The organism is Saccharopolyspora antibiotica (assembly GCF_047200635.1).
Classification (GTDB): Bacteria; Actinomycetota; Actinomycetes; order Mycobacteriales; family Pseudonocardiaceae; genus Saccharopolyspora_C.
In genome coordinates, this window is record NZ_JBJZOI010000029.1 from 1 (window position 1) to 57,671 (window position 57,671).

At 72.8% G+C, this 57,671-nt stretch carries 27 protein-coding genes (1 of these 27 running past the window's edge); 20 read left to right on the forward strand and 7 right to left on the reverse strand.

Going from position 1 to position 57,671, the window contains the following annotated elements:
- Window positions 1-77 precede the first annotated feature (77 nt).
- Window positions 78-767: a type 1 glutamine amidotransferase domain-containing protein gene (locus tag ACL03H_RS21300; RefSeq protein ID WP_412813064.1), complete on the reverse strand. Its 690-nt coding sequence runs from the start codon at window positions 765-767 to the stop codon at window positions 78-80.
- A gap of 198 nt (window positions 768-965) precedes the next feature.
- Here ACL03H_RS21300 and ACL03H_RS21305 point away from each other — a divergent pair, with 198 nt between their 5' ends.
- The 4 genes from ACL03H_RS21305 (at window position 966) to ACL03H_RS21320 (ending at window position 2,629) form a co-directional block, all read left to right on the forward strand.
- The gene (locus ACL03H_RS21305; RefSeq protein ID WP_412813065.1) at window positions 966-1,181 is read left to right on the forward strand and encodes a hypothetical protein; all 216 of its coding nucleotides are present in this window, start codon (window positions 966-968) and stop codon (window positions 1,179-1,181) included.
- A gap of 47 nt (window positions 1,182-1,228) precedes the next feature.
- A complete protein-coding gene (locus ACL03H_RS21310) occupies window positions 1,229-1,570 on the forward strand; it encodes a hypothetical protein (protein WP_412813066.1) in 342 nt (113 codons plus the stop codon).
- A gap of 418 nt (window positions 1,571-1,988) precedes the next feature.
- Entirely contained in the window at window positions 1,989-2,204 is a 216-nt protein-coding gene (locus tag ACL03H_RS21315; protein ID WP_412813067.1) for a PLDc N-terminal domain-containing protein, read from the forward strand.
- A gap of 158 nt (window positions 2,205-2,362) precedes the next feature.
- Window positions 2,363-2,629: a PLD nuclease N-terminal domain-containing protein gene (locus tag ACL03H_RS21320; protein WP_412813068.1), complete on the forward strand. Its 267-nt coding sequence runs from the start codon at window positions 2,363-2,365 to the stop codon at window positions 2,627-2,629.
- Window positions 2,630-3,071: 442 nt separating this feature from the next.
- On the opposite strand, the gene ACL03H_RS21325 is transcribed toward ACL03H_RS21320, so the two are convergent.
- From ACL03H_RS21325 to ACL03H_RS21340, 4 genes are all read right to left on the reverse strand, one after another.
- Complete coding sequence (locus ACL03H_RS21325) at window positions 3,072-3,650, reverse strand: DUF4232 domain-containing protein (RefSeq protein WP_412813069.1); 579 nt, start codon at window positions 3,648-3,650, stop codon at window positions 3,072-3,074.
- A gap of 844 nt (window positions 3,651-4,494) precedes the next feature.
- Window positions 4,495-4,752: a DUF3040 domain-containing protein gene (locus ACL03H_RS21330; protein WP_412813070.1), complete on the reverse strand. Its 258-nt coding sequence runs from the start codon at window positions 4,750-4,752 to the stop codon at window positions 4,495-4,497.
- Window positions 4,753-4,874: 122 nt separating this feature from the next.
- The gene (locus tag ACL03H_RS21335) at window positions 4,875-5,942 is read right to left on the reverse strand and encodes a hypothetical protein (RefSeq protein ID WP_412813071.1); all 1,068 of its coding nucleotides are present in this window, start codon (window positions 5,940-5,942) and stop codon (window positions 4,875-4,877) included.
- A gap of 109 nt (window positions 5,943-6,051) precedes the next feature.
- Complete coding sequence (locus ACL03H_RS21340) at window positions 6,052-7,257, reverse strand: cytochrome P450 family protein (RefSeq protein WP_412813072.1); 1,206 nt, start codon at window positions 7,255-7,257, stop codon at window positions 6,052-6,054.
- A 109-nt stretch (window positions 7,258-7,366) separates the two neighbouring features.
- Between ACL03H_RS21340 and pabB the strand changes: the two genes are divergently transcribed.
- From pabB to ACL03H_RS21355, 3 genes are all read left to right on the forward strand, one after another.
- Entirely contained in the window at window positions 7,367-9,364 is a 1,998-nt protein-coding gene (gene pabB, locus ACL03H_RS21345) for an aminodeoxychorismate synthase component I (RefSeq protein WP_412813073.1), read from the forward strand.
- Between the two features lie 184 nt (window positions 9,365-9,548).
- Window positions 9,549-10,139 (forward strand): isopentenyl-diphosphate Delta-isomerase, encoded by a 591-nt coding sequence (idi, locus tag ACL03H_RS21350; protein ID WP_412813074.1) that lies wholly within the window; start codon window positions 9,549-9,551, stop codon window positions 10,137-10,139.
- A gap of 64 nt (window positions 10,140-10,203) precedes the next feature.
- Complete coding sequence (locus tag ACL03H_RS21355) at window positions 10,204-10,950, forward strand: thioesterase II family protein (protein WP_412813075.1); 747 nt, start codon at window positions 10,204-10,206, stop codon at window positions 10,948-10,950.
- 166 nt (window positions 10,951-11,116) lie between these two features.
- Here the strand turns inward: ACL03H_RS21355 and ACL03H_RS21360 are convergent, their stop codons facing one another.
- Window positions 11,117-13,939 carry a helix-turn-helix transcriptional regulator gene (locus ACL03H_RS21360; RefSeq protein WP_412813076.1) on the reverse strand — a complete coding sequence of 941 codons (2,823 nt, stop codon included), beginning with the start codon at window positions 13,937-13,939 and terminating at the stop codon, window positions 11,117-11,119.
- Between the two features lie 228 nt (window positions 13,940-14,167).
- On the opposite strand from ACL03H_RS21360, the gene ACL03H_RS21365 reads away from it, so the two are divergent.
- The 3 genes from ACL03H_RS21365 to mycP all read left to right on the forward strand — a co-directional run bounded on the left by ACL03H_RS21365 (window position 14,168) and on the right by mycP (window position 21,556).
- Window positions 14,168-16,954, forward strand: coding sequence for an AAA family ATPase (locus ACL03H_RS21365; RefSeq protein WP_412813077.1), 2,787 nt, complete (start codon window positions 14,168-14,170; stop codon window positions 16,952-16,954).
- A 295-nt stretch (window positions 16,955-17,249) separates the two neighbouring features.
- Window positions 17,250-20,288, forward strand: coding sequence for a hypothetical protein (locus ACL03H_RS21370; protein WP_412813078.1), 3,039 nt, complete (start codon window positions 17,250-17,252; stop codon window positions 20,286-20,288).
- Complete coding sequence (mycP, locus tag ACL03H_RS21375; protein WP_412813079.1) at window positions 20,285-21,556, forward strand: type VII secretion-associated serine protease mycosin; 1,272 nt, start codon at window positions 20,285-20,287, stop codon at window positions 21,554-21,556. Before ACL03H_RS21370 ends, mycP begins: the two co-directional genes overlap by 4 nt.
- A gap of 203 nt (window positions 21,557-21,759) precedes the next feature.
- On the opposite strand, the gene eccCa is transcribed toward mycP, so the two are convergent.
- The gene (gene eccCa / locus ACL03H_RS21380) at window positions 21,760-25,746 is read right to left on the reverse strand and encodes a type VII secretion protein EccCa (protein ID WP_412813080.1); all 3,987 of its coding nucleotides are present in this window, start codon (window positions 25,744-25,746) and stop codon (window positions 21,760-21,762) included.
- A 135-nt stretch (window positions 25,747-25,881) separates the two neighbouring features.
- Here eccCa and eccD point away from each other — a divergent pair, with 135 nt between their 5' ends.
- The 10 genes from eccD to ACL03H_RS21430 form a co-directional block, all read left to right on the forward strand.
- Window positions 25,882-27,291 (forward strand): type VII secretion integral membrane protein EccD, encoded by a 1,410-nt coding sequence (gene eccD / locus ACL03H_RS21385; protein ID WP_412813081.1) that lies wholly within the window; start codon window positions 25,882-25,884, stop codon window positions 27,289-27,291.
- Entirely contained in the window at window positions 27,291-28,718 is a 1,428-nt protein-coding gene (gene eccB, locus ACL03H_RS21390; protein ID WP_412813082.1) for a type VII secretion protein EccB, read from the forward strand. Before eccD ends, eccB begins: the two co-directional genes overlap by 1 nt.
- A 164-nt stretch (window positions 28,719-28,882) precedes the next feature.
- A complete protein-coding gene (locus tag ACL03H_RS21395; RefSeq protein WP_412813083.1) occupies window positions 28,883-29,206 on the forward strand; it encodes a hypothetical protein in 324 nt (107 codons plus the stop codon).
- A gap of 50 nt (window positions 29,207-29,256) precedes the next feature.
- Window positions 29,257-29,559 (forward strand): WXG100 family type VII secretion target, encoded by a 303-nt coding sequence (locus ACL03H_RS21400; protein WP_412813084.1) that lies wholly within the window; start codon window positions 29,257-29,259, stop codon window positions 29,557-29,559.
- Between the two features lie 126 nt (window positions 29,560-29,685).
- Window positions 29,686-30,138 (forward strand): hypothetical protein, encoded by a 453-nt coding sequence (locus ACL03H_RS21405; protein ID WP_412813090.1) that lies wholly within the window; start codon window positions 29,686-29,688, stop codon window positions 30,136-30,138.
- Window positions 30,139-30,268: 130 nt separating this feature from the next.
- Window positions 30,269-33,451 (forward strand): hypothetical protein, encoded by a 3,183-nt coding sequence (locus ACL03H_RS21410; protein WP_412813085.1) that lies wholly within the window; start codon window positions 30,269-30,271, stop codon window positions 33,449-33,451.
- Between the two features lie 4 nt (window positions 33,452-33,455).
- Window positions 33,456-35,312 carry a hypothetical protein gene (locus ACL03H_RS21415; RefSeq protein WP_412813086.1) on the forward strand — a complete coding sequence of 619 codons (1,857 nt, stop codon included), beginning with the start codon at window positions 33,456-33,458 and terminating at the stop codon, window positions 35,310-35,312.
- A complete protein-coding gene (locus ACL03H_RS21420) occupies window positions 35,309-35,779 on the forward strand; it encodes a YbaB/EbfC family nucleoid-associated protein (RefSeq protein WP_412813087.1) in 471 nt (156 codons plus the stop codon). The genes ACL03H_RS21415 and ACL03H_RS21420 overlap by 4 nt, the downstream gene beginning before the upstream one ends.
- Entirely contained in the window at window positions 35,772-36,095 is a 324-nt protein-coding gene (locus ACL03H_RS21425) for a WXG100 family type VII secretion target (RefSeq protein WP_412813088.1), read from the forward strand. The genes ACL03H_RS21420 and ACL03H_RS21425 overlap by 8 nt, the downstream gene beginning before the upstream one ends.
- A 115-nt stretch (window positions 36,096-36,210) precedes the next feature.
- The coding region annotated (locus ACL03H_RS21430; protein WP_412813089.1) for an amidoligase family protein crosses the window boundary (this coding region is incomplete at its 3' end): on the forward strand, window positions 36,211-57,671 show 21,461 of its 29,369 nt. The annotated region continues 7,908 nt past the right edge of the window.

Consider the following 57,671-nt stretch of genomic DNA (forward strand, 5'->3'; position numbering starts at 1 on the left):
CCCCGGCCCGGGGGGGGGGGGGGGGGGGGGGGGGGGGGGGCCCCCCCCCGCCCCCCCCCCGCGCGGCTCGCCCTCGGCTAGCTCGTGCGCTCGGCCAGCAGCGACACCAGCTCGTCGGCCGCCGGGCCGGACGAGGCCGGGTTCTGGCCCGTGATGAGCAGCCCGTCCCGCAGCACGTGCGGCTCCCAGTCCGCACCCTTGCCGTAGTCGCCGCCGCGCGCCTTGAGCGCGTCCTCCACCAGGAAGGGGACGACCTCGGTCAGCTGCACCGCCGCCTCCTCGGAGTTGGTGAAGCCGGTGACCCGCTTGCCCCGGACGAGCGGCGCGCCGTCCTCGCCCACGACGTGCCGCAGCACCCCGGGCGCGTGGCACACCAGCGCCACCGGTTTCCCGGCGCGCTGGGCGTCCTGGATGAGGGCGATGGAGGTCGGGTCCTCCGCCAGGTCCCACAGGGGTCCGTGGCCGCCCGGGTAGAAGACGGCGTCGAACTCGTTCACGTCGACCGAGTCGAGGCGCGCGGTGTTGGCGAGCGCCGCCATCGCCGCCTCGTCCGCTTCGAACCGCTCCGTCGCCTCGGTCCGGGCGTCGGGTTCGCTGCTGGTCGGGTCGAGCGGCGGCTGCCCGCCCGCTGGCGAGGCCAGCACCAGCTCCGCACCGGCCTCCTGCAGCCGGTAGTACGGCGCGGCCAGCTCCTCCAGCCAGAACCCGGTCTTGCGGCCGGTGTCGCCGAGCCGGTCGTGGGAGGTCAGGACGATCAGAACCTTCATGGGGCACCTCGCAGTGCTGTCGGCTCGTTCCACGGTCCCGCGGCTCGCGGGTGCGCGCCCGTCAGGTCGCGCGGGAGCCGACCCTAGGAGATCGTCGGATCCGGTTCCGGTGCCGGGGCATGATCGCGGCGCCGCACGGGTAGGGGGAGGGCAACGAGAACGCCCGGCGGAGCCGCCGGGCCCACGGGAAGGAGCGGCATGGCCCACAACGCGCACTTCATCGCGAACACCGGGAGCGAGCCGGTGATCATCGTTCGGGACGATCGCGGCACTCCCGTGACGAAGCTGGAGCTCCCGGTGGGTGAGACGCGGCCGGAGCAGGCCGACGCCGAGCTCGGAGCCGCCGGCTGGAACCGCGAGGCGGACTGGAGCACCGCCGACGACGGCTGGGTCGCGCCGGTCGTGCCCGCGTGACCACCAGGCCCACCGACAGGAGGCACCCGAGGAACGAGGAGAGCACCGTGACCGAACGAGGACTCCCGCTGCCCGACTACGACGAACTGCCGCTGGGCACGCTGCGCCACCGGATGCGCGCCCTGGACGAGGACGCCCTCCGGCAGCTGCTGGAGCACGAGCGCGCGCACGCCAACCGGACCCCGGTGCTGGAGCTGCTCACGAGCAGGCTCGACGAGCTGGAGCGCGGCGCCACGCCGTCGTCCGGTTCCCAGGAGCAGATGCCCGAGGTCGCCGAGCACAAGCGCTCCGGGTCCCCGGTGGGCCCGAGCGGCCCGGCCGAGCCCGGCCGCCCCACCGCCCACGGAACCGTGGGGCAGACCGGCAAGGGCGCCGAGCACTCCGAATGAGCGCGGAGGCGTCAGCGCGGTGACCTCGCCGCCCTGATCCGGGGTGGCCCTGAGCGACGGCCCCCGGTCCCTCGGGATCGGGGGCCGTCGCCGCGCGGCGGGCTCCCGGCGACGGGTCATCGCGCGCCCGGCACCCGCGCGGAGGCGGGCGCCCCTCACCGGTGGAGCGCGGGGTGGAGCGCGTCGCGCTGCCGCCGAATGCTCCGACGGCCCGGCTCGGGACCACGATCAGCGCGCGCGGACCCGGGGGGACGGCGAGCGCCGGGTGGGCATCGACGACCGGCCACGACGCGCCGACGACCGGCCACGCGGTGCGGGACGATCGGCCGACGCCCCGGGGCCCGCGCGGGTGCGACGGTGGCTCCTGCCGGTGGCGACCCGCCCCGGCGACGAACACCGAGAGCGGAGCCGACGCCCCATGACCCACGTGCTCGAAGCAGCAGGACTCGGCCAGCTCTGGATCATCGCGATCGGGCTGCTCGCGGCGGTCTTCCTGCACGTGCTGATGGACGTCCTCGTCCAGCCGATCGACGGCGGACGCAAGCTGCTGTGGGCAGCGCTGGTGCTCGTGCTGCCCGTCGCGGGTGCCGTGCTCTGGTACCGGCTGGGGCCTCGAACCGTGCACGAGAGCTGATCCTGCCGGGTCGGTGGGGGTAGGACTTTCGGACGAGGCGTCTCGAACCGATCTTCCGACGTGCGGGTGCGGCGAAAACTGCGAAAGTGGTTCACATCAGCGGCGGACGCCGCCGAAGCAACCGAGACCCCAGCACTCGCTGAGAACGGAGCACTCCGATGACCACCCTGATCGCGCAGCACTCGATGGCCGCGGCGAACGGCGCCGAGCAGATCTGGGGCGTGGTGCTCTTCGGCGGGGTGCTGCTGGTGGCCTTGGCGTTCCTGGTCTTCTTCGTGGCCGCCCTGATCAGCATCCTCGGTTCCGAGCACACCGGCGGCATGAAGCTGGTGTGGGTCGTGCTCGCGTTCATCGCGCCGTTCCTCGGCCCGCTGCTCTGGTTCGTCATCGGCCGCTCCGACGCCCGTCGCCGAGCCACCGCCTGACCCACCGCGGCTCCCGCGACCTCGCGGGAGCCGCGCCCGCCCCGCGCCCCCGGCCCGGGGCCGCGAGACCCCCTGCTGGACCGCGCCGACGCGCACGGGGGTCGAGCGGTCACCGCGCCGGGGGCGCGGTGCGTCGTGGGACGGCTCGCCCGCCGGGGCGCGGGCCCGATCCTCGTCGAGCACCGGTTGCCTCGCCGGTGCTGCCGGCGGGGCGCCGCGCTTCGACGCCGTGCGGTGCGGCGCCACGACCACCGCGCCTCCGCCCGAACTCCGGACGGCGCGGAGCCCCCGGCGGAATTGGTCCGCCGGGGGCTCCGGTGCGCACCGCGTGCTCGGGCCGCCGAGTTCCCGGAATCGCGGAGGAATTCGGGCAGCGCTCATCGCGCCGCATTCAACGCGGTCCGGGAATGGGTGGCTGAATTCCGGTCCGAGACCGGATGGCTCAGAAGGTGACGCCCTGCGCGGAGGGCTGGAGGGTGCCGACCTGGATGGACTTGACCGGGAATTCGACGTACTCCTCCTCGCTGCGGACGTCGGCCTGCACGGTGCCGCCGACGTCGGGGAGGTTCACGGTGAAGCCGGTCGCGACGTAGGTGTCGGGGTCCTGCTTGCCGCCCAGCTCCAGGTGCGTCCCGGCGAAGGCGGACTCGCCCGGCTCCAGCCGGATGTCCGTGCTCGCGCCCGGGTGGTCGACGTGCTCGGTCGGCACGTCGATCGGCTGGTTGGCCATGTTCATGGCGGTCACCGTCGGGGAGCCGTTCAGCACGCAGGGCTCGTCGCCCTGGTTGGTGACGGCCATGAGCAGCACGCCCGGCCGGTTCGGCTGCGGGATCAGGTCGACGTTGAAGTCCTCCGCCGAGCACGGCGAGGCGGAGATGTCGGTCGCGGTGCCGTCCTGCTGCACGGCGGCGTTCGAGAGGCCTTCCGGGGCCGACCCGGTGGCCTGGCCGCAACCGGCGAGCAGCAGCGCTCCACCGACGAGTCCGGCGACACCCAGCGTGCGAGTCCGGTTCAGCGACATGTCATTTCCCCTCTCTGGTGATCACGGAATTCCGTGTTCTCTCACTCCGCAAGACGCCTGCGGCGCAATGGGGTTGTTCCAGCAATCGGAAAAACTTCGCGAGACCGGGTGGTGAAGGGTTTCCCGGTCCCGGCGGGGAGCGTAGAGGGCATCGGTGATCTCCGCTGGGTGTGCTCCACCGGCCCCCGCGCGGGCTCGGAACCGCGTGCGCGTCGCCGCCTCGCGGGCGGAGGTACCGCGACGACGAGAGGCAGGTCCCGGTGCGAGGTGGACGCCGAGCGCGCAGGGAGTGCCGCGCGCCGGAACTTCGCGCACCCGCGCGTCGAACCCCGCGCGGACGCCCCGCCGCTGAGCGCCGGGGTCCCGCGCCCGGACGGCGGGCCGGGCACCACGAGGATCGAGGACTGTGGCGCCGAGGTGATGAGCGCCTCGCGGCTACGCGATCGCCGAGCGCTCCGGGGGCTGACCGGCGATCCGGTCCGGCGGCCGGCGGGCCCGGCCGCACGACCCCGGCGGCGCGAACACCGCTGCCGCCGGGAACGGCGGCCCGGCCACTCCGACGCGGGCGGGCATCCCCGTCCGCGGCAGGCCGCTGCCGGAACCGTCCGACCACTCGGAGGGCCTCGAACCGCGGCGGCTCGAACCGCTGCCCCACGAGATCCCCGTCGGCCAGTCCTGCGTCAGCACCCCCGTGGGCGCGCCGCGCGCCACCCGCGACGAGCTGGGCGTTCCGCACGACCACGCGGTGCTCGGGGGCGACGAGACCTCCGTCCACCACCGCGGGTCCGCGCGCGGAGCTCCGAGCTCCACCCGAGGTGAGCCGGGATCCGGTGAGCGGCGGCGTTCAGCTGGACCAGATCCGCCAGCCCCGGGTGGTCAGCAGCACCCCGGTGAGGGCGGTGCAGAGGGCGAAGCCCGCGGCGTCGTTGAGGACGAGGGCGACCCCGGCGAACAGCCCGCTGACGACCGCCAGCGCGAGCCTGCGCCGGCCCAGCGCCGGTGGCGGGAGCTCGGCGTCGGCGAAGGCGCGGGCGAACTCGGGATCGTCGACGGCCAACCGGTTCTCGATCTCGGCGAGCCTGCGTCGTTCGGAGCGGTGCATCGGCGTCCTCCCCGGCTCGCCGTGGACCTGTGCGCCGAGCGTGCCCCGAGGAGGGCGTGCGGGTCAGAGGCCAACGGCCCGGATGCCCGGCCGGGCGCCCGGCGTCGGGCGCCCGGGCCGGTTCAGTCCTGGTGGACCGAGGCGAACGGCCTCTCCTGGCCGGGATAGCGGCCCGCGCCGCCGACTGCCAGCAGGTCCCCGTCGGCCAGCTCGGTCCCACCGGCGGGGACGCCCGCCGACGGGCCGGGCAGCACCTGCCAGCGATCGCCGTCGAAGCGCAGCGCGTTCTCGCCCAGCGACCACAGCTCGTCGCCGACGCGGACCAGGTCGCCTCGGGGTCCGACGCCCTGCGGGCTCGGTGCGACCGACCACTCCCCGCCGTCCCAGTGCAGCAGCAGCGCGCGGGAAGCGGCGGGGTCGGCCGAGTCCTGGATCTGGCCGGTGGCCCACACGTCGTCAGCGGCCAGCGGCTGAACCTGGGTGAGCCGGACGGACTGGTACTCGTCGAGCTCGATCGCGGGCACCGGCACCTCGGACCAGGCCGCGCCGTCCCAGTGCAGCGCCAAGCCCTGCCCGTAGCCGCTGTCACCGCCGACCGCCCAGACGTCGTCGGCCGCGATCCCGCCCACGTCCCCGAGCGTCCAGTTCCCCTCCCGCTCCGGCACCGCGACGTCCCGCCAGGCGGCCCCGTCCCAGTGCTGCACGAGGCCGCGCCCGGTGCCCGCGCCGTCGTCGAAGGAGCTGCCGACGGCCCACACGTCCGCCGGACCGAACGCGGCGAGGCCGCGCGCGGCGTTGCGGTTGCCGGGCGCGGTGAACGGGACCTCGGACCAGGTCGTCCCGTCCCAGTGCAGCGCGGAGCCGATGCCGTACTTGATGTCCGCGCCGGTGGCCCAGGCGTCGGCCGCGCCGATGACGGCGACCTCGTCCAGCCGCCCCACGTCCGGCACGGGCACCTCCCGCCAGCCCCGCGCGTCCCGCAGGTAGGCGAGGCTGTGCTGCACCGGGTTGGACTCCATCGAGCCGCCGACCGCCCACACCACGCCGTCCCCGGCGGCGGCCGAGGTCAGCGCGGCGTAGCCGTCGAGCGGCGGCAGCGGCTCGTCGGCCCAGCCCGCGGCGGCCGCCTGCGGCGCCGCTCCCAGCAGCAGCGCGGCGGTCGCCGCACCGATCCACGTCAGTCGTGCCATCGCCATCTCCCCGGGGTGATCTCCTGCCGACAGCACGCGCGGAGCGGGGCGGAGGTTGCCTGGGATCCGGGGACCCGGGATCCGCCGGAACCGGTCAGCTCCGAACCGGTCAGCCGAGCACGACCGGCAGCGCGAGGAAGCCGTTCATGACCAGCCCGCGGCTTCGCCGCAGCTCAGCTTCCCCGGCGGCGAGCCGGGCACCCGGGAAGCGGCGGGTGAGCTCCTGGAACGCCACCTCGCCCTCCAGCCGGGCCAGCGGGGCCCCGAGGCAGTGGTGCAGCCCGTGCCCGAACGCGAGGTGGCCCGTGCGGCCGCGGTCGAGGTCCAGCTCGTCGGCCTGCTCGAACTGCTCGCCGTCCCGGTTCGCCGACGTCAGGTTGATCAGGACGAGTTCGCCCGCCGGGATGGTGGTCCCCCCGATCGTCACGTCCTCGGCGGTGAACCGGTGCGTGCTCATCCGCAGCGGGCCGTCGTAGCGCAGCACCTCCTCCACCGCGTCGGGCAGCAGCTCGGGCCGCTCGCGCAGCGCCGCCCACTTCGCGGGCTCCGCCAGCAGCCAGCGCGCCCCGTTGCCCACCAGGTTCACGGTGGTCTCGTGCCCGGCGACGATGAGCAGGAACGCGGTGGCCAGCAGCTCCTCCTCGGTGAGCCGGTCCTCGTCCGCGGAGGCCCCGGTCAGCGCGGAGATCAGGTCCTCGCCGGGTGCCGCGCGCTTCGCGGCGAACAACTCGTGGAAGAACGCCGCCATCTCCCGGGAGGCGGTCAGGCTCTGCTCGATGGGATCGGGGACCAGCAGCGCCGCGGTCCACTCCCGGAACCGCGAGCGGTCGCCCTCCGGGACGCCCAGCAGCTCGCAGATCACGGTGATGGGCAGCGGGAACGCGAAGCGCTCGATGAGGTCCAGCGGCTCGCCGGTCGGCAGCTCGTCGAGCAGCCCGGTGACGAGCTCCTGAACCCGGGGGCGCAGCGCGGCGATGCGGCGGACGGTGAAGTCGCGGGCCAGCAGCTTGCGCAGCCGGGTGTGGTCGGGCGGGTCGGCGTTGAGCATGTGCTTGGAGAACAGGCCGGACAGCTCCTGGCCCGCCGACGGGTCCCGCTTGGCGCGGATGATCTCGTTCAGGCGGTCCGAGTCCTTGGCGAGGCGGGGGTCGTTGAGCGCCGCGCGGGCCTCGGCGAAGCTGCCGATGACCCACACCGGGGCGCCGTCCCGCTGGATCGCGCGGTGCACGGGCGCCTGCTCCCGCAGGGCGCGCTCGACCTCGGCGGCCCGGTCCCAGTAGCCCTCGGTCAACAGCTCGGTTCTGATGTCGGTCACGTGATCGAGTCTGCCGCTCCGCGCCACCAGGTGCCAGACCCCCGGTCCGGGGTGTGGGCTTGGCCGCGACCGGGATCCGAAGGCCCCGGTCGGCGGGGACCATGTCCCGGTGCGGACGCTCCTGATCGACAACCACGACTCCTACACGTACAACCTGGCCCACCTGCTCGCCGAGGTGAACGGGCGGGAGCCGGAGGTCGTCGCGCACGACGCGCTCGAGATCGGTGAGCTGCCGCTGGAACGCTTCGACGCGGTCGTGCTCTCGCCGGGGGCGGGGGACCCGCGGCGGCCGCGGGACTTCGGGCTGTGCCGGGACGTGCTGCGCAAGGCGGAGCTGCCGGTGCTGGGCGTGTGCCTCGGCCACCAGGGGATCGCGGTGGCGGAGGGGGCCGAGGTGGTGCGCGCACCCCGGGCCCGGCACGGGCACCGGGGCCGCGTCCGCCACGACGGGGACCCGCTGTTCAGCGGGATGCCGGCGGAGTTCGCGGCCGTGCGCTACCACTCGCTGTGCGTGGCCGAGCCGCTGCCGCCGGAGCTGGAGGCGCTGGCCCGGGCCGAGGACGGGGTGCTCATGGCGCTGCGGCACCGCTCGTTGCCGCGCTGGGGAGTGCAGTTCCACCCGGAGTCGGTGGAGACCGAGCTCGGGGCGCGGCTGCTGGCGAACTTCCGCGACCTGGCGGGGGGAACCACCGCCCGCCCCGCCCGTCGCCCGTCCCCGCGCGCCGAGCCGGAGCCGACCTACCGCGCGCACGTGCGGGAGCTGCCGGAGGTGGACGCCGAGGCCGCGTTCGCCCTGCTGTTCGCCGGGTCCCCGGAGGCGTTCTGGCTGGACAGCGCGCGGCTCGTGCCGGGGACGGCGCGCTTCTCGTTCCTCGGCGACGGGTCCGGGCCGCTGGCCGAGACGATCCGGCACCGCGTCGGCGAGCGGCCCTCGATCTTCGACCGCCTGGGCGCGGAGCTGGCGCGGCGCCGGGTCCGCGCCCCGGAACTCCCCTTCGACTTCGTCGGCGGGTTCGTGGGTTACTTCGGCTACGAGCTCAAGGCCGAGTGCGGCGGGGACGCCCGGCACCGGGCCGAGACCCCGGACGCCTGGTGGTTGTTCGCCGACCGGTTCCTCGCCGTGGACCACGAGCTCGGCCGCGCCCACCTCGTCGCCCTGAGCGCCGACGGGGACACCGAGCGGGCGGCGGGGCGCTGGCTGGCGGAGACGGCCGACGCGCTCGCGGGGCTGCCCGCGCCGCCGGACCCGCTCGCCGGGCACCGCGGGGTCGAGGACGTGCGGCCCTGGCTGGAGCGCTCCCGCGCCGAGTACCTCGCGGCCGTCGAGACCTGCCGGGAGGCGCTGCTGGCGGGGGAGAGCTACGAGATCTGCCTGACCACCGCCGCCTCGCTGCCCGCCGGGGGCGATCCGTTCGAGACCTACCGGCGGCTCCGCGCGTTGAACCCAGCGCCCTACGGGGCCTTCCTGCGCTGCGGCGACGTGGAGATCGCGAGCTCCTCGCCGGAGCGGTTCCTGAAGATCTCCGGCGGGACCGCCGAGGCCAAGCCGATCAAGGGCACCGCGCCGCGCGGGGACACCCCGGAGGGGGACGCGCGGCTGCGGGCCGGGCTCGCTGCCGATCCGAAGGCCCGCGCGGAGAACCTGATGATCGTCGATCTGCTGCGCAACGACCTCGCCCGGGTGTGCTCGCCCGGGTCGGTGCACGTGCCGGTGCTGCGGGACGTGGAGAGCTACCGGACGGTGCACCAGCTGGTCTCCACGGTGCGCGGTGAGCTCGCGCCCGGCCGGGACGCGGTGGACTGCGTGCGGGCCTGCTTCCCCGGCGGCTCGATGACGGGTGCGCCGAAGCGGCGCACCATGGAGCTCATCGACGAGCTGGAGGGCCGGGCGCGCGGCGCGTACTCCGGGGCGCTGGGCTACCTGAGCTGCACCGGGGACGCCGACCTGGCGGTGGTCATCCGGACGATGGTGGGCAGCGGCGGGAGGTGGCGGATCGGTGCCGGTGGCGCCGTGGTGCTCGGCTCGGAGGCCGTCGCGGAGTACGAGGAGATGCTGCTCAAGGCCACCGCGGCCGCCCGCTGCCTGCCGGAATCCACAGTGGATTGAAGGAGCGGCCGTTCGGCCGAGGCGGATCCGGCCCGGCTGGGGCAGGCTTGCCCGGCAGCCGGAATCCGCGAGTGCTCCACTCGGAAGTGTGAGTCTGCGCCGCCAGATCGCCCCGGGAGGTGGAGCGGGCAGCCGGTGACGTGCATGATCGAGTTCGGTTTTCGACGACAGGGAGGACGACGGCATGGAGCGAGTGGTTCTGCTCGACGAGGACGGTCGAGCCGTGGGCACCACGGACAAGGCGACGGTGCACCACGAGGACACACCGCTGCACCTGGCCTTCTCCTGCTACCTGTTCAACGGTCGCGGTGAGCTGCTGCTCACCCGGCGCGCGCTGAGCAAGCGCACGTGGCCCGGGGTGTGGACCAACACCTGCTGCGGGCATCCCGCGCCCGCCGAGACCCCGCACGACGCGGTGCTGCGCCGGCTCTCCGACGAGCTGGGCCTGCGGATCGAGCGCATCGAGCTGGTGCTGCCCCGCTTCCGCTACCGCGCGGTGATGGGCAACGGCGTCGTGGAGAACGAGATGTGCCCGGTGTTCCGGGCGATCGCCGAGGTCACCCCCGAGCCGAACCCCGCCGAGGTGGACGACACCCGCTGGGTCTCCTGGACGGAGCTGGTCGACGGGGTCCGCGCCGGGACCGCGGACATCTCGCCGTGGGCCGCGTTGCAGATCACCGAGCTGGCGGGGCTCGGCCCCGACCCGGCCGCGTGGCCCGCCGGGGACCCGGTGGACCTGCCGCCCGCGGCCCGGGCGCCGATGGGCGCGATGTGATCGTCGCGGCCGGGGCCGCTGTTGGTAGCGTCGCCGCGCACCCTCGACCAGCGCGGAGGACTCGATGACCGGGATCGCGGCGGACACGGCCAAGTGGATCCGGCGGTTCAACCCGGCCCCGGAGGCCGGCGCGCGCCTGGTGTGCTTCCCGCACGCGGGCGGGGCGGCGTCCTACTACTTCCCGATGGCCAAGCAGCTCGCTCCGTCGATCGAGGTGCTCGCCGTGCAGTACCCGGGCAGGCAGGACCGCCGGTCCGAGCCCTGCCTGGGCAGCGTGCAGGAGCTGGCGGAGCAGGCCTTCGCCCGGCTGGAGCCCTGGGCGGGGGAGCGGCTCGCGCTGTTCGGGCACAGCATGGGCGCCAGCGTGGCCTTCGAGGTCGCGCGGCTGCTGGAGGCCTCCGGAACACCGCCCCGGGTGCTGTTCGCCTCCGGCCGCAGCGCGCCACCGCGCACCCGGAACGAGGGCGTGCACGCGCTGCCCGACGCGGAATTCCTGCGGGCGCTGCGGGAGCTGGACGGGACGCAGTCGGCCGCTCTGGAGAGCGAGGAGCTGATGCGGCTCGCGCTGCCCGCGCTGCGGGCGGACTACCGGGCGGCCGAGACCTACTCCTACCGGCCGGGGCCGCCGCTGCACTGCCCGATCTCCGTGCTGGTGGGCACCGGCGACGCGAAGGTCACCGCGGACGAGGCGCGGGACTGGGCCGCGCACACCACCGGCCAGTTCCGCTTCCACCCGTTCCCGGGCGGCCACTTCTACCTCAACGCCGAGTCGGACGGCGTGCTCCGCCTCATCCGGGAGCAGCTCCGCTGACGCCCTCCGCGGCGGGGTCCGCCCGCGCGGGAGCTGCGACGTGCTTGTGGACAACTCGGTCAGGGCTGTGGACAAGTTGGGCACAAGCTCGGGAAACCGGGGTGCGCGGCCTGTGGATCGAGCTCCGGAAGGGCCTTGCTGAGCTGCGAAGACTCCTCGGTCTAGATCACGTGCTGGTCTTCTCCGCAAGCCGCCCTTCGAGGGACGCGGTGGCCAGCTCGACCCGGGAGCGGCAGCCGGTCCGGGCGAACAACCGGGTGAGCCTGCTCTCCACGGTCTTCTCGCTGACCTGGATCGCCATCGCGATCTGCCGGTTGGTGTAGCCGTCGCTGACCAGCCGCACTATCCGGCTCTCGGTGCTGGAGATGAGCTGCTGCTTGCTGCGGGCGCGCGGCGGGGCGATCCCGCGCTGGCGCATCAGCTCCTGCGCGGCGTAGCGCAGCTCGGTCCAGCCCAGCCGCCGTGCCATCGCGTGCGACTCGTACAGCAGGCCCTTCGGCTCGTCCGAGAGCTCGGCCAGCAGCAGGTGCAACCGGGCGAGCTGCGGGACGTCCTGGCGCCGCCGCGCGATCTCCAGCGCCCGTTCGGCCGGTTCCACCGTCCGGCGCAGCTCGGCCTGGGCCATCAGCACCGCGGCGGAACTGGTCTCCGAGCGCAGCCGCTGGTCCAGCGCGACCAGTTCGTCGAGCAGCTCCGCGGCCTCCTGCTTGTGCCCGTCCCGCAGGCTCAGCGCGAACAGCCGGTGCAGCAGGTGCTCCAGTCCGGCGGCCCCGCCCCCGTCCCGGAGGTCCCGGTAGGCCGCGCGACCGGCGCGCAGCGCCTCCTCCCGGGCGCCGGCCCGGTAGGTCACGCCGAGCCGCGCCCAGGCGAGCACGTGCCCGCCCGCGATGTGGTGCTGCGGGGTGTCCTGCAACCACTCCTCGGCGCGCCGGTGCTCGCCGCGGCAGGCACAGATCTCGGCCGCGACCGCGCGGGCCAGGAAGCGGGCCGGGGTGCGCCGCTGGGGCGAGAGCTCGGCCTCCATCCGCCGCGCCGCCGACAGCGCCAAGTCCCACTCGCCGTCCCGGTAGGCGCTGAGGATCTCCTGGTAGTACAGGACGCTGCCGCGCGCGGGCAGGCGGTAGCCGTCGCCGAGCACGATCTCCAGCGCGGTCGCGTGGTCCGTCATCGCGCCCGCTTCGCGCAGCCGATCCGGAGCGGCCTCGTCCACCGGCGGTTGCGCGCGGTCCGTCCACAGCGACCAGGCGCGGTGGAAGGTCTCCGAGTCGCCGCCCGCCGCGTGCAGCAGCATCAGCACCTCGGGCAGCTCCGGCAGGTCCTGCGGCTCGGACTCGCGATCGGCGTCCCGGGTGAACAGCGCGTTGAACCTGTCCGCGGCCTCGTCGAACCGGCCCTCCCGGACCGCGGCGGCGAACTCCTGCAGCTCGGTGTCGAAGACCGCGCCACCCGTGAGCGCGGTGAACAACCGGGCCGGTTCCTGCGCGGGGGTGGACTGCTCGTCCTGCAGCAACGTCGTCAGCCAGCAGAGCCCGACCGCCACCAGCAGCGTCCGGCGCAACGGCTTGGCGTGATCGTCCTCGTTGGCGCCCGCGATCAGCGCCGGGACCAGCAGCCCGAGGTCCTTGGTGAGCTCGTCGTACTGGCCGAGGCTGGCGCGCAGCCGCAGCAGCTCGTCCAGCAGCGGCGGCCACCGGTCGTCCTCTTCGGACAGCTGCTGCAACGCGGCCTTGTACCAGGTCGCGGCGCGTTCCGGGGCGGCGCTGGACATCCGGTCGGCTTCCTCGATGAGCACCCGGATCGCCGCGGGCTGCCCGTTCAGGCTCTCCCCGATGTGCACCAGGTGGGAGGCGAGGCGGCTGCGGTCCACCTGACCGTTGCGCTCCAGCTTGGCGAGCATCTGCCGCGCGAGCGCGGTGTGCAGCGCGCGGGCGCGCTCCGCCCCGGAGCGGCGGCGCAGCGCCGCGGCCAGCGCGGGCACCGCGAACCGGAGCTCGCCGTGCTCGCCGATCTTCAGCACCCCGTCCTCGACCAGGGCGTCCAGCCCCCGGCCCGCGCCGTCCAGGCTGATCGCGGCGGCGGCGGTGAGCATCGGCAGCTCGTCCACCGACACCCCCTCCTGCAGCGCCAGCAGCACCGCGAGGCGCTCGGTGTCGTCCCCGTCCGCCACGACGGAGCGGACCAGGGGATGCGATTCCGGCAGCGAGATCGGCTCGTCCAGCGGGGACAGGCAGAAGTGCTGGTCCACCAGCACCAGCCGGTCCCAGGCGAGCAGGTCGTCCAGGGTGGACAGCACGGTGGCGGGATTTCCCCGCAGCGGCCCCAGGGCGGCGCGTAAGGCTTCCGGCACCGTGGGGTCCAGCTTGGTCCGGCCGTGGGTGGAGCACCAGCGCTTGAGCAGTCCGTCGAACTCCTGCTCGTCGAGCGGCCGCAGATCGATGATCTTGTCCGCGAACGGGGCCAGCTGCCCGCTCGTGGCGCGGGTGGAGACCACCACCGCGCACCCGACGGCCCGCAGCCGCTGGGCCAGCAGCGAGATGATCGAGCTGGTGGTGCTGCCGCCCTGGTCGGCGTCGTCGATCACGATGACGGTGCGGCCGCGTTCGGCGGTGACCGCGAAGACGCGCGCGAGCTCGTGCACCAGCGGCAGCGCCACCGGGTTGGGCGTCCTGTCGAGGTCGGCGCGGATCCGGGTCGCGGTGGCCAGCGCGTCCAGCAGCACCGCGTGCCAGCTCGACTCGAGCTGCTGGCGCGCGGCGTCCAGCAGCGAGTCGATCACTTGCGCGGTGCCCGCGATCGGGTCGACGGTGATCGAGCAGACGGTGGCGTCGTCGTGCCGCCAGGAGTCCGCGAGCGCCTCCAGCATGGTGGTCTTGCCCTCGCCGGGACCGCCCCGCACCAGCACGAGCGTCCCGCCGGGCGCGCGGCAGGCCTCGTCGGCCTCGGCCTGCTGATCTCGTCTGCCGGACATCGTCGAGCGTTCCCGCGCCATGGGGTCCCCTCCGGATTACCTGCTGTGGCGGTGCTTCATCGTCGAGGTGTTTTGATACTTTTGCACTAGCAGAGGATCAAGCTCTCGCGGATGAACACGCTTAGTGACCCATAGTCATCGAATCTTCGCTATCGCGCCAGTAAAGGTGTAGCCCATTATGGTTAATGTATAGCACACCGTTACTACGTGGCTCAGGCGCAGAGATCGAGCCGAGCGGAGGGAGTCACCGTGGCGGTTTACACCTCGGCCGGGTCGTCGTCGACCGGTGAGGCGGAAGCGGAGCTGTTGTTTCGCGAAGAACTGCTGGTCGAGACCACTGTGATCGGTGTTCAGGGGACGGCGCCGTTCACGCTCCTCGTCGGCGAATCCGGGGTGGGCAGCAGTTCCGTGCTGGCGGCGACGGGTCGACGGCTGGAAGCCGCGGGCTGCCGGGTGCTGCGGCTGACCGCGTCCAAGCAGGACCGGCGAACTCCTTACGGAGCGTTGTACCGCCTGCTCTCGGAGGTGGACCGCAGCGCGCCGCCGGATCAGGAGCGCGCCGCGCTGCTCGGTCTCGTGGCCAAGCTCAGCCGCGGCACCAGCCCGGAATCGCTGCGCGTGGCGGTCGAGCAGGTAGCGCTGTCCATCCGGAACGTGGTGCGGCACCTGCTGCCGGTCGCGGTGCTCGTGGACGAGGCGCAGTGGCTGGACCACGGCACGGCCTCGGTGCTGGAGCCGCTGGCCAGGAGGATCGCGGGAGCCCGGTTCGCGTTGGTGATGGCCGCGCGGGCCGATCCGATCGCGGGTGCGCTGGAGCCCGTGTGGAACCGGTTGTCCGCGCAAGGACTGCTGCGAACCCTGCCCATTCGCCCGTTCTCGAAAACGCAGAGCGAACAATTCATCGCGCAGGTCATCGGCGCGAAACCGAATGTTCACCTGATCGATGAGTTGCACGGCATCACTCGCGGAAGGCCGGCGATGCTGCTCGCCGCCATCGCCGCTTACCGGGAAGCGGGCGCGCTGGTCGTCGTCGACCACCACGCCTACCTGCTGCGCAAGCTCGGTTCGGAACTGCCGGTGGACGGCACCGAGCTGCTGGCGCCGGTGCGCGCGGCGGGGGAGGCGTCCTGGTCGGTGGCGAAGGCGATGAGCCTGCTCGCCCCGCTCGGACCCGGTGTCGTGGAGCTGATCTCCCCGGTCGTCGGCCGCACCGAGGACGAGGTGCGCGGCTCCCTCGCCGAGCTGGTGCAGCACCGCCTGCTGGCCGCCGACGAGACCGGCTGGCGCTTCCGCGTCCCGCTGATCGCGACCGCGTTGGAGCGCGCCCTCGGGCCGTACGAGCACCGCAAGTTCGCCGCCGCCGCCGTCACCGCGATCTGGGGCGGCACCGCCCACGTCGCGGACCCGACCTACCTGCCGGACCGGATGGCCGACGCGGGGGCCCTCGTGGACACGCGCCGCGCGGGCGAGGAGCTGATGGCGCACGCCGGGAGCAGGCTGATGGACCCGGACGTCGACGTCGCGCGCTGGTTGCGGGCCGTCGCGGAGCGCGTCGACGACCCGGTGCTGCGGACCGAGGCGCTGCGCAGGCACGTCCTGGCCTGCCTGGTGCGCAACGACCTGCCGGAGGTGCGCCGCAGCTCGGAGCTGCTCGTCCGCCACCACGCCGACGAGCTGTCCCCGCAGATCCTGCCGGGCACGGTGCTGGCCTACCTGATGGTGCTGGCCGCCACCGGCGATCGCGCCGAGCTCCGCCGCATCGCCCAGGGCGAGCAGCCCGTCCCCGGCGGTCCCGCGCAACGGATCGTGGCGCAGGCTTACGCGACCGGGTGGCTGGGGAACTGGCTGTCCGGGCGACGGCTGCTCGACGAGCGCACCGCCGAGCTCGCCGCGGCCGAGCCGGTGCTGGTCCAGCAGGCCGACATCTACCGGTCCGGTGCGGCCGTGATGCGGGGCGAGACCGCCGAGCTGCACCGCTTCGGCGCGGCGCTCGCCGAGGTCCCGCCCGAACCGGAAGCCCGGACGCAGTGGGTCGAAGCGGTCCAGCACCAGGTGAACCTCCTGCTGGCGCTCGGCGAGGTGCGCGCGGCGCGGCAGGTGCTGCGGCGCACCGGGATCCCGGAGGACCGGCTCCCGCTGACCGACCGGTTCCTGCTGCACCACGCCCGAGGCGAGTGGCGCGGCGCGATGGACATCGCGCGCCGCTGCATGTCCTCACCGGTGCACGCGGTGCGGCCGTTCGGCTGGGCCACCATGCACGTGCACGCCGCCCAGGTGCAGATCGACTCCGGGATGCTCAGCCGGGCCCGGAAGCTCATCGAGATCGGCAAGGACGGGCCGTTCGGCTACCTCTTCCAGTTCACCGAGGCGCTGGTGCGCCACGCGCTCGGCGAGCTCCGCGCGGCGCACGAGCACCTGCGGGCCGCGATGCACGCCGCCGACGCCGCCGAGCTCGCCTTCGGCATCGAGGTGGTGCTCGCCGAGCTCGCGCACCGGGCGCACGTCTCCGGCGGCACCGCCGAGGCGGCGACCGTGCTCAACCGGCTCGAAAGGGTCGCCGGGCGGCTCGGCACCGGCCGCGCCGAGCTGGCGCTGCTGCTGACCCGCGCGCGGCTGGACTCCGACGAGTCCGCCGCCCGCGCCGCGGTCGCGCTGTGCCGGGAGCGCGGCGAGCCCTACGAGATGGCGGTGACCCTGGGCAAGCTCGCCAGCCGCGGCTACCGGCCGTCCGAGCTGCTGCCGGAGGCGTACAAGCTCGCGGGCGAGCTGGACGCGCTGCTGCTGCGCGCCCGGTTGCGGCACGTGATGCGGCAGAACGGGGTGCCGGTGCCGGACCGCAGCGCGACGACCTCCGAGAACGAGCGCCTGCTGGCGGTGCTCGTCGCCGAGGGCCTCACCAACCGCCAGCTGGCGACGGTGTTCGCGACCACGGAGAAGAGCGTGGAGGGCAGGCTGACCCGGATGTTCGCGCGGATCGGCTACCGCTCCCGGGTGGAGCTGGCCGCCGCGATGCTCACCGGTGAGTTCGGTGGCTGAGCCACCGGTCGTGCCCGTTTCGGTCCGATCCGGTCCGCCGCCGCGGGCCGATCTGTCCGGTTCCGGGTCGCGCGGCGGTGTCCGGGCCGTTCCGGGCTCCGCGTCAAGACCCGCCTCATCAGCGAAAACGCATGGATGAGCGCGGCTTCCCGCAGGGTGGGAAAGCAGGTGAGGGAATCCCCCGAGAACCCACACCTCCGGATCCCCCTGACAGGCTGGACCAGTGGTCCCCGCGATACTCGATCGCTGAGGTGTCGCATCGAGTCGCGTACCGATGTGCTCGACGGGAGTGGAGATGCAGCAAGGTTCGGCTAGTCGTTCGCTCGGCTCGCTGGTCGCCGAATGGTGCGGGGCGCACGTCCTCGTCCGCTGCGAGGGTGAGGACCCCGCTGAGCGCGCTTTCCTGGCGCACCTGCCGTCCGCGGCGAACGAGCTGTTCCTGTCCGCGTCTCGCGGCGCGTGCGCCGACCCCGAGCTGCTGATGGCCCTTCCCGGCCTGCTGCGCCCGCTGCTGCGGGCTACCGCTGCCGCGCCGCACGCGCTGTGGCTCGGTGTCAGCGGACTCGCCGGGCGCGGGGAGGAGCTCACCTCGCTCGCGGTCGAGATGGAGCTCGACGTGGTCGCCCCGGACGGCGCCGTCTCGGGCGAGTCCGGCACCAGCGTGCACGCGGGCCGCGTCAGCGGCGGCACCGGCTGGTACCTGTTCCGCCCCGGCAGCAGGCCGTGGCTGTTCAGCACCCGCTACCCGATCCCCGCCTGGGAGCGCTGGGTCCCGATCCAGCCCGTCGCGAACCAGCAGCTGCTGGTCGACCCGGTTCCGGCCGGGTTGCTGGTGCGCGATCCGCGCAGCTCCTGGGCCGAGGTGCGGCGGGCCGCCGCGCGGGTCCCGGTGAGCGGCAAGGTGCCCAAGGTCCTGCTCGCGGGCGCTCCGCTGCCGGCACCGGACGAGGTCGCGAAGCTCCTGCAGGCGCTGCCGGAGTTCGTCCGCGCCTCGGTCGTCCTGATCCCGGTCGCCGCCGCGGCCGCGAAGCACGAGTGGCTGGTGGAGCTGTCCACCCGGCTGGGCAGGCCGGTGGTGTTCAGCACCGGCGCGGAGTTCACCGACGGACCGCGCCGCCAGCCGGTCGCCGCCGTGCTGGACGCGAGCGGGAACGAGGTGCGGCGCCCGTTCGCCAGCGCGCTGCGTCAACCGAGCAACGGCGGCGAGCAGCAGGTGGTGGGCATCGCCGAACCCCCGCCCGGTTGGCAGCGGTGCGGTCAGCGCACCTACCGGCCGGAGCAGGGCCCGAAGGTCTTCGCCGAGGTCGTCCCGTCCGGGCTCGCGCTGCGCGACGAGCAGGGCGCGCCGACGGTGGTCTCGCTGGCCGCCGCCGGTGCCTTCGACCCGGCGGGCTGGTCGCTGCACCTGGTCCCGTCCGGCGGGAAGCTCTCGGGCGCGGTGCTGGCCGGGGTGGCCGACCTGCTGGGCGGGATCGACGACAACCGCCTCCGCACGGCGGCGATCCGGGTGTGGGGCCCGCTGGATCGGGGCCCGGCCGACGACCTGCACGCGCTCGCCGAGGCCGTCGGGGTCCCGGTCAGCGTCAACGGCAGGCCCCCCGAGGGGCAGCCGGTGGCCCCGGCCCGGGAGCGGCCCGCCGCTCCCGCCGCCCTCGAACCGCTCGCCGCCCCGGTTCCGCCCGCCGCCCCGATTCCCCCCGTCTGGGTCCCGCCCGTCGGGGTGCCGCCGGTGGCCGGTGCCGAGCCCGCGGCGACCGGGACCGCACCCGCTGGATCGGAAGCTCCTTCGCCGGAACCCGCCGCCGCGCAGGCTCCCGCCGAGCAGCCTCCCGCACAGCAGCTGCCCGCCGAGCAGCCTCCCGTCGAGCAGCCCGCCGACGCGGCTCTCCCCGAGCGGCCCGCCGAGGAGGCTCCCGCCGAGCAGGCCGAGCGGCCCGCCGAGGACGTCGCTCCTGAGGACCCAGCGGACTGGGCCCGGCCCGCCACGCCCATCGCCGCGCCGATCGCGACCGTCTCCGCCGCTCCGGTGCCCACCATGTCGGGGATGCCGCAGCGATCCACGTTCGACGAGCCGGTGCTCGACGTGCCGCGCGCCGAGCCCGCCCCGGCCGGGCCCCCGCCCGCTCCCGTCGACCCCCCGAGCGCACCCGCCGATCCCGCGGCCGCCGACGACCCCGCGGCCCCGGCGTCGCCGGACGCCCCAGTCCCGCCCGCACCAGCCGAAGCCGACCAGCGCCCGGACGTGCAGGCCGGGCCCGCGCCCGAACCGCCCGCGCCGTCCGAGGTGGACGCCGAGCCGCCGGCCGTCGAGGACGGCCCCGACCAGCCGCGACCGGATCCCGAGCCGGTCGACGAGCCCGAGGTCGCCGAGCCCGAGGACGCCGAGGAGACCGACGCCGAGGATCCGGAGGAGGCGCCCGGGCCGAAGCCCGACATCCCCGCCTCGGCCCGGCTGTCGGCGCGCGATCTGCGCGACCGGCCCAGCACCGGCGGCGAGCAGACCCGGTTCACCACGGCCGCCGGACCGTCCTTCTCGGACGCGCTGGCGACGGTGAACGCGGCGATGGCCTCCTGGCCCGCGCTGCGCCAGGACGACTCGGTCGGCGCGAAGGCCGACTTCGTCGCGGTGTGCCTGTACCTTGGCCGCGGCGAGGGCGGCGCCGAGGTGGTCAACGAGGCCATCCGCGGCGGCGTGCAACCGGAGCTGGACGGGCACCTGCCGTGCCTGGTCTCCGGCATCCGGCGGCTGCCCACGCACCGGCGGCCGGTGCTGCGCCAGGGCGTGCTCAAGGACTCCGCCGAGGAGACCTCCACCCCGGGAACCCTGTTCGTGGAGCCCGGTTTCCTCAGCGCAAGCATGAACCTCGACGTGACGGTGCCCGGTGCGCTCGTGGACGTGCTGATCTGGCCGCACCGGGCCCGCCGCACCTCCGAGCTCGCGCTGAACCGGCCGATGGACGAGGTCGTGTTCCTTGCGGGGACGCGGTTCAAGACCCTCGCGGTCCGCGACCTCAACGAGCAGGAGGACGAGGACGAGGAGCGCGACGAGGACGCCGTGGCGCCGCCGAAGATGGCGGTGCTGTTCCGCGAGCTCGCCCCCGACGAGCGGGCCACCAGCACCGAGCTCGACGACCGCGACCTCGCGGCGCTGAGCAAGCTCGACCGCGCGCTGGCCCGCCGCCAGCGCGGCACGCTGCGAGTGCTGGAGGACGCCGACGCGATGACCCGGCTGACCAGCTCGATGGTCGAGACCGACCTGGCGACCGCCGGTGCCCCGCAGGAGGAGCGCCGCGACTCGCTGATCACGACTGGAGGACAGGTGGGGCACCCGTGAGGCTGAGATCGGCCGCGGCCCTGCTGCTGGCCGCCGGGATCACCGCCGGAACGGCGGCGCCCGCCGGGGCGCAGCCCTCGGTCCCGTCCATGCCCTCCGGCGAGCAGCCGTGCATCCAGGCGCCGAGCGCCCTCTACCCGGAGGAGCCCTGGGCGCAGCAGATCCTCGCGCCGGACCAGGTCTGGGACCTCACGCGCGGTGCCGGGGTCACGGTCGCGGTGGTGGACACCGGCGTGGACGCGAAGGCGCCGCAGCTGGCGGCACCGGGCGCGGTGCTTCCCGGGCAGAGCGTGATCGAGGGCGAGGGCGGCACCGCCGACGACGACTGCTTCGGGCACGGCACGTTCGTCGCGGGCATCATCGCGGCCGATCCGGTGCAGGGCACCGGGTTCGCCGGGGTCGCGCCGGACGCCACGATCCTGCCGGTGCGGGTCGCCACCGGGCTGGAGGAGGAGACCGGCGGCACCTTCTCCCCGGACGCGCTCGCGCTCGGCATCCGGCGATCGGTGGACCTCGGGGCCGACGTGATCAACGTGTCGGCCAGCACGAACTTCCCGAACCCCCAGCTCGAATCGGCCGTGCGCTACGCGGCGGAGCGGGACGTCGTGGTGGTGGCCTCGGCGGCGAACGGGGCCCAGGAGGGCGACCCCGTCACCTACCCGGCCTCCTACCCCGGGGTGATCGCGGTCGGTGCGGTCGACGTCGCCGGGGCGCACGCGAACTTCTCGCAGACCGGCGAGTTCCTGTCCGTGGTGGCGCCCGGCGTGGACGTGATCAGCATCGGACCGAACGGGCCGGGCCACTGGGAGGGCAGCGGCACCAGCTACGCGGCGCCCTTCGTGGCCGGGACCGCCGCGCTGATCCGCTCCTACCACCCGCACCTCACCGCGCCGCAGATCAAGCAGCGGCTGGAGATCACCGCCAGCCACCCGCCCACCCAGCTGCCGGATCCGGCGCTGGGCTGGGGAACGGTGAACGTGACGGCGGCGGTGGCCTCGGTGGTCAACGGCGAGGGCGGCACCGGGTCGATCGTGGTTCCGCCGGGCCCGGCGCCCGGCTACCGCGAGCCGCCGGACGAGATCGGCCCGATGCTGGCCGTGCTGTTCACGATCATGGCGGTGGTCGGGGTGGCCCTGGCGGTGCTCACCGTGCGGCTGTCCACCTCGGGCCACCGGCGCGGCTGGCAGGCCGCCCGCACCATGCGGGTGGTCACCAGGGAGAAGCCCGCCGAGGCCGAGCCCGAACCGGAACCGGCCGAAGCGAAGTAGCTCCCGGCCGCCACGACCGGACCGACGGCCCGTTCACCCGCGGAACCGGGTGGGCGGGCCGTTCGCCCGAGCGCGCCCGGCGCGGATCCCCCGCGCTCTCGTCGGACCGCGTGCCTCTCCGCGCGGCGGTGCGGGAGGAGACGCCGCACGACATCGCCCTCCCCGCCTGAGCGGGGAGGGCGATGTCGTGGGGGAATCGCGGGTCAGTCGGGGGACTTCTCGGCGGTGCCGGGGACCAGCGGCGTCTGGACCAGGCGCACCGTCCGGCGGCGGTTGACGTACTGGGCCCGGCCCGGAGGCAGCGTCCGCGGCTTGAGGTTGCCGAGGAAGCGCTCGTCCTTGGGACAGGACAGCAGCATCGCCGGGGTGCCCAGCTCCCACATCCGCCGGATCACCTGGTTGCTCATCGAACGGCTCCCGCCCGAGGTGCTCCGCGCGATGATCAGGTGCACGCCCACGTCCGCGCCGTGCGGAACCAGCGAGTTGAGCGGTTGCAGGATGCCCGCGCCCATGCCGCCCTCGGCGAGCTCGAAGTCGTCGATGATGATGAACAACCGCCCGCCCTTCCACCAGTCGCGCTTCGGCAGCCTGCTCGGCGGGATCTCCGGACCGGGGATCCGCTTCTCCAGGCCGCGCGCCGCGCTCGCGATGGAGTTGCCCAGGGCGTCGGCCCCGACGGCGTACTCGATCTGGTGCTCGGCCGGGATGGAGTCGTGCAGCTCGCGGCGGAAGTCGCCGAACATGACCCGGGCCTCGCCCGGGCCGTAGGTGGCCGCGATCGAGCGGGCGATGTGGCGCAGGATGCTGGTCTTGCCCGACTCCGCGTCCCCGTAGATGAGCAGGTGCGGGGTGGTGTCGAAGTCGTACCACTGCACGTTGAGCCCGGTGTCCTCGATGCCCAGCGGCATCCGCAGCTCCCGGCCCGGCCCGGTGCGGTTCGGCGCCGGGAGCTCCTCCGGGGCGAGCGAGACCGGCAGCATCCGCACCCGGGGCGCGGTCGGCGCCTCCGGCAGGGCCAGCGCCTCGGACAGGTCGGTGGTGGCGTCGGCGACGTCGTCGGTGCTCGGATCGCCGTCGATGCGGGGCAGCGCCGCCAGGAAGTGCAACCGGTCGGTGGTGATGCCGCGCCCGGGGATGTTCGGCACGGTCGCCGCGAGCCTGCTGTTGACCTCGGAGTCCACCGGGTCGCCGAGCCGCAGCTCGAACCGGGTGCCCAGCACGTCGCGCAGCCACGGCCGCATCTCCGCCCACCGGTTCGTGGCGATGAGCATGTGGATGCCGAAGCTGAGCCCGCGCGCCGCGAGCTCGGTGAACCGGTCCTCCAGCTCCTCGAAGTCCTGCCGGATGGTGTACCAGCCGTCCACGACGAGGAACACGTCGCCGTACGGGTCGAGGTCGGCGAACCGGCCCGCGCGGCGCGCCTTGCGGTAGGTGGCCATCGAGTCGATGTTGTGCTCGGCGAACAGCGTTTCCCGCTTGGCCAGCAGGTTCGTGACCTCCAGGACGGTGCGGGTGACGCGGTCCTTGTCCAGGCGGCTGGCGAGGCTGCCGACGTGCGGCATCTTGCCCAGCGAGGCCAGGGTGCCGCCGAAGTCGAGGCAGTAGAACTGCACCTCGGCCGCGCTGTGGGTCAGCGCCAGGGCGCTGATCATGGTGCGGAGCATGGTGCTCTTGCCGGTCTGCGGGCCGCCCACGACGGCCGCGTTGCCCCGGCTGCCCCCGAGGTCGGCGGTGAGCAGTTCGCGACGCTGCTGGGCGGGCAGGTCGATGAGGCCGACCGGCACGTGCAGGTTCGCGGTCTGCAGGTCGCCCACCGGACGCGGCCCGAGCACCGGGTGGTCCACCAGCGGCGGCAGCAGCTGGTCCAGGGTGGGGGACTTCTTCAGCGGCGGCAGCCAGACCTGGTGCGCGCGCGGCCCGAGGTCGCGGAGCCGTTCGATGAGCACGTCGAGCACGGTCTGCGAGGTCTCGTCGGCGTCCGGTTCCGGTTCGGGTTCCGGTTCGGGCAGCTTCGCGGGCTCGATGTAGTCGGTGCCGAAGGCCACCACCTGCTGCTCGGCCTCGGCCCGGGTGCTGCGCTGGCGCTTCACCCGGTACGTCCCGGAGACGAAGGCGCCCTTGAACCGGGTGAGCGTGGTGGTGTCGGGGCGCAGGTAGCCGTTGCCGGGACCGCTGGGCAGCTCGTAGGCGTCGGGGACGCCGAGGATGCTGCGGGACTCCATGGCGGAGAACGTGCGCAGACCGATCTTGTACGACAGGTGCGTCTCGATCTTGTGGATGCGGCCCTCGTCGAGCCGCTGCGAGGCGAGCAGCAGGTGCACGCCGAGGCTCCGGCCGAGCCGGCCGATCATCGCGAAGACGTCGACGAACTCGGGCTTGCTGGAGAGCATCTCGCTGAACTCGTCGACGACGATGAACAGCGCGGGCATCGGCTCCAGCTGCACGCCCTGCTGGCGGGCGGCCTCGTAGTCGCGCCGGGAGGCGTAGTTGCCCGCGGCGCGCAGGTGCTCCTGGCGCCGGTTCATCTCACCGGTCAGCGCGTCCTGCATCCGGTCGACGAGTTCGAGCTCGTCGGCGAGGTTGGTGATGACCGCGGAGGTGTGCGGGAGCTGGTCGAAGCCGAGGAACGCCGCACCGCCCTTGAAGTCGACGAGCACGAAGTTGAGCTCTTCGGAGGTGTGCGTGGTGGCGAGCGCGGCGACCAGGGTTCGCAGCAGCTCGCTCTTGCCGGAGCCGGTGGCGCCGATGCACAGGCCGTGCGGCCCGGAGCCGTCCTCGGCGGACTCCTTGATGTCCAGCTCCAGGGGGCTCCCGTTGGCCGCGATGCCGATCGGCACCCGCAGCCGGCGCTTCGCGGTCATCCGCTCGCGCCGGTACTTGGTGGGGGAGAAGGTCCGGACGTCGCCGAGGCCGAGCAGCCCCGCGAGCTCGTAGTCACCGGCCAGCGGCTCGTCGGTCTCCGTCGTCGCCTCACCGACCCGGTAGCGGGCCAGGGTCCGGGCGAGCGCGGAGACGCCGATCGTGCTCAGCACGTCGGGGCGGCACAGCGGGCTGCCCGCCGGCTTGCCGAGCCGGTCGAAGGAGACGGTGCTGACCTGCTCGGACTCCACCTCCAGGAACAGCGCGTCCGCCTTCGCCTGCCAGGGCAGCGATTCGCCGACGTCGAGCACCACCGCGTTGCGGTAGCCCTCGTCCCCGACGCGGTGGTCCTGCGGCAGCTGCACGCCGTCGAGCACGATCACCACGAGCGGTTCGTTCGGCGTCACCGGGGTGTCGGGCTCGAAGCGGGGCCGGGAGGTGAAGTCCCCGCCGCCGAGCAGGTCCTCGACCTCGGTCATGGTCTCGCCGACCAGGCGGCGCGAGCCCGCGGCGTCGCGGCCGTCGCCCTGGTTGTGCGGCAGCCACTTCAGCCAGTCCCAGTGGTCGCGCTGCTGCTCCCCGGCGCACAGCGCGACGCGCACCTCGCCGGGGGCGTGCGCGGTGACCAGCTGGGCGAGCATCGCGCGGGTCAGCCCGCGCACGGTCTCGGCGTCACCGCGGAACCTAATCTGGCTGAACCCGCGCAGGTACACGGCGATCGGCGCGTTGGACAGCGTCGTGTAGGCGCGCAGGAACCGGCGCAGCGCGTGCGCGGACAGCGGTTCCAGGTCTTCGATCGGCTTGCTGTCCGGCGGGACCAGCTTGGTGGCGGAGCGCTGCTTGCCGAGACCGATCCGCACCTCGCCGAAGTCGTCGTGCGCGGGCCGCCGCTCCCAGAGCCGGTAGCCCAGCGCCAGCGACCACAGCGAGCGCGGGTCCGGGTGGATCCAGCGCGCGGCCTTCTGCTGACCGGTCAGCGCCTTGCGCACCTGGCGGCGCAGCTGCCCGAGGTAGCGGATGTAGTCGCGGCGGAACCCGTGCAGCTTCTGCTTGTGGTTGACCGAGTTCCGCAGCAGCTGCACCAGGATCATGCCGATGGCGGAGCACATCATGATCCCGCCACCGATGTAGGACAGCACCCCCGACCCCGGGCGCACGAACATCATGACCATGGCCAGCGAGCCGAGCCCCATGGGGGCGTACATCATGACGGAGCTGATCCCGCCACCTGTGTTCTCCGGAACCGCGGGCGGCTCCTGGATCTCGATGTCCTCGCTCGGTGAGGTCGGTTTCGGTCGGCGAGAACGCCGAGCGAACAGCACCGTGCTCACGTGCTCTCCCTTGGTGAGTGGAATCCCCTGGATGTCCGCCGGGACGGACTGATCAGTAACGTCTGCGATGGCACGCGCTACGTTGCTGACCGGGTCGCGGTCTCTCAACCTGGCAGGAAAGGACCCCGGGCACCCATGGCGATTTCGGAAGAGCAGGTCCAGCATCGCACAACAGAGTCTGGGAGGCTACGGTTCGTCCTCGGCAAGAAGTCGACGGACGTCGCGCTGCCCGCTGAGGTTCCGCTGGCGGACCTGCTGCCCGCCGTCCTGCCTCAGTTCGGCGCCGAATGGGTCGAACAGGGCGCGGACCACGAGGGTTGGGTCGCCCAGCGCGTCGGCGAGGCGCCGCTGGACGAGGACCGGACGATCGCCGAACTAGGTCTCCTCGACGGCGAGACCATCTACCTCCGCCCCCGGGCGGACCAGCTCGAACCCATCGACTACGACGACCTCGTCGACGGCGTCGGCGAGCAGGTGCAGAATCACGCGGGCCGCTGGCGTCCCACCCGGACCCGCTGGTTGCTGCGGGTGCTGGGCCTGGCGACGCTGCTGCTGGGCTTCCCGCTGCTGCTGGCCGCGGGCGAGGTGGCCGCGGAGGCCGCGATCGCGGGCGGCATGACCGCGCTGCTGCTGGCCGCGGCGACGCTGGTCTCGCGCGGCGCGGCGAACCCCGTGCTGGCCACGGTGATCGCGGGCGTGGCGGTCTGCTACGCGGCGCTGAGCGGCGTGCTGCTGCTGCTCGCGCTGGACCCGGTGGCCACGCTGCCGATGATGGCCAGCTGCGCCGCGGCCGGTGCGCTGATCGCGCTGGTCGTCGGGCTGCTCGGCGTCGCCGATTCGGCGCTGCTGTTCACCACCGCCATCAGCTTCATCGTGCTGGTGGGGATCCCGGCGCTGATCGCGTCGGTGAGCCCCGCCTCCGCGCAGCAGGCCGCCTCGATCGGCCTGGTGCTGACGGTGATCCTGAGCGTCTTCATCCCCTCGTTGTCGTTCCGGCTCTCCGGCCTCACGCTGCCGCTGCTGCCGACCACGCCCTCCGAGCTGACCGAGGAGATCGAGCCGGTCCCGCAGCAGATCGTCGTCGAGCGCGGCGCCGTCACCGTGGGGTACTCGCGGGCGCTGCACCTCGGCGTCGGCGCGGCGCTGACCGCGGTGATGCTGGGTGCGCTGCTCGGCGAGGCCGACGTGTGGACCGTGGTGTTCGGCGCGGTGGTCTCGCTGCTGCTGTTCCTGCGCTCCCGGCACCCGGACGGCGCGGTGCAGCGCTGGTCGATCGTGGTCCCGGCGGCGACGGGCTTCGCCACCTGCGCGCTGCTCGTGGTGACCTGGACCGGGCCGCTCACCGCGATCCTGGCCACCTGGCTGCCCTCGCTGGCGGTGGGCGGACTGCTGCTGGTGTTCTCCGAGTACCTGCCGGGTCGCAGGCTGCGGCCCTACTGGGGTCGCGCGGTGGACATCTTCGAGTCGTTGACGGCGGTCGCGGTGCTGCCCCTGCTGCTCCAGCTCCTGCACGTGTACGCGACGATGCGAGGGCTGGCCGGCTGATGCAGTCACGCAAGGATCAGGTCCAGGCCTACTTCTTCGTCGTCGGCCGGCTGGTCGCGGCGGTCACCCACGGACGTCCGGACGCGCTGGAATCGCCGAACCGCCGGGTGAAGAACGGCACCATGTTCGGCTTCCTGGTCGCGGTGCTGCTCATGGCGGTCTTCGGGATCCTGGGCCTGTTCCTGCCCGGGGGGAACACCTCCTGGAAGCAGGCCGGTTCCATCGTGATGGACAAGGAGACCGGCGCCCAGTTCGTCTACCTGGACGGACAGCTGCACCCGGCGCTGAACTACTCCTCGGCGAAGCTGGCCTCCGGGAACACCGGCGGCAAGGTCGTGAGCATCTCGCGGGAGTCCATGGAGGGCACGCCCGTCGGCCAGCCGATCGGCATCCCCAACGCGCCCGACTCCATCCCCACGGCGGAGACGTTGAGCATCACGCCGTGGACGGTGTGCGCGCAGCCGCTGCCGCCGAACCAGATGGTCGGCGAGCCCACGATCACGCTGATGGTGGGGGCCCAGGACGGCACCGCGACCACGCACGGGCAGGGACTGCTGGTGCGCACCCCGGACGACGCGCTGCAGCTGATCTGGGAGGGCAAGCGGTACCGGGTGACCAGCCCGGCGGTGGTGGACGCCCTCGGCTACGGGGACACCACGCCGCTGGAGGTCCCCGCGTCCTGGCTGAACCCGATCCCGGCGGGACGCGACCTCGCGGTCCAGGACACCCCGGGGGCGGGGCAGCCCGGCCCGGCGATCGACGGCAGGCCCAGCCGGGTCGGCCAGGTCTACGAGGTGCGCAACCCGGCGATCGACTCCAGCCAGTTCTACCTGGTGCGGCAGGACGGCGTGACCCCGCTGAACCGGATGAGCGCCGCGCTGCTGTTCGCGGCGCCGTCCACCCGGGACGCCTACCCGGGGATGCAGGTCGCGCCGATCCCGGCGGGACCGTCCGCGATCGCCGGCGTGCCGGCTTCGCGGGGAGCCGACCTGGTCTCCGGGTTCCCCGGGGTGGTTCCGGAAACGGTGATCCCGCCCGCGGACTCGCAGCCGTGCGTGCGCTACGCGTCCTCGGCGGCCGGGAACATGAAGGTGACCCTGGAGCTGCAGCCGACCGCGCGGGTCAAGGCGGGCTCGGTCGCGACCGCGCAGCACATCGCGGGCACCGTGGCCGACAACGTCGTGCTGCCGCCCGGTGGCGGGGTGCTGGCGCGCGACCTGCCCGCGCCGGGCGCGGCGCCGGGCACCGCCTTCCTGATCACCGACGTGGGGACGAAGTTCCCGCTGGCGGACGCGAAGGTGCTCGAAACGCTGGGTTATTCGGAGCAGTCGGTGATGCAGGTCCCCACGGACCTGCTCGCCCTGCTGCCCACCGGACCCGTGCTGAGCATCGGCGGAGCCACGCAGGTGCAGTCCCCGACCTCTTGATCTTGGTGTTTGATGAGGGGAGTCCCTAGCCTGATGCGGTCAAGACCACTTTCAGGGCTGAACCCCCCGCTCGACACCTAGGTTGGTTTTCGGGATAGACCCGATATCCACAGAGCACGAGAACTGCGGCGGGCCGCCGCGGCGATTGCCAAACGGAGGCATAAGTGGCTATTGACGGCGCTCTTTTTAGCGAAGAGGAAATCCAGCAGGTCGCCGGTCGGCACGACAGCGCCCGCGAAGAGATCGAGACGCAGCTGACCCAGCTCCGCAGCCAGCTCGACGACGTGGGCAACCGCAGCCCCAACGAGATGACCAAGATGCTGGTCAACCAGTACGAGCAGGACCTCACCCGTCTGAAGGACTCGGTGCTGGCCGACCTGCAGTCCATGTCGCAGGACATGCGGTCCACCGCTGGGCAGCAGACCCAGCAGGACCAGGACAACATCAAGCCCATCAGCAGCACGCCGATCGAGGACTTCATCGGCTGATCGAGCCGACCTCGTACCGGTTCCCTCTCTAGCTGTACCTAGGAGCAGACATGTCTCAGCCGAAGACTTATGACTACGGCGCCCTCGAAGAGGCCCAGGGCTTCCTGAAGAAGGCCCTCGAGTTCGTCAGCGAGCGCGCGGGCAACCTCATGCAGGACGCCACCAACCTGCAGGAGAAGGGTTGGCAGGGTGAGTCGGCCAACGGCTACAACGCCTCGGCGCAGCGCCTGCGCGGCCGGCTCGACGGGTTCTCCCAGTACATCGAGCAGCAGAAGATGAACGTGCAGCAGGGCACCACGAACATGCAGGAGACGGACCGCACCGGCGGCAAGCGCATGGGCGCGTACAGCTGACAGGTGCAGGGCGCCTCCGCGGTCGCCGGGCCGGTCGACGAGCATCGGCCCGGCATCGCTCTCTTCTCCTCGCCGATCTCGGCGGACTCGGAACGACGCTGACCACTTCAGGTAAGAGGGTTGACCATGGCGGGAAACACCGCATTCTCCCCGGACGACATCAAGACCGCCGCCTCTGAGATCGGCAAGCTGACGGACGACATGGCGGCCTTCCAGGAGCTGAAGGCGCACTGGCCCAACGCGGGCAAGTTCCCGCTCGCCCAGTGGCTCGAGCGCGTCGTCGACGACCGCCGCAACGGCCTGGTCGCGCACGCGGAGCGGTTGAAGAACATCTTCGACAACATGGAGACCGACCTCAAGGCGATCGCCGAGGACTTCGAGAACGCCGACGGCGAGAACGCCAACAAGATCAAGGCCGAGGTCGAGGACATGCGGGGCCACATCGACACGGCCATCTCGGCCCTGGACAAGGGCACCGAGAAGGACCAGCACAACTTCGAGGAGCACCCGGACCTCGACGCCGAGGACAACGCCACCGACGGCGACGGGTACAACGACAACCTCAACGCCAAGATCTGAGGCGCGTCCGGTCGCCTCGCCCAGCGCGCAGCACCGCTTGATTCTTTCCCCGGCAACCCGGCCGCCGCGGCCGCATTCATTCCTGTGAGGACCATTCGACATGGCGGACAAACCCGACCCCGTAGTGGGCGTGTACAGCAGCTCTGCCCCGCCGTTGGACGTCAGCAGGTACTCGTCGTGGGAATCGCTGGACGAGGTGACCTCGGACATCACCGCCGACATGGGCAAGGCCGGGGAGGCCTGGTGGGAGCTCGACGGCGCCTTCCGCAAGGCCATGAACAAGCTCGACGACATCAACGAGGGCTTCAGCAAGCAGGTGAAGGCCCTGCAGGACCACATGCAGGGCGTTGCCGGTGACGCGTTCAACGATTACGCCACCGACCTGTTCAAGGAGAGCGAAGACCTCTACAACACCCTCAAGCACCAGGACTACCCGACGACGATCGGGAACATCGGTCACGCGATCAAGTCCTTCGCGAGCGACTGGTGGGACCTGGTCGACGAGGAGCAGGAGCGCCGCGAGAAGGCGATCAAGAAGATCGAGGACGTTTCCACCGAGCTGAGCCAGTCCGAATTCGACTCGAAGGTCGAAGAGGCCAAGAAGGTCAGCAAGGAAACGCTCGTCAAGGACCTGCAGAACCTGCTCACGAGCCTGGGCAACCAGTTCAACGCGCGCGGCTCCGACCTCAGTCCGCTGCACATCGCCCTCAGCCCCGCCGCGGAGAACCCCGGCAGCGAGGGCAAGGGCGACGACGAGAAGGACGGGGACAAGGACAAGGACGAGGACAAGGGCGGGGACAAGGACGAGGACAGCGACGGTTCGGGCGACGGCGACGGTTCGGGCGACGACGACTCGTCGAGCGGCTCCGGGGACGACTCCTCCGATGATGAGGACGAGGCCAAGAAGGAAGCCGACGACGCCATCGACGAGCTGACCGGCGGGGGCGAGGGCAGCGGCTCCGGCGAGGGCAGCGGCTCCGGCGATGGTTCTGGTTCTGGTTCCGACGAGTACGACAAGGGCCTCGAGGACGCCAAGGAGGCCGCCGACGACGCGATCGAGGGCCTCGAAGACCCCAGCAATTCCGACGAGTACGACAAGGGCCTCGAGGACGCGAAGAAGGCCGCCGACGACGCGATCGAGGGCCTCGAGGACGGCTCCGGTGCGGGCGGCGGCGCTGGCGACGGTGCTGGTGACGGCGCCGGTGCTGGGGACGGCGCGGGCGCTGGTGACGGTGCCGGTGACAGCGCTGGTGGCGGTGCTGGTGACGGCTCCGGGTACGACCAGGCCGCTGAGGACGCGAAGAAGGCGGCCGACGACGCGATCGACGGTCTCGGCGGTGGCTCGGGCGGCGGTGAAGGCGCCGGTGAGGGCGAGGGCGCTGGCGGCGGCGTCGGCGGCGTGCCCGGCGGCATGGGCTCCGGTTCCGGGGGCGGCAAGGGCTCCGGCGGCAAGGACTCCGGCAAGAGCGAGCGCGACAAGGCCCTGGAGGACGCGAAGAAGGCGGCCGACGACGCCATCGACGAGCTCTCGGGCTCCGGGGGCAGCGGTCCCGAGACCGAGTCCGGTGGGCCCGGCGGCGAGGGCTCCGGTGGAGAGCCGGGAGCCGTCGACGGCGAGGAGGCCAAGAAGGCGGCCTCGGACGCGATCGGCGATCTGGCCAAGGACGCGGACAACCCCGAGGCGCAGCAGCGTCTGGAGGACGCGCAGAAGGCCGCCGACGACGCGATCGGCGAGCTGACCAAGGACGGTGGCCAGCCCACCGCCGAGGAGGCCAAGAAGGCCGCGAACGACGCCATCGACGAGCTCGGCTCCCCGAACGACAGCGCCGAGCAGAAGCAGGCGATGGAGGACGCCAAGAAGGCGGCCGACGACGCCATCGACGAGCTCAGCGGCAGCGGCAGCGGCGGGCCGAACACCGAGTCCGACGGCCCCGGGGCCGGCAAGGAGCCGCTCGACGGCCAAGAGGCCAAGAAGGCCGCTTCGGACGCGATCGGCGACCTGGCCAAGGACGCGGACAACCCCGAGGCGCAGCAGCGCCTGGAGGACGCGCAGCAGGCCGCCGACGACGCCATCGAGGAGCTGACCAAGGACGGTGGCCAGCCCACCGCCGAGGAGGCCAAGAAGGCGGCGGACGAGGCGATCGACGCCCTCGGCTCGCCCGACGACAGCCCGGCCGAGAAGCAGGCCCTGGAGGACGCGAAGAAGGCCGCCGACGGGGCCATCGACGACCTCGCCGTGGCCGACACCCCGGTCAACGGCGGCGAGGCGAAGAAGGCCGCGTCCGACGCGATCGGCGATCTCGCCAAGGACCAGCAGAACCCGGACGCCCAGCAGCGGATGCAGGAGGCCCAGCAGGCGGCCGACGACGCGATCGCCGAGCTGTCCGAGAACGGCGAGCAGCCGACCGCCGAGGAGGCCAAGAAGGCCGCGGACGAGGCGATCGAGGCCCTCGGCTCACCGGACGACAACCCGGCCGAGCAGCAGGCGATGGAGGACGCGAAGCAGGCGGCCAACGACGCGATCAACGAGCTGGCCAGCCCGTCCGACGCGGGCGGCGCGCTCGGCGACGCCGAGGCGCGCAAGGCCGCCACGGACGCCATCGGCGAGCTCACCACGAAGAGCGACGACCCGGCCGCGCAGCAGCGCTTGCAGGAGGCGCAGCAGGCCGCCAACGACGCGATCGGCGAGCTCAGCCACGACGGCACGCCCCCGAGCTCGGAGGAGGCCAAGCAGGCGGCCTCCGACGCGATCGACAAGCTCGGGCAGCCCGGTGACTCCCCGGCCCAGCAGCAGGCCATGGAGGACGCCAAGAAGGCGGCCGACGACGCGATCTCCGACCTCGCCTCCGGTGGCACCGGAGGCGGTGGCGGGGGCTCCGAGCTCGACGACTTCCTCGGTGGTGGCGGTGGAAGTGGCGGGGGCGGTGCCGCGAAGGCCGCCGCGGACGACGCCATCTCCAGCCTCGGTTCCAGCGGTGGTGGCGGCGGCGGTTACGGCGGCGGCGGTTACGGTGGCGGCGACGCCCCGGGCGCCCAGTTCGACGTGGCCGCCAAGCAGGGCCTGAGCGCGCCGGGTGGCGTGGCCGCGACCGCCGGCGGTCCCGGTGGTGCTGGCGGCGGTGCCGGCGGCGGGATGGGCCCCGGCGGGATGCCGATGGGCGGCGGGATGCCGATGGGCGGTGGCATGGGCGCCGGCGCCGGTGCCGCCGGTCAGCAGAACCAGGAGCGCGAGCCGCAGATCTGGATGAAGGCGGACGACGGCGTCTGGGACGAGGACAAGGACAACCCGCCGCCGGTGCTCGGACGGAGCTGATCTCGTGGCCACCACCCCACCCCTCCCGGATGATCTGGACCAGCTGAACTTCGACCAGCTGGCCCAGCTCATCAACGAGCGCCAGCCGGAGCTGTACTACCAGCGCGCGGACGAGTTCGACCGCGCCGCGGCGCAGCTGCAACTGCTGATCGACGGCCTGCGCGCCACCATGCGCAAGCTGGAGGCCGGCATGGCCGGGTTGTCGATGGACAAGGCCGCGCAGGCGGCCGAGCACCTCGCGGCGAAGAACGAGCAGGTGCTGCAGGCGATGCAGCAGCCCGGCTACGCCGCGATGTTGCGACGCGCCGGGGACTCGCTGACCGCCGCCCAGCAGCGGCTGCGCGATCTGCAGCAGCAGCGGGCGGAGCAGAGCGACATCCCGGTGGAGGAGGTCGGTGCCGCCGATCAGGACCGCACCGAGCAGGCCCGCCAGATCATCCGTGACCTGGGGACCGCCTACGGCGACGTGGCGGGCGGGCTCACCCCGCTGCCCGGCACCGGTCCGGGCAGCACGCCGGTGGACCAGATCAGCGATGAGGGCGCCTCGGGCGAGGGCGGTGGCGCGAACGGGGAGAACGGGTTCTCCAACGCGCTGTACTACGGCCCGGACGGCACGCCGCAGGTGATGGACGCGAACGGGCAGCTCGTCCCCGCGGAGGGCACCGGTGCGGGGCCGGTCGGGGTGATGTACCGCTCGTCGGTTCCCGGCGGCACGTACGCGGACTCCACCTCGGGCGGCGGTTCGTCCCAGGGCTACGGCGGTGGCGACGGCGCGGGGGAGCGCGCCGGGAACGCCGCGCCGTGGCTGGCGGCCTCCGCGCGGGGGGCGCCGTCGGTGCTCGGCCAGTCCGGCGTCGTCGGCGGCGGCGGCGGGAGCGGGGGCTCCGAGAAGTCCGTCGGTGGCTGGCGGATGGCCTCGGCCTCGCGCTCCGGCAGCGTGCAGGACGCGGCGCCGCAGGTCCTGGGACGGCGGATGTCGGTCGCGTCGGCCACCGGTGGCCAGGAGCCGGTCGGAAAGCGGTCGAAGACCAGCCAATCCGAGCGGCCGCAGACCTCCAGCCGGGAGCCGGCCTCCGCGGGCCGGGAGGAGATCAGCACCATGAGCGCTCCCGAGGAGGGGCGCAAGGAGGCGACCGGGGACGCACCCGGTTTCCTCCAGTCGCACTTCCCCGGGCACGTGGCCGCCGCGGCCACCGGCGGCGCGGCCGCCGGAGCCACGGCGGCGGGCACGCTGCCCTCGCACTCGGCGCACGCGCCGGTGCACGCGCACGCCCAGATCCCCGCGACGGACCCCGGCGGGACACCGCCGGGCGGCAATCCGCCGGGCGGCAACCAGCCCGGCCAGCCCGCGCACGTGGCCAAGTCGGCCGCCGGGGGGCCGCCGCTGGACGCGGGGTCCTCCGGTGGGCACGGCACCACCAGCGGGCACAGCACCACCAGCGGTGGACCGCGCAGCGCCCCGACCTCCGCGCTCGAGGTCGGCCAGGTGCGCGCCCCGGGCAACACCCCGACGCTGCCCCGGCCGGGCGGGGAGTTCTCCGCGGCGATGCCGGGCAGCGGTGGGGGATTCGGGGGCGGCGGCAGCGGTCACGGCGGCGGCCCCATGCACGGTCCGATGGGCATGATGGGCGGTGCTGGTGCCGGGGCGGCCAACGACCGGCAGCAGGAGCGGCAGCCCAACGTCCCCGTCCCGGCGGACCGGGATTCCTGGGATGACGGCAACGGCGTGCTCGGCGCCGTCGGCAGGCGCTCTCGGCCCGAAGAGGACGACGGTGCGCCGAAGGAGAAGACCGGGGGCGAGGCGCACGCCCAGATCGACGAGATCATCAACGATCTCCGGGAAGAGCGGAAGATTCGATGAGCGAGACGAACCGCAACGGCATGGGCGGCTCCTTCAATGACCTCGACGCGGCGATGGCCGCGCTGGAGGAGGAGCAGCGCAAGCTGGCCCAGATCGGCGAGGTCCGGCAGAACGAGACCACGACGGTCCAGGCCAAGGACCGCTCGCTGGAGATGACCTTCGACGGCGGCGGCGAGCTGACCGAGATCAAGTTCAACGGCACGAAGTACCGGAGCATGGCCCCGGCGCAGCTCGCCCACGTGATCGTCGAGACCCTTCAGCAGGGCCGCGCGCAGGCGATGGCGAAGATGACCGATCTCATGGGCACTGACGTTCTTCCCGGAATTGATCTCGCGGGCATCGCCGCGGGTAAGGTGGATCCGAACAGCGTGATCGACGCGCTGATCTCCCCGATGCTGGACGGAATCGTGGACGACGACCGCCGCGGCACGGGCTCCCGTTCGGAGAAGGGTGGTCAGGATGGCTGAGGACTTCTACCTCGACCCGGACGGGATGCGCTCCGCCAACCAGCGGATCAAGACGGCGCACGACGAGATGGCGACGGCGTTCGACGAGTTGGAGGCGGAGCTCTCGGAGCTCTACGGCTGCTGGGGAACCGACGACGTCGGCAAGGCCTTCCAGAAGAACTACGAGGAACCCGAGGGCAACATCAAGGACGGTTCCAAGGCGCTCATCGAGGGGATCGACGAGTTCACCGGGTCGATCGACGAAGCGGTGGAGGAGTTCATCGAGGTCGACAAGCAGAACCGCGAGAACATCAACAACACCGAGTACGAGTCCTGACGGCGGTGCAGGACGTGAAACGGCCGCTCGACCACGGGATGAGGCGCGCGACCACATGAGTTGACCACCCGGGTGCCGTGGGCACCCGGGTCCGATCTGGAGGGGGTGGCATTCGGTGAGCAAGTACGAGACCACCGAGCTGCCCGACAAGCTCCAGAAGTTCTTCAAGATCACTCTCGGCATGGAGTGGCCGGAGGGCAACGAAGGCGGTCTCCGGGCGCTGCACGACGCCCTGGAGCGGTACGCCGACAAGGCCGAGGCCATGGCGTCCAAGCTGGAGTCGGCGGGCGCCGACATCGACGACTCCCTGGACGGCGAGACCGCCGACGAGACCGTCCGCTACGTCAAGACGGATCAGCCCGGCTACTGGCGCGAGCAGGCCGTGGTCGCGCGCGACCTGGCCAGCAAGGCCAACGACGCGGCAGCCGACATCCAGAAGAACAAGATCATGTTCGTCGCGATGGCCGCGATGACGCTGGCGACGGTGATCTCGCTGATCGCCTCGCTGTTCGGCGCCTTCATGGTGCCCGCGGTGCTGGCCGCCGCTCGCGTCGGAATCACCGCGCTGCTCCGCGAGCTCATCAAGCAGATCGCGTCCAACGTCGTCAAGCAGCTCACCCGGGTGCCGCAGGCGATCAAGGCGGGCGGTTGGCAGGCCGGCGCCAAGGCCGCTGGTTCGCAGGCCTGGAAGCTGGGCAAGTACCCGGCCGGCGGCGCTGCCTTCGGCGCCGGTGTGATGGGCGGCCTGGACGCGGGGATCCAGTACTTCCAGAAGGACGTGCTGGGCAACCGCGACAACATCAACAAGGAGTCCATCAAGGGGATGGTCATCGGCGGCGCCATCGGCGGCGCCGCCTCGGGTCTCGCGGCGGGTGCGGCTCGCGGGATCGGCAAGAGCATCGGCGATGTCGTCGCCAACATGAACAAGAAGATCGCCGACTTCAACAAGCGGCTCAAGCTCCCCCCGAAGGATCAGGTCCCGGAGAAGAAGCTCACCCGGGGCCAGGTCGCGTTCGGGCGGTTCACCGACGGCGTGGCCCAGATCGTCTCCGTCGCGGCGAGCAACCCGCTGGTCTACCTCGCCACCGACGACAAGCACGGCGTCGCCTCGGACGGCATGTTCGGCGCCTTCGCGCGCGGGGGTGCTGGCGGCAAGTCCGGTGGCACCGGCGGGAAGGGCGGCAGCGACGCCCCGACGATCAGCGACATCCAGGGCCCCCCGCCCCTGGAGATCCCCGATCTGGACGGCAAGGTCGGCGGTGACCGGGGCGGCGCGGACTCGGGCAAGCTGGACACCACCGGTGGGGACGGCAAGGTTTCCGGGGACCGGCGGGGCAGCGCGGACTCGACCACCTCGACCACCTCGACGCTGCCGAGCTACGAGCACGCCACGGAGGGACCGCCCTCCTACGCGGAGGCGCAGAACTCCAGCGGCCAGACGAATTCGAGCGGCCAGTCCAACTCGAGCGGGCAGTCGAACTCCAGCGGCCAGTCGAACTCGAGCGGGCAGTCGAACTCCAGCGGGCAGTCCAACTCGAGCGGCCAAGCGAACTCGTCGGACTCGTCCACCAACTCGAACTCGTCCGGCTCCCAGTCGTCGAACCAGTCGGACTCGTCGAACCAGTCCCAGTCCGGTCAGTCCGGTCAGTCGGACTCGTCGAACCAGTCCCAGTCCGGTCAGTCGGGCCAGTCGGGCCAGTCGGGCCAGTCCGGTCAGTCGGACTCGTCGAACCAGTCCCAGTCCGGTCAGTCGGGCCAGTCCGGTCAGTCCGGTCAGTCGGGCCAGTCCGGTCAGTCCGGTCAGTCGGGCCAGTCCGGTCAGTCGGACTCGTCGAACCAGTCCCAGTCGGGCCAGTCGGGCCAGTCCGGCCAGTCCACGTTCGGTCCGTCCCACTCGGTCGGCCAGCCGAGCTCCGAGCAGGGCGGCCTGGTCACCGCGAACGAGGACGGTCAGACGTCCGCGCGGGACGTCAGCACCGGCGGCACCAGGCTCGGCTCGGTGTTCACGAACACGGCCGCCTTCGCGCCGGTCATGACCGAGTCGGGCGGTTTCGGCTCGGCGGACAGCGGCGGGGGCGCCGGCGAGGTGCGCACGTCGAGCGACGGCGGCGTCTCGGGCCTCGGCCAGGACCAGTCGTCCTCCTCGCAGCAGGTCTCCTCGAACGGGTCGCCGGAGTCCAGCCAGAACCAGGCCGCGGCGGTCGTCGGTGGCACTGGCGGGGGCCAGAACTCGGGCCGTTCCGTGGTGATGGGCGACGACGTCTCGCAGCGGGCGGTCGGTGCCGACCGCGGCGGTTCCTCGCTCGGGACCTCGTTCTCGCGCGGCGGCGGTGAGACGTCGAGCAACGCGCCCGCCGCCCCGATGCGCGAGGTCCGGAGCGCGCAGTTCCCCGGTTCCGGCGAGGTGCGGACCTCCAGCGACGGCAGGGGCGCTTCCGGCGACGCCCGGACCTCGGGCGAGAAGGGTTCGGACGGGCTCAAGATCGGCCAGCCGCGGACGTCGAGCGAGAGCATCACCGGCCTCGGCCAGGACGTCCAGGCCCCGCCCGCGGCGGAGCAGCTCGCCCAGGAGCAGGTCGCGCACGAGTCCGGCTTCGCCGACTCGAACGGTCCGGTGCGCGACCAGTCGATCGCCCCGCCGGAGAGCTCGACGTCGCAGGACGGGCAGTCGCCCGTCGACTCGCGGCAGCAGGACTCCGGCGGCCGGACTCCGCTGGCCGAGGAGGTCGAGGGTGCGGCGCGGTCGTTCGACGAGATCGACCCGGTCCGTTCGGAGGACCTGCTCGACAGCACGGCCGCGCTGCTCCGCCGCTCCGGTGAGACCCCGAGCACCGTGCCCACGCCCGTGTGGGAGGCCGTCGCCTCGCACCTGGCGCAGGGCGAGCCCGGGCGCGCCGAGGAGCTGGTGCAGCGGTACGGCCAGGAGCGCGAGTCGTTCGCGAACACCGAGCTGGCCGGGGCGACCGGCCGGCCGGGCCAGTTCGACTCGACCACGCCCTCGGTGCAGGACGGCGACCGCGGCGGCGCGGAGAGCACCCGGACACCGGAGGAGTCGGCGAACGCGGATCCGGCGCGCGAATCCGGCGGTCTCGTGCGGAACTCCGAGGACGAGGCCGGGGACGCCCGGGCCCGTGACGCCGAGTCCGGTGCGCGCGACGGTGATGGTGTCGTGCGTGACGCTGAGTCCGAGGTGCGGGACGGCGACGGTGCGGTCCGGAGTTCTGAGCCGGAGGTGCGCGACGGTGAGGGCGTTGTCCGTGACGCCGAGTCCGGTGCGCGCGACGGTGATGGTGTTGTCCGTGACGCTGAGTCCGAGGTGCGGGACGGCGACGGTGCGGTCCGGAGTTCCGAGCCGGAGGTGCGCGACGGTGATGGTGTCGTCCGCGACGCGGAGACCGGTGCGCGCGACGGCGACGGTGCGGTCCGGAGTTCCGAGCCGGAGGTCCGGGACGCCGGTGGTGTCGCGCGCGACGCCGAGACCGACACCGGGAATTCCGGCGGCGCGGTCCGGGTTTCCGGCGGCGAGGTCCGGAACTCCGAGGAGGCCGTCCAGGATTCCGGCCCCGCCGCGCGGAATTCCGAGACCGAGGCCCGGGAGGGCGACGGCGTCGTCCGCGAGTCCGAGACCGAGGTGCGCGACGGCGAGGGGCTGATCGCCCCGCAGCCGGTGCACGGTGGCCAGCCCTCGGCCACCCCGGCGAGCCAGAGCACCCCGAACCAGAGCACCCCGAACCAGACCGCTCCGAGCCAGGGCACCCAGAACCAGGCCACCCCGAATCAGGGCACCCAGAACGTGCCCGGTCAGCAGCCCGCAGGCCGTCAGGCCACCCCGGCCGTCACCTCGCAGGGCGAGCCGGGCCAGGCGCGCGGCGGCGAGCAGCAGAGCAACCGGGGCGCGGACTCCCGGGGCCCGGCGACCGAGAGCACCAGCCCGCGCCGCACCGAGGACGGCCGCGCGAACGAGCGCGGTTCCCAGGTCGGCACACCGGAGCAGCGGACGGCCACCGCGACGGCGACGCCCACCACGGCCACGACCTCGCGCGGTGGCACCCCGAGCTCGAACGCCCGCGAGGGCAGGCAGGATCCGCCGCTGCCGCCGGTGTTCGCCGCGCTGCTGACCGATCCGGACCTGGTGAACGCGCCGCTTCCGGAGGCTCCGCGCGCACCGCGGGGCGGCAGGCTCAACGGTCCCCTCGAGCAGGGCGAGGCCCCGCTGCGCATCCCGCGCGCGGACGAGGCCGTCGTGAGCCTGGGGCCGCGCGGCGGCCGCTCGGTGGTGATGGGCGGGGAGGGCACCGTCGCGCGGCGCACCACCACGACCGAGCAGAACCCCGCGGCCGGCACCTCGTTCGCCCGCGACCTCCCGCTGCCGGAGGAGCTGTCGAACGCCGCTCGCACCTTCGGCAAGCTCGGCGCGAGCCGCTCGCGCGACCTGCTCGACACCGCGGCGGTGCTGCTGAGCCGCGCCGGAGAGATCCCGGGCAAGGCGCCCACCACGCTGTGGGAGGCGCTCGCGGCCCGGCTCGCGAAGGGGGAGCACGGTCGCGCGGACGAGCTCGTCCAGCGCTACATCCAGGAGAAGTCCTCGCTGGCGGGCACCGAGCTCGCCGGACGCACCGGCAGGCCGGACGGCGATGGCAGCACTCCGCTGTCCCCGGTGAGCACCAACCTGTTCAGCGAGGGCACGCAGACCCGCGACGGCGACGGCACGCAGCGCGACGACGGCACCGGCCAGGACGGCGAGGGCGCTCGGGACTCCGACGACCCGGACAGCTCGGGCGGGAAGAAGGCCGAGGACTCCGACGGCCGGAAGGACGCGCCGGAGGAGAAGAAGGACGCCGACCAGGCGAAGGACTCCGAGGACGAGTCGAAGACCCCGAAGCCGGTCGAGGAGATCTTCGAGTCGCTGCCGGACTACGTGCGCAGCGGCCAGTCGCTCGGCCCGATAGAGCAGATCGGGGCCACCCGCCGCTCGAACCTGCCGGAGGACACCCGGGCGCTGGAGTTCACCGGGCCGGACGTGGTCGCCCACCTCAACAGCCTGCTGCCCAACAGGAAGGGCAAGTGGGAGGACGTCAGCGTCGTCCAGCGCCGCGTCGACAACGCCGTCAGCTCGCTGGTCGGCACCGGGGACATCTTCACGGTGCGCAAGGGCGGCGAGTACTTCGAGCTGTTCATCCGCGCCATCCCGCAGTTCGACCAGATGAAGTCGGTGAAGCCCTCCGACGAGACCATCAAGGCGAGCGCCAAGACCGAGAAGTCGTCCTCGTACACCAGCGCGGAATCGCGGGACAAGTCGTTCTCCCCGCAGCTGGCGTTCACCTCGATCCCCGGGCTCTACATCTACCTGAACCCGACCGTGCCCGGCGGGTTCAGCGAGCAGCACCTGGCCGAGCAGAGCCAGAAGCACGGCGCGGAGCACAAGTACGCGATCAAGTCGCTGCACGACGTCGACGTGCCGATGAAGTTCGAGTTCTCCCTCCGGGACGCGAAGGACCGGACGGTCACACCGCCCGGGGCCGAGCGCGAGCTCTCCGGCGGCCGGAGCAACCAGCGGTTCGAGCCGTACACCGTGTCGGAGACGGCCGACGTGGCGATGCGGGTGCCGATCGGCCTGTCCAACGGCCGCTCCATCGGGAACGTGCTGGCCGAGGCGCACCAGAACCTCGACACCTACCACCAGTCGCCGAGCCAGCGCGCGCACCTGCGGATGGCCGAGCAGGGAGTGCACGAGCTCGGTCAGCTGGGGGAGGCGGGCAGCCGCGCGGTCCGGGACTCGGCGCCGATGGGTGTCACGGTCCACACCGGACCGCTGGGCGGTTCGTTCTTCCGCCAGGTCCAGCACCTCCTCGGCAAGCGGTTCCGCGACGAGAGCGCCGTCGACTCGCACGGCCGCCCGGTGCTGCGGGAGTTCCTGCACAAGGACAGCATCGCCGAGCGGCTGCCGGAGATGACGGTCTTCGAGGGGGCGCACCCCGAGGCGGGCTGGGTGCAGTCCGGCGAGATCTACAAGGGCCGCAACCTCTCGCTGTTCCGCTCGCACCCCGGAACGAAGATAGAGATGCGGGCGGTGGCGACCTGGATCAAGGTCGGCGACGAGCACGGCGACGTCAAGCACTCGGACTCGCGGACGATGAAGTTCGGCAGCAAGGACATCCGCACGGCCGAGCGCACGGGCGGGCTGAACGCGATCGGCGGGCCCGGTTTCGGTTGGGGCAACCTCCGGGCGGTCTTCGGGCCGAACGCCGGGTTCACCCTGGGCCACTCCCACGAGCAGAACGTCAGCCGGTCCACCGAGCTCACCGAGACCGTCGACACCACCGGCGAGACCGCCCGCTACCAGCTGGGATACAAGATCCAGGTCCGCCCGCTCGGCGGCGAGCCGGTGACGCTGGACGGAATAGTGGCCGCCGACGTGCTGGGCGACCGCGGGAAGGCCGCCGAGGCCGGACTGTTCGACGGCACCCCGCTGGCCGACGCGCACCGTCCGGAGAACTTCCGTTCCGGTGAGGAGCGCACGCACTTCCTGCCGGAGTCGGTGGAGCGCGGCCACACCTTCGTCGGCGGTCTCACCGACCTGCCCGTCGGGCGCGACCTGTTCAACGGCCTGGCGGATCTGCTGCGGGACATCCCGCTGCGCGGGAAGGTGCGCCTCGACAAGAACATGTTCGTCCGGCAGTTCGACGACGAGGCCTTCGCGAAGGGCCTCTCGGCGAAGATCGCCGACGTGCTCAAGCGCGGGCGCAACCTGGCCGACCTCCTCGCCGACGAGGAAGTCGTCAAGCAGCTGGTCCCGCACATGGTCGACGGACCGCTGCACCTGCCGCTCAAGCGCGAGTCGCTCCTCAACGACTACGTGTCGGTCGTGCGGCTGTCCCTGGACACCAGCAACATCCGGGACGGTGAGCCGGTTCGGCCGGGTGGGAGCCCCGCCGGGGGCGGCGCCCGCCTGGACGGCGACGGCACCACCGGCGGCGGCCGCTCCGGGGACGCGGAGGGACGGTCCGGGGAGGCCTCCGGCAGCAACGACCGCTCCGGCAAGGACGGCTCCGGCAAGGACGGCGGTTCGAAGGACGGTGACTCGAAGGACGGCGACGCCGCCCTCAACACCAGCCGGAAGGTCAGCGACGAGACCACGATCAAGTCCGGGCGGTTCCGCAAGCGCGGCCTGATCGGCGGCATCCAGGGCAGGCTGTACGCCGCGCTGGGCATGGGCGGCTACGTCGTCAACGGCGGTTACCGAGTGGAGGGCAACCGCACCCGGCGGCGCGCGTTCGAGTTCGGCCGGGAGACCGCGGTCGAGCGCAAGCGCGGCGGCAGCATCGCACCGGACGGCAAGCTGACCGACCACGAGCTCCGCGCGTTCCGGGCGGACTTCGAGTTCAAGGCCGAGGTCCTGTCCTACAAGCGGCCCAGCGAGGGGATGCGGCGCATCCGCCCGCAGCGGCGGGGCAGGCACGTGCCGGTCTTCCAGGAGCTCACCAAGGACTTCCCGGTCGCGCTCTCGCCGGAGGAGCGGTCCCGGCAGAAGCCGAACCCCAACGCGGTCCCCGCGATCACCAAGCGCGTCGACGCCCGCTTCGTGGTGCCGGAGAGCCTCCTCAGCGACGAGGATCCGCTGGCGGTGACGCACATGGAGGACTTCTCCCGCCCGGAAGCGCACGTCGAGCAGATCCCCGATCCGCCCGCCCCGCACCTGCTGCCCCCGGGGTCGAGCCGCAAGCTCGACGGCGCGTCGCTGGTCGGCTTCTCCGGCGGCAAGATACTGCGCGAGATGGCCACCGACCTGCTCGGCCAGGTCACCCAGAACGACCCGATCGTCCGGTTCCCGGTCCCGGAGGTCACCAGCCCGCTCGCGCACATGCTCGGCGTGGACCGCATCCAGAGCGACCCCCGGCTGTTCAGCAGGCCGCGCACCACCTCGCTGTCCTGGTCGCGGGCCCGCCGCGACCTGTCCATCGAGATGGGGACCTCGTTCAAGCCGGTGCTGGACACGGCGACCCCGGTCACCCGCAGCGAGTACGAGCAGGCCACCCGCGAGCTGACCGGCAAGGCGAGCACCGGGCGCACGACCGGCTGGAACGTCAACCACGGCGGCTACGTCGGCGCCGTGTTCATCGGGCCGATGGGCGACGGCGTGCAGACGGGCTCGCACGACGTGGACGGGCTCGGGCTCGGCGTGGTCAACCTCCAGCCCTACAGCCACTCGCGGGCCGCGGAGAGCTCCCGCTCGATGGAGAGCGGGCAGAAGCTCACCGTCGAGACCCCGCCGGAGAAGGTGTACCTGGCGCGGGTCAAGGTGCACGCCGGGATGGTCGCCGAGGCCACCTACAAGGGGAACTTCGACCCGCTGGAGTGGTTCCCCCGGGCTCGACCGCGGCGTCGCGGGCAGTACGTCGAGCTGCCGGAATCGCAGCTGATGTGGCTGACCAAGGAACAGCTCGACGAGCTCAGCCCCGGCCTGGCCGGCGAGCGCGGTGGTGCGGAGACCTCGGGGTCGACGAACGCGGAAGCCGAGACCACCGACTCCTCCGGGGAGAGCCCCAGCGGCGACCGCACCGCCGAGCTGGCCGCCCCCCACCCGGAGCCCTCGCTGCCGCTGCCGTCCGCCCTGGACCCGAGCCGCGCGGTGCGGCCGTCGTTCGGCCTCGGCGGCATCATCGACCCCGTCGACCTGGTGGACCAGCTCGGCGAGATCCGCGAGAACCTGAGCAGGGAGCTCGGCGAGGACGTCGCCGAGGCGCTGCTGCCGGACACCTCGGCGGGCAGCGCGCGCAACAACCACACCTCGCTGCAGGCACTGCTCACCGACGTGAACAACTCGGTGGAGCAGGTGCTCAACGGCGGCGAGCGCACCCAGCTGCGCTACGAGCGCCGGTTCAAGGGCAACACCTACCGGTTCACCCTGGACGCGGACTTCCAGCCCGACCGAGGCCCCGGGTCCATAGGGCACGTGGACAAGCTCAAGGTCACCAACCTGGCCACGAGCGCGCTGGAGAAGGTCCGCACTCACGGTCGGACGCTGCTGACCACGATGTTCGTGGGTCGTCTCGGGGTGCGCGCCACCGAGCTCCCGCCGAGCGACTCGCACGGCAGGCAGAACCAGGACAGGGGGATAGGAGCGGCGGGGGTGGGCATCACCCCGCAGATGCGGTGGGGCAACCGGAACCAGCAGCTCACCAACAAGGACGAGGTCGGCCACGAGCGCTCGGCGGAGACCAGCGGCCCCGTCGCCGAGCACGGCGGGCGGCTGCGGCTGAACCTCCGGGTCGCCCAGGGCGACAACCCGCCCACCCACGCGATCTCGGTGGACCGCCAGGTCTCGGTCACCAAGCTGGTGGAGGAGGCGCTGCCGGAGCCCGACGGCAGCCGCTACGGCCAGACCGCGCACAGCGGGGAGCTCACCGCCGCGCAGACGACCCCGGAGGCGCTGGACACCTGGCGCGGCGAGGGCAAGTTCACGCTGCCGACCGCGGACGCGCACTGGGGCGAGCACTTCTTCGGCAACATCGAAGAGCTGGTGGCGGCGGGGCGCGGAGCGCTGGAGGATTCCCGCGCCGACCTCCCCCGGGACATCGACGACGCGCTGGCGACCGCGATCACCGTGGCCCAGTTGTTCTCCCGGCTGCCCGACCAGATGGACGGCACCTTCACGCTCCCGCTGCCGGACCTGAACCGGACGCTGGAGTTCCACGCCCGGGTCCCGGAAACCCCGAAGTTCGCCAGCACCAGCGGATCGGTGAAGTTCGAGGGCAAGACGAAGCCGAAGGACGAGCGCACCGCCCAGGTCGAGTCCGGGCACATGATGGAGCTGCGCACGACCGAGCCCTGGGGATGGGGCGGCACCACCCAGCCCGTGGAGAAGAGCCCCTACGCGTTCGGCCAGAAGTCCGGCTACGCGGCGCGGGACCTCGTCGCGCTCTCCTCCCGAGACCCCGCCAAGCTGCTGCAGAGCGGTGAACTGCACTCGGAGGACGCGGCGCGGATGCCGATCTCCGACAAGGTCATCCACAACGAGGAGACGGTCACCAGGGCGCTGCTGAGCGGCCTGGAGTTCCGCGTGGTGGCCCGCGAAACCGGCGGCCTGCTCAACTTCGGCGAACCCAAGGTGGGCGGTCGTTCCGTCGCCTTCCGCGACGCCTTCGTCTCGCGGCTCTGGGACGACGACGCCACCGCGCGCACCGGGCACGCGATCTCGCCCGACCTGATTCAGGCCACCAAGGACCTGGCCACCAAGGGCGAGGAGTGGTCCAAGGCGGACAAGGCGCTCAAGGGAGCGCTGGAGGCCGACGGCGTCGCTGGGCCGAGCCGCACCGGGGAGACCGAGGCGGTCGCCAAGGCGCAGGCGGACGAGTCCCGGGCCCGCTCCGAGTACTCCAAGGCCAAGCGCAAGTGGGACGAGCTCACCGCGGCCGAGCACGTCCGGGACGCGCGCACCCGCGAGGAGGCCCGGCAGAGCGAGCGCCGTGCCGAGCAGGAGCGCGCCGAGCGCATCGCCAATCCCGCCTCGCAGTACCGGCTGCCGCCGATCCGCCGCGCATCGGAGGGCGACGACCTGCTCGCGGGCTGGCAGGAGGTCGTCGAGTACGGCCTGCCGAGTTCCTCGGGCAGGACAGCGCCGTCGAGCTCCTCGGGCACGCCGGCGCTGCCGCGGATCGAGGAGGAGGTCGAGCTCTCCGACCTCAGCCCGGAGACCGGTCGGGAAAGCACCGGCAACCCGCCCGCCGAGGTCCCGGCGCCGCGCCGGGAGCGGGACGCCTCCGGCGAGGACGGGCGCGAGGGCCGCGGCGAGGACGGCGGCCGCGACAGCTTCGACTTCGCCCGGGACCCGGAAGCGCAGAACTGGCGCCGGATGCTGGGCCTGGCGAATCCCGAGCAGGAGGCCGCGCGCGGACTCGGCGGAACGCTGGACGAGGTCGGCCCGCTCGGCGAGCCGGTCGAGCTGGACTCGCTGCCGGGCACCGAGCGCGAGAGCGACGCCACGCCCCCCGCTCCGGAGAACCGCCCCGGCCGCCGGGTGGCGATGGGCGGGGATCCCGCTCCGCACCGCGCGCTGGTCGACGCGCTCAACGAGGCCGCCGCCGAGCACACCCGCAGCGGCCGCGAACCCGCCCCGCGCACCGAGCTGCTCGGCCCGGACGTGTTCGGACTGCGCGCTCCCGACCCGGCCCCCGACTTCCTCGCCGGGCACGACTACTCGAACCTGCCCGCGGACCGGGTCGTCAGCCTGCTGCAGTCGCTGGACATGGCGCGTCCGCAGGGGCGCCCGACGCACGCCGAGATGGCGCCCGACGCGCTCACCCCGCAGCCGGGCTCCGTGATCACCTCGCACCGCTCCCCGGCACAGCGCGAGAACTGGGCACCCAACCCGACGGAGCCGCTGCCGGAGACGTTGGAGATGCCGCGCCTGCGGCACCACGTCTGGCTGGGCGGCCCGCTCACCGGTACGGGCAAGCCGGGATTCCACCGGGGCACCATCGGTGACTTCGCTCGGGCGCACGCCGATCAGCTGGAGACGGTGCTGTGGACCGACGTGCCGCGCTCCCAGGTCGAGCAGGCCGCCGCGCACACCGGGCCGATGAGCGCCGATCACCCGCTCGCGCAGGTCCGCGAACTGCTCGGCTGGGCGAGGTCGAACAACGTCCGCCTGGTCAACCTGGACGAGGTGTCCAGCGGGGACCGCCCGCTGCTGGGCCACGAGTTCATCGCCAACGAGCGCGCCAAGATGACCCCGGCGGGCTACGCGGGCAGCAGCGACGTCCTGCGCCCCGCCCTGGTGCACCGGTTCGGCGGGATCTACCTGGACGGCGACAACGCGCTGGTGGACCCGCAGAGCGTGTTCGACGTGGCGCTCACCAAGCCGGAGGCCTTCGCGCTGCACATCGATCTCGAGAAGGAGATCTTCAGCAACTCGGTGGTCGCGGCGCCGCGCCATCACCCGGCGATGGTCGCCTACCTCGATACCATGATCGGGAAGTACGAGAAGCCGTACTCCGAAGTGGTGGACTCGAGGCTGCGCAACGCCGCACCGGAGGCCTTCGACAACCCGAAGCTCGCGATGCGGCGCCACTCGATCTGGGAGCGGACCGGCCCGGGCAACCTCGAAGAACTCGCCGCATCCCTGGGGCACCGGGACGTGCTGGACATGCCCGGGCTCGATGGCGTCGTGGTGCAGAGCGCCGGGTCGTGGATGTACCCGGCGACCCCGCCGCCGAGGGCGTGGGACGCGGCCGCGACGCAGCGGTTCACCCAGAACGTGATTCAGACCCTGGTGCGCGGCCTGCACAACCGGCCGGGCGAGCTGATGCTCACCGAGGTCGGTGACGTGGTGAAGACCCACCCCGATCCAGATCTGATCTGGAACTCGGCGATCACCTTCCTGACCGAGCACCCGACCTTCGGGCCGATGATCGAGGGCGTCACCTTCGCTCGCCACGACTACGGCGAGCTCAACCAGCACGAGCTGCCCGACCACGCCGTCAGCCTGCTCAACGCCGACGAGGACGCCGCGTACGTCCACTACGGCGAGGTCGGCCTGCCCACCCGGATCGAGAACCCCGGGGAGCGCGGGGCGGACCCGGTGTCCATGGGCGCGGACCCGATGGACGGTCTCGTGCCGGAGGGCACCGGCACGGACCTCACCTTCGCCGACGTGCAGTTCCTGCCGCTGCCCGCGGGCAAGAGCGGGGAGTCGATCGGCGTCGCCTTCCCGCGCGGCGCGGACGAGGCCGCGTCGATGCGCAGCGCGTTCGAGAACGGCGCCGGCGACCGGTTCAAGCAGCTCTACGGGGTGCCTGCCGACGCGGACAACTACCTCGTCGCCCCGCACTTCAAGGACGGCCGCTTCACGGTCGTCGACAACGCAGGGACCACGCACCGGCTCGACCACCAGGCGATGACCAGGCTGCTGCTCAGCGCCGGTCGCCCCGGCCCGACGTGGTCGCAGAGCACCAACCTGCTGTGGTTGAGCTGCAACCTCGGCGCGCCGGAGAACTCCCGGATCGGGAACGAGCTCAACGCGCTGCTGTCCGAGGAGGTGGGCGAGCAGCGCGCGCCCGTCGGCGAGCCGGGGATGTACCCGGAAGGCGGCGTGGACCTGACCGGGAGCGCCGGGATCACCCGCCTCGGTCCGGGGGAGGAGGCCTTCCTCCCGGACTACGACCAGGTGTCCGAGCCCTCGGGTCACCGGGACGTCATGGGCGGCACCCCGCCGCCCACCGACCCGGAGCAGCTCCGGTTGCTCGGCTCCGCGCGCGACTCGCTGGCCGCCGCCCAGCGCCACCTCGCGGTGCTGCCGCCGGACGCGCTGCCGGAGGCCCGCGCGCGGGTCGCGGCCTGGCGCCAGGCCTGGACCGGCGGCCAGGTGTCCGCGCTGGACGCGGACGGGCTGCGCTCCTTCGACCAGGCCGCCCGGGACCTCGCCGGGCAGGTCCGGGAGACCCGCTTCGAGCAGCTGATGGAGCTGCACGAGCAGGCCTCCGACCGGATCGCGGACGGCGTCGAGGAGCCGAGGTTCTACGAGAACGGCGTCCCCGGCGGCGTGAGCTCCCGGCCGGGCGTGAAGATCGGGCTGGAGCTCGAGTTCCACATCCCCGAGGACGACCCCAACGCCTTCGAGAACGTGGTCACCGAGCTCGGGACCGAGCTCGACGCGAAGGGCTACCTGGAGTGGGAGCCCGAGACCGAGCTGCGCAGCGCGGAGGACACCCCGTCCCAGGAGATGCACGCCCGGGGCAAGTGGGCGATGGTCGAGGAGATCTCGGGCGTCCACGAGGTCGAGGTCATCTCGCCGATCCTGCGGCTGGACCAGCAGCCGAACATGTGGGACGACGTCGACTCGGTGCTGGACAGCATCGAGGAGAACGGCGGCAAGGCCGAGACCACCGGTGGCCACGTCAACATCAGCTTCGACCGCCCGCTCGGCGCCGCCGAGTACCTGCGGCTGGCCCAGCTGGGCAAGGCATTCGAAGCCGTGATGTACCGGCTGGGCAACTACCAGATGGGTGAGAACCAGCGGTCGCTGGGCCTGGTCGGCCCCAACCCGGTGCCGCCGGACGCCTCGAAGGTCACCACGCCCGCCGACGTGCGCGCGCTCAGCCGGGACAAGTACGACGCGATCAACTTCAGCCACGTCCGGGGCGGCCCCAGCGACCGGGTGGAGTTCCGGTTCTGGGCGGGCAGCACGAAGTCCAGCGTCTGGCAGACGCACGTCGAGCTGAGCGCCGCGATGCTGGCGGCGGCGATGGACCCGTCGATCCAGTCGCGGCTCGACGAGATGATGAAGGACCCGGAGCTGGTCGGTGTCGGCGGCGGCTCCGGGCTGCGCAACCTGATGGACTTCCTGGAGCTGCTGCCGCTGAGCCCGGAAGCCCAGGAGCAGGCCGTTCAGCTGTTCTCGCTGAACGACCCGTGGGTGGACACGGGGACGAACGACCTCTACTGGCGCACGCAGACCGTGAGCCTGCCCGACGGCGGTTTCTACTTCCCGCACGACGGCAACACGGTCGACGCCGCGGTCAAGATCGCCCGGAGCGTGCAGCCGCACCGCGACGCCGACGTGGTGATGGCCACCCTGGACTCCGAGTCCGGGAACGTGAAGCTCTGGAACGGCGAGACTCTCTCCGGCAAGGACTTCATCGACACCATCAGCTTCCGGCGGATGGGGTCGCGGAACGCGATCGCGCTGGCCATCAACGGTGTCGCCGGCGCTCCCTGGTTCTCGGAACTGGTGAACCACTTCGGCGATCTCGGCAAGCCGGTGCTGACCGCGACGAACTCGTTGCTCACCCCGGACGGCAGCCTCGTCGCGGCGACGATGCGGACCGGCTCGGACGGCAGGATGCGGCCCGGCCCGGATCCGGTCGGCTGGGTGGAGCACCGCCCGGGTGGTGCCCGCCCCACCGGGCAGTTCGACCTCGGGCACGCGATCGCCCAGGTCGTCGGCCCTCCCGCGCAGGCCCGGCGCCCGGACGTCGTCATGGGCGGCGACGAGGGGTCGCGACGCACCAGCCTCGACGAGCACTTCGCGACGCAGGACCGCGCCGACGCCGACGTCCCGCCGCCTAGCAGGGGCGACGCGGTCGACGCCCGGCAGCGCGGTGGCGCGGACAGCGCCGCGAACGACCCGGCCGCCGTCGAGCGCGTCGTGTCCGATCTCCAGGACTCGCTCGTGGAGCGCCGGAGCGAGGCGACGCCGCTGCTCGGCGAGGACCTGTTCGGCCTGTTGAGCCCGGCCTCGACCCCGGATTTCCTGACCGGGCTGGACATCCCGGGACTGGACCCCGCCAAGCTGCCGTCGCTGCTGGACGCGATGGACCTCACGCACGACGCGCCCTCGCGAATCACCGCCGACGGCCTGGAGAGCCGCCCGGACCAGGTGATCTCCGTGCCCGTCCCGGAGGAGCGGCGCAACGCTTGGGCGCCCGCCGACGGACTTCCCCCGCTGCCCGAGACCCTCGATCTGCCCAAGCTCCAGCACTCGATCTGGATGGGCAGCCCCGTGCAGGCCGCGACGAGGTCGGCGGAGGTCTTCCAGAACTACGGCTCGGCGTCCTCCCGCTTCGACGGGACCTCGGTGCTGTGGACGGACATCCCGCGTGCCGAGTTCGAGGCGGCCCGCAACTCGGAACCGCCCGCCGATGGCTCCCCCGACCCGCACGCGGGGACCCGGGAGATGCTCGGCTGGGCGCGCGACAACCGCGTCCGTCTGATCAACTTTGACGAGTACTTCCACGAGGGCAACCCGCTGCCGCTGCAGGGTTACTTCAACAGCGAGGGCCTGCGGATGTCGGGCCCCGGCTGGGCGGCCAAGAGCGACATCGGCCGGTTCGCGCTGCTGCGCGAGCTCGGCGGTTTCTACACCGACGGCGACAACCGGGTTGGCGACCTGTCCCGGGCCGAGGAGATGGTGCGCACCCAGGAAGGGTGGGCGTGGCTGTCGGAGTCCTCCAGCAAGATGGACAACGCGGCCTACGGAATGCCGCGCAGGCACCCCGCCGCCGAGGTGATGCTCGAGCTCATGGGGGAGCGCCTCGGCGCGAACCAGGAGGAGCTCTACGGGGCGCGCAACGCCGACGCCCCCAAGGAGTTCTTCCGCGAGAACAAGATGCGTCTGCGGCTCAACTCGCTGATGATGCGCACCGGGCCGGACCTGCTGTTCCAGCTGGCCGAACGGCTCGGTTACGAGAACGGCCACGGCATCCCTCGGATCCGCACCGTCCAGGTCATGTCCGCCGAGAGCTGGCTGTCCGGTCCCGAGCGCCCGCCTGCGCTGCTGGACGGTCCGGAGGCCACCGCGGACCTGACCCGCAAGGTCGTGCAGACGTTGGTCCGCGACATGCACAACCGCGAGGGCGACCTGCGGCTGACCCGGTTGAAGTCTGCGTTGAGCAAGCACGCCGATCCTGACCTGGTGCTCACCAGCGCTCTCCGCTTCATCGCGGGACACCCCGACCTGGCCGGACAGGTCCGGTCGATCACCACCACGGCCTGGGACCGCGGCGAGTTCAGCGAGGTGCCGATCCCGCAGGCGGCTCGCGATGCCTTCGTCCTCTCCGAGACCGGCCGGCAGCAGTGGCTCGCGGAGTTCCTGACCCACGCCGTCGCGCGCGGCACCGCCGACGCGGACCTCGCCGCGCGCGCTGAGGAGGGCTGGCGCGCGTCCGACGCGGAGCTGATCGAGCGGGCGGGCGACCTCTACGGTCTGGACCGGCCGATCCGGGAGGACCTCGACCTGGTCACGGCCCTGGATCGGCTCGCCGAGCCCGAGCCCTTCCAGCCCCGTCCGGGCGCGGACGCGCTGTTGCGGCTGGCCGACGAGATCGACATCCCGGCCGGGCCCCGTGAGGAGCGGTTGGCCTCGTTGCTCGACTTCGCCCGGCGCAACGAGGACGCGCTGCTCACCCGTCAGGACTTCTTCAACGCCCCGCGCGACCAGGGGCCGAGCTTCGCCGAGCCCCAGTGGCGCGAGCCCCAGTGGGATCAGCCGAGCCGGGACTCCGACTCCGACTCCGATGACGGCCTCTTCCAGCGTCCGCCCGCCGCGCGGCGTGGCTCGGACTCCGACTCCGATGACGGCCTCTTCCAGCGTCCGCCCGCCGCGCGGCGTGGCTCGGACTCCGACTCCGATGACGGCCTCTTCCAGCGTCCGCCGGATCGTGCGGGTTCGGGTGCGTCGGCGCGGCGGGATTCGGATTCGGACTCCGACGACGGCCTGTTCCAGCGTCCGCCGGGGCGCGTGGTCATGGGCGGCGACGACGTCGTGATGACCGATGTGCCCGGGGCGCCGCGGGACGAGCGCGCCCGGCTCGCCTCCGAGCTCGACGACACCGTGGCGCAGGTGCGGCGGCACCTCGACTCGATGCCCGCCGACGTGGTGCCGCGGCTGCGCGAGCGCGCCGAGCTGTGGACCGACGCGGCGGACCAGGGCGCCTTCCGCGCCGCGGCCGCCGAGCAGTTGCGTCCCCGGCTGGACGAGGCGCGGCAGCTGCTGCGCAACGTCCGGACCCAGCGCACCGCGCTGCTCGCGCAGCAGTTCTACGACGCCCGCCGCGCCGCCGCCGAAGGCGAATCCCCGGTGGAGTTCCACCTGTTCGGCGTCGAGGGCGGCCAGTCCTCCCGTGCGGACGCGCGGCTCGGGTTCGAGGTCGAGGTCGAGTTCAAGGGCGCCTCCGCCGCGTCCGAGATCGCGGAGCTCGGGCTGTCGCTGCAGGAGCAGGGCACGACCTACCACTCGCAGCCGACGAGGAAGGTCGACACCGCCGAAGCGCACGCCGCGGACAAGTGGGCGTTGGTCGAGGAACCCGACCTCGAGCACGGCGTCGAGCTGGTGTCGCCGATCATCCGCCCCGGTGACGAGGAGGCGATGCCCTGGGCCGACCTGCAGGACATGCTGGAGACCGTCCGGGACAACGGCGGTGCGGCCGGGAGCAAGACCGGCGGGCACATCAACGTCAGCTTCGAGGGCCGGGTGCTCACGCCCTCCGAGTACGTGCGGCTGGCGCAGCTCACCAAGGCCTTCGAATCCACGCTGTACCGGCTGGGCAACCACCCGGGCGACGTCGGGCACCGCAACACCTTCCAGGTGGGGCCGAACCCGCTGCCGATCGACCCGGCATCGGACCTGACCTACGCCGACGTCCGCGAGCTCAACCACGAGCGCGAGGAAGCGGTCAACTACGGCAACGTCGACGGCGGACCGGGGGACCGGGTGGAGTTCCGCTTCTGGGCGGGCAGCACCGATCCGGCGTTCTGGCAGGTGCGCGCCGAGCTGAGCCTGGCGATGCTGGCCGCCGCGCAGGACCCCTCGATCCACGCCCGCCTGGACGAGCTGATGGCGGAGCCGCAGCTGCTCGGGCGGAGCTCGGCGGATGTGCCGGACCTGCTGAACCTGCTGGAACTGCTGCCGATGAGCCCGGAGGCGCAGCAGCAGGCGGTGCAGCTGTTCGCGGCGACCGAACCGTGGGAGAACACCGGCACCAACGACACCCGGCTGCGCACCCAGACCGTCGGGATGCCCGCCGGCGGGCTGCGGTTCCCGACCCCCGGCACCTCGATCGCCGAGGCCGTCGAGACCTCGCGGCGGACCATCACCCCCGAGGGCGCCGACCTCGTGGTCGTGGAGCAGGCGCCCGGCGGCACCGGGGTGCGGCTCTGGGACGGCAGCACGCTGCCCCCCGCGGAGTTCATCGCCGCCGTGGAAGCCCGGGTCATGCACCGCGAGGACGTCTCGATGCTCGTGCTCGCCTCCACCGGCGGCAGCCGCGCCCCGTGGCTGGCGCAGCTGGTGGACAGGCTCGACATCCCGGTGCTGACCACCGAGTCCGCCGTGGCGCAGGGCCACGACGGCTGGATCACGGCCGTCGACCCGGTGGTCGACCCGAACACCGGTGCGGTGCACCACCGCCCCTCCACCGACGGCTGGGTGCTGCACGAGAAGGGCGGGATCACCCGGCCCAGCGGCCAGTTCGACCTGGCGCTGGCCGTCGCCTCCCTCGAACCCGACAGCTCCCGCCACTCCGACGAGGACAGCTCGATGGTGTCGTCGGAGGACGAGGGCTCCCGGGCCGGTGACCCCGAGGGCGAGCGCAGCCTCGTCATGGGCGACGAGGACGCCGCGATGCCGGACCTCTCCGGCCTGCCGCCCGCCGACGAGCGCACCCAGCTGATCGACCGGCTGGGGACGACCGTTCCGCAGCTGCGGCGGCACCTCGACTCGCTGCCCCCGGACGCCCTGCCGAACAACGTGCTGCCGCAGCTGCGCCAGCGCGCCGCCGCCTGGGAGCAGGGGCTGAACTCCCAGGCCTTCGCGAACGCCGACCTGGACCGGTTGCGCGAGCGGGTCCAGCAGTCCGAGCAGCTGCTGCAGAACGTGCGCGGCGCGCGGGCCCGCTCGATGGTGCAGCAGTTCCAGCAGGCCCAGGCCACCGCGCGGTCCGGGGCGTCCCCGGTCCAGTTCCACCAGCAGGGCGTCGCGGGCGGAGCGTCCTCGCGGCCGGACCTGCGGGTCGGGCTGGAGGTCGAGTTCCAGTTCCGCGGCGACAACTACAACGCCCGGGTCGGCTCCCTCGGCAACACCCTCTGGCAGCGGGGACTGCTCGCAACACCGGCCATGCTCGACAAGGGCGACACCGCCGGGTCGCACTCGGCGGGCAGGTGGGCGATGGTCGAGGAGCACGCGCACGACCAGGGCGTCGAGATCGTCTCGCCGATCCTGCGGCCCGGCGCGCCCGACAGCGAGGCCTGGACCCAGCTGGACGCGCTGCTCGACACCGTTCGCCAGGACCCGCACCAGGGCGACGCGGCGCGCACCGGCGGGCACGTGAACCTCAGCTTCGACCGGCACATGACGCCCGCCGAGCACGTGCGGCTGGCCCAGCTGATGAAGGTCCACGAGTCCGTCCTCTACCGGCTCGGCAACCACCCCGGCGGCTCCTCGCACCGCGACACCAACCAGGTCGGCCCGAACCCGTTGCCGCTGGACCCGCGGTCCGAGCCCACCTTCGCCGACCTCCAGGAGCTCAACTGGGGGCGCGAGGACGCGATCAACTTCCTCAACGTCGAGGGCACCCCGCAGGACCGCGTCGAGTTCCGGTTCTGGGCGGGCAGCACCGACCCCGCCCACTGGCAGGCCCACGTCGAGATCAGCGCCGCGATGCTGGCCGCCGCGCAGGACCCGTCGATCCACCCGCGCCTGGACGCGATGATCGCCGACCCGAACCTGCTCGGGCGCGGGCCCGCCGAGCTGCCGGACCTGTTGAACCTGCTGGAAATGCTGCCGATGAGCCCGGAGGCGCAGCAGCAGGCGGTGCAGCTGTTCGCGGCGACCGAACCGTGGCAGGGCTCGGCCGCCGACGACCGGAGCTTCCGCGCGCAGTCGATCAGCCTGGGCGAGGGCGGGATGTACTTCCCCGGCCCGAACACCCCGACGCCGGACGCGGTCACCAGCGCCCGCGGGGTCGTCCTCCCGGAGGGCGCGAATCTGCTCGTGGCGGAGCTGACGGCCGACCGCTCCGGTGTCTCCCTGTGGAACGGGGGCGCCGCCACCCCGGCCGCCTTCGCCGACGGCATCACGGTCCGGCGCGGCATCGGCATCGAGCGGCCGGTGGTCTTCGCGGCCTCCGGCGGCGGCCTCTCCCCGGTGCTCGCGAGTGTCGTCCAGGAGGCGTACCACCCGGTGCTGGCCACCAGCAGCGATGTCGTGCGGACCGCCGACGGCAGGCTGCTGGCCGGCCGGATGGCCCCCGGGCCGGACGGCAGGCTGGTCTTCCAGGCCGATCCCGCCGGCTGGCAGGTGCACCGGCGCGGTGAGCAGACCTGGTCCACCGGCGAGGCCGACATGACCGCCGCGGTGGACGTGCTCTACGACAGCGGCCGCTACGACCCGGAGGCCTCGCCCGAGGCGAGCATGGAGATGGGCGGCGACCGGGCCGCTGCCGCCGAGGCGCCCCCCCGGGGCAAGGACCTCACCTTCAACGACGTCGAGATCGTGCCGCTGCCCGCGGGCAAGGACGGGGAACCGATCGGCGTCGGGTTCCCGCGCAGCGATCTCGAAGCCGAGATCATGCGCAACGCCTTCGAGAACGGTGCGGCCGGGGAGACGGCGCGGCTCTACGGCGCACCCGCCGACGGCGACAACTACGTCGTCGCCCCGCACTTCAAGGACGGCCGCTTCACCGTCCGGGACAAGGCGGGCGTGCTGCACCAGCTCGACGAGGGCGAGATGACCAGGCTGCTGCTCAGCGCCGGTCGCCCCGGCCCGGCGTGGTCGCAGGACACCAACCTGCTGTGGCTGAGCTGCCGCCTGGGTGCCGAGGGGAACTCGCCGGTCGGCGCCGGGCTGCACGATTTGCTGGCCGGGGAGGTCGGGCAGCAGTACGCCCCGCACGGCAGGCCGGAGCTCTTCGAGGGCGGCGGCGCGCGTCTGCTCGGCTCGCAGGACATCTCCCGCTTCGACGACCCGGAGGGCACCCGCGGCCCCGGCGATCCGGACTCCGCGGACCTGCTCGCCCCGGAGAACGAGCGCAGCGTGCGGATGGTCGACGAGTCCCCGGGCAGGCTCGACTCCCTGGCGTGGAA

Bases quoted from the DNA above. Each gene is read 5' to 3' on its own strand.
- ACL03H_RS21300 (WP_412813064.1), bottom strand. From the start codon at position 767: ATGAAGGTTCTGATCGTCCTGACCTCCCACGACCGGCTCGGCGACACC.
- ACL03H_RS21305 (WP_412813065.1), top strand. From the start codon at position 966: ATGGCCCACAACGCGCACTTCATCGCGAACACCGGGAGCGAGCCGGTG.
- ACL03H_RS21315 (WP_412813067.1), top strand. From the start codon at position 1,989: ATGACCCACGTGCTCGAAGCAGCAGGACTCGGCCAGCTCTGGATCATC.
- ACL03H_RS21320 (WP_412813068.1), top strand. From the start codon at position 2,363: ATGACCACCCTGATCGCGCAGCACTCGATGGCCGCGGCGAACGGCGCC.
- ACL03H_RS21325 (WP_412813069.1), bottom strand. From the start codon at position 3,650: ATGTCGCTGAACCGGACTCGCACGCTGGGTGTCGCCGGACTCGTCGGT.
- ACL03H_RS21330 (WP_412813070.1), bottom strand. From the start codon at position 4,752: ATGCACCGCTCCGAACGACGCAGGCTCGCCGAGATCGAGAACCGGTTG.
- ACL03H_RS21335 (WP_412813071.1), bottom strand. From the start codon at position 5,942: ATGGCACGACTGACGTGGATCGGTGCGGCGACCGCCGCGCTGCTGCTG.
- idi (WP_412813074.1), top strand. From the start codon at position 9,549: ATGGAGCGAGTGGTTCTGCTCGACGAGGACGGTCGAGCCGTGGGCACC.
- ACL03H_RS21355 (WP_412813075.1), top strand. From the start codon at position 10,204: ATGACCGGGATCGCGGCGGACACGGCCAAGTGGATCCGGCGGTTCAAC.
- ACL03H_RS21360 (WP_412813076.1), bottom strand. From the start codon at position 13,939: ATGGCGCGGGAACGCTCGACGATGTCCGGCAGACGAGATCAGCAGGCC.
- ACL03H_RS21370 (WP_412813078.1), top strand. From the start codon at position 17,250: ATGCAGCAAGGTTCGGCTAGTCGTTCGCTCGGCTCGCTGGTCGCCGAA.
- eccD (WP_412813081.1), top strand. From the start codon at position 25,882: ATGGCGATTTCGGAAGAGCAGGTCCAGCATCGCACAACAGAGTCTGGG.
- eccB (WP_412813082.1), top strand. From the start codon at position 27,291: ATGCAGTCACGCAAGGATCAGGTCCAGGCCTACTTCTTCGTCGTCGGC.
- ACL03H_RS21400 (WP_412813084.1), top strand. From the start codon at position 29,257: ATGTCTCAGCCGAAGACTTATGACTACGGCGCCCTCGAAGAGGCCCAG.
- ACL03H_RS21405 (WP_412813090.1), top strand. From the start codon at position 29,686: ATGGCGGGAAACACCGCATTCTCCCCGGACGACATCAAGACCGCCGCC.
- ACL03H_RS21420 (WP_412813087.1), top strand. From the start codon at position 35,309: ATGAGCGAGACGAACCGCAACGGCATGGGCGGCTCCTTCAATGACCTC.
- ACL03H_RS21425 (WP_412813088.1), top strand. From the start codon at position 35,772: ATGGCTGAGGACTTCTACCTCGACCCGGACGGGATGCGCTCCGCCAAC.